The organism is Streptomyces sp. UG1 (genome assembly GCF_049974585.1).
Classification (GTDB): Bacteria; Actinomycetota; Actinomycetes; order Streptomycetales; family Streptomycetaceae; genus Streptomyces.
This window is the reverse complement of record NZ_JBNGGG010000031.1, coordinates 57,672-113,256: the sequence shown is the minus strand read 5'-3', so window position 1 is coordinate 113,256 and position 55,585 is coordinate 57,672. Positions and strand designations below refer to the sequence as shown.

General features: G+C 72.4%; 53 protein-coding genes and 5 pseudogenes (2 of these 58 only partly in view). 33 read left to right on the top strand and 25 right to left on the bottom strand.

Features of this window, described 5'->3' with window-relative positions; genetic code table 11:
- A protein-coding gene (locus ACP4J3_RS31505; protein ID WP_426539490.1) for a hypothetical protein crosses the window boundary here: on the bottom strand, positions 1-223 show its 5' portion. Its footprint begins 161 nt before the window's first position; only the first 223 of its 384 coding nucleotides appear in the window; its start codon is at positions 221-223; the stop codon falls past the left edge of the window.
- Positions 224-412: 189 nt separating this feature from the next.
- Here ACP4J3_RS31505 and ACP4J3_RS31500 point away from each other — a divergent pair, with 189 nt between their 5' ends.
- The 3 genes and pseudogenes from ACP4J3_RS31500 to ACP4J3_RS31490 all read left to right on the top strand — a co-directional run bounded on the left by ACP4J3_RS31500 (position 413) and on the right by ACP4J3_RS31490 (position 3,857).
- Positions 413-1,426: a 2-hydroxyacid dehydrogenase gene (locus ACP4J3_RS31500; RefSeq protein ID WP_426539489.1), complete on the top strand. Its 1,014-nt coding sequence runs from the start codon at positions 413-415 to the stop codon at positions 1,424-1,426.
- Positions 1,427-1,486: 60 nt separating this feature from the next.
- Positions 1,487-2,472, top strand: a pseudogene (locus ACP4J3_RS31495) (Acg family FMN-binding oxidoreductase).
- 179 nt (positions 2,473-2,651) lie between these two features.
- Positions 2,652-3,857, top strand: a complete 1,206-nt coding sequence (locus ACP4J3_RS31490) for a globin domain-containing protein (RefSeq protein ID WP_426539488.1) — start codon at positions 2,652-2,654, stop codon at positions 3,855-3,857.
- A 59-nt stretch (positions 3,858-3,916) separates the two neighbouring features.
- Here ACP4J3_RS31490 and narI read toward each other — a convergent pair whose 3' ends face one another.
- The 3 genes and pseudogenes from narI to narH all read right to left on the bottom strand — a co-directional run.
- Entirely contained in the window at positions 3,917-4,648 is a 732-nt protein-coding gene (gene narI, locus ACP4J3_RS31485; RefSeq protein ID WP_426539487.1) for a respiratory nitrate reductase subunit gamma, read from the bottom strand.
- Positions 4,648-5,358 (bottom strand): nitrate reductase molybdenum cofactor assembly chaperone, encoded by a 711-nt coding sequence (narJ, locus tag ACP4J3_RS31480; RefSeq protein ID WP_426539486.1) that lies wholly within the window; start codon positions 5,356-5,358, stop codon positions 4,648-4,650. Before narJ ends, narI begins: the two co-directional genes overlap by 1 nt.
- Positions 5,355-6,562 (bottom strand): annotated as a pseudogene (gene narH, locus ACP4J3_RS31475) (nitrate reductase subunit beta); the annotation flags it as partial. The pseudogene narH and the gene narJ, both read right to left, overlap by 4 nt.
- Positions 6,563-6,651: 89 nt before the next feature.
- Between narH and ACP4J3_RS31470 the strand changes: the two are divergent.
- Positions 6,652-7,002, top strand: coding sequence for a zinc ribbon domain-containing protein YjdM (locus ACP4J3_RS31470; protein WP_426539485.1), 351 nt, complete (start codon positions 6,652-6,654; stop codon positions 7,000-7,002).
- 10 nt (positions 7,003-7,012) lie between these two features.
- Here the strand turns inward: ACP4J3_RS31470 and ACP4J3_RS31465 are convergent, their stop codons facing one another.
- The 5 genes and pseudogenes from ACP4J3_RS31465 to ACP4J3_RS31445 all read right to left on the bottom strand — a co-directional run.
- On the bottom strand, positions 7,013-7,423 hold the full coding sequence (locus ACP4J3_RS31465; protein WP_426539483.1) for a pyridoxamine 5'-phosphate oxidase family protein: 411 nt from the start codon (positions 7,421-7,423) through the stop codon (positions 7,013-7,015).
- Positions 7,420-7,917: a hypothetical protein gene (locus ACP4J3_RS31460; RefSeq protein ID WP_426539482.1), complete on the bottom strand. Its 498-nt coding sequence runs from the start codon at positions 7,915-7,917 to the stop codon at positions 7,420-7,422. Before ACP4J3_RS31460 ends, ACP4J3_RS31465 begins: the two co-directional genes overlap by 4 nt.
- Positions 7,918-8,099: 182 nt before the next feature.
- Positions 8,100-8,576, bottom strand: coding sequence for an ATP-binding protein (locus ACP4J3_RS31455; RefSeq protein WP_426539480.1), 477 nt, complete (start codon positions 8,574-8,576; stop codon positions 8,100-8,102).
- The gene (locus ACP4J3_RS31450) at positions 8,573-8,911 is read right to left on the bottom strand and encodes an ArsR/SmtB family transcription factor (RefSeq protein ID WP_426539479.1); all 339 of its coding nucleotides are present in this window, start codon (positions 8,909-8,911) and stop codon (positions 8,573-8,575) included. The genes ACP4J3_RS31455 and ACP4J3_RS31450 overlap by 4 nt, the downstream gene beginning before the upstream one ends.
- Before the next feature lie 126 nt (positions 8,912-9,037).
- A pseudogene (locus ACP4J3_RS31445) lies at positions 9,038-9,250 on the bottom strand (DUF4389 domain-containing protein); the annotation flags it as partial.
- 916 nt (positions 9,251-10,166) lie between these two features.
- Between ACP4J3_RS31445 and ACP4J3_RS31440 the strand changes: the two are divergent.
- From ACP4J3_RS31440 to ACP4J3_RS31385, 12 genes and pseudogenes are all read left to right on the top strand, one after another.
- The gene (locus tag ACP4J3_RS31440) at positions 10,167-10,943 is read left to right on the top strand and encodes a pyridoxamine 5'-phosphate oxidase family protein (RefSeq protein WP_426539545.1); all 777 of its coding nucleotides are present in this window, start codon (positions 10,167-10,169) and stop codon (positions 10,941-10,943) included.
- Positions 10,944-10,986: 43 nt separating this feature from the next.
- On the top strand, positions 10,987-11,679 hold the full coding sequence (locus tag ACP4J3_RS31435) for a hypothetical protein (RefSeq protein WP_426539477.1): 693 nt from the start codon (positions 10,987-10,989) through the stop codon (positions 11,677-11,679).
- Positions 11,680-11,827: 148 nt separating this feature from the next.
- Positions 11,828-12,268: a pyridoxamine 5'-phosphate oxidase family protein gene (locus tag ACP4J3_RS31430; RefSeq protein WP_426539476.1), complete on the top strand. Its 441-nt coding sequence runs from the start codon at positions 11,828-11,830 to the stop codon at positions 12,266-12,268.
- Between the two features lie 174 nt (positions 12,269-12,442).
- Positions 12,443-13,018, top strand: a complete 576-nt coding sequence (locus ACP4J3_RS31425) for a hypothetical protein (protein ID WP_426539544.1) — start codon at positions 12,443-12,445, stop codon at positions 13,016-13,018.
- Between the two features lie 38 nt (positions 13,019-13,056).
- Entirely contained in the window at positions 13,057-13,749 is a 693-nt protein-coding gene (locus ACP4J3_RS31420; RefSeq protein ID WP_426539474.1) for a response regulator, read from the top strand.
- A gap of 131 nt (positions 13,750-13,880) precedes the next feature.
- Complete coding sequence (locus ACP4J3_RS31415) at positions 13,881-15,644, top strand: GAF domain-containing protein (protein ID WP_426539473.1); 1,764 nt, start codon at positions 13,881-13,883, stop codon at positions 15,642-15,644.
- 720 nt (positions 15,645-16,364) lie between these two features.
- Positions 16,365-16,776 (top strand): annotated as a pseudogene (locus ACP4J3_RS31410) (hypothetical protein).
- Positions 16,764-17,486: a hypothetical protein gene (locus ACP4J3_RS31405; RefSeq protein WP_426539471.1), complete on the top strand. Its 723-nt coding sequence runs from the start codon at positions 16,764-16,766 to the stop codon at positions 17,484-17,486. Before ACP4J3_RS31410 ends, ACP4J3_RS31405 begins: the two are co-directional and overlap by 13 nt.
- Positions 17,483-17,980 (top strand): NAD(P) transhydrogenase subunit alpha, encoded by a 498-nt coding sequence (locus tag ACP4J3_RS31400; protein ID WP_426539470.1) that lies wholly within the window; start codon positions 17,483-17,485, stop codon positions 17,978-17,980. Before ACP4J3_RS31405 ends, ACP4J3_RS31400 begins: the two co-directional genes overlap by 4 nt.
- Entirely contained in the window at positions 17,868-19,226 is a 1,359-nt protein-coding gene (locus ACP4J3_RS31395; protein ID WP_426539543.1) for an NAD(P)(+) transhydrogenase (Re/Si-specific) subunit beta, read from the top strand. Before ACP4J3_RS31400 ends, ACP4J3_RS31395 begins: the two co-directional genes overlap by 113 nt.
- A 313-nt stretch (positions 19,227-19,539) precedes the next feature.
- A complete protein-coding gene (locus tag ACP4J3_RS31390) occupies positions 19,540-21,444 on the top strand; it encodes a serine/threonine-protein kinase (protein WP_426539469.1) in 1,905 nt (634 codons plus the stop codon).
- A 141-nt stretch (positions 21,445-21,585) separates the two neighbouring features.
- The gene (locus tag ACP4J3_RS31385) at positions 21,586-22,365 is read left to right on the top strand and encodes an FHA domain-containing protein (RefSeq protein WP_426539468.1); all 780 of its coding nucleotides are present in this window, start codon (positions 21,586-21,588) and stop codon (positions 22,363-22,365) included.
- A gap of 9 nt (positions 22,366-22,374) precedes the next feature.
- Here the strand turns inward: ACP4J3_RS31385 and ACP4J3_RS31380 are convergent, their stop codons facing one another.
- Positions 22,375-24,303: a serine/threonine-protein kinase gene (locus tag ACP4J3_RS31380; protein ID WP_426539467.1), complete on the bottom strand. Its 1,929-nt coding sequence runs from the start codon at positions 24,301-24,303 to the stop codon at positions 22,375-22,377.
- 233 nt (positions 24,304-24,536) lie between these two features.
- On the opposite strand from ACP4J3_RS31380, the gene ACP4J3_RS31375 reads away from it, so the two are divergent.
- The 6 genes from ACP4J3_RS31375 (at position 24,537) to ACP4J3_RS31350 (ending at position 31,993) form a co-directional block, all read left to right on the top strand.
- Positions 24,537-25,325: a polysaccharide lyase family 7 protein gene (locus ACP4J3_RS31375; RefSeq protein WP_426539466.1), complete on the top strand. Its 789-nt coding sequence runs from the start codon at positions 24,537-24,539 to the stop codon at positions 25,323-25,325.
- A complete protein-coding gene (locus ACP4J3_RS31370) occupies positions 25,322-26,488 on the top strand; it encodes a protein kinase domain-containing protein (RefSeq protein ID WP_426539464.1) in 1,167 nt (388 codons plus the stop codon). The genes ACP4J3_RS31375 and ACP4J3_RS31370 overlap by 4 nt, the downstream gene beginning before the upstream one ends.
- Positions 26,489-26,556: 68 nt before the next feature.
- Entirely contained in the window at positions 26,557-27,888 is a 1,332-nt protein-coding gene (locus ACP4J3_RS31365) for a hypothetical protein (RefSeq protein ID WP_426539462.1), read from the top strand.
- 29 nt (positions 27,889-27,917) lie between these two features.
- Positions 27,918-28,421 (top strand): hypothetical protein, encoded by a 504-nt coding sequence (locus tag ACP4J3_RS31360; RefSeq protein ID WP_426539461.1) that lies wholly within the window; start codon positions 27,918-27,920, stop codon positions 28,419-28,421.
- A gap of 15 nt (positions 28,422-28,436) precedes the next feature.
- Positions 28,437-30,938 carry an Hsp70 family protein gene (locus ACP4J3_RS31355; RefSeq protein WP_426539459.1) on the top strand — a complete coding sequence of 834 codons (2,502 nt, stop codon included), beginning with the start codon at positions 28,437-28,439 and terminating at the stop codon, positions 30,936-30,938.
- A 23-nt stretch (positions 30,939-30,961) separates the two neighbouring features.
- Positions 30,962-31,993: a tetratricopeptide repeat protein gene (locus ACP4J3_RS31350; protein WP_426539458.1), complete on the top strand. Its 1,032-nt coding sequence runs from the start codon at positions 30,962-30,964 to the stop codon at positions 31,991-31,993.
- A 77-nt stretch (positions 31,994-32,070) separates the two neighbouring features.
- Here the strand turns inward: ACP4J3_RS31350 and rox are convergent, their stop codons facing one another.
- The 7 genes and pseudogenes from rox to ACP4J3_RS31315 form a co-directional block, all read right to left on the bottom strand.
- The gene (rox, locus tag ACP4J3_RS31345) at positions 32,071-33,498 is read right to left on the bottom strand and encodes a rifampin monooxygenase (RefSeq protein ID WP_426539457.1); all 1,428 of its coding nucleotides are present in this window, start codon (positions 33,496-33,498) and stop codon (positions 32,071-32,073) included.
- A gap of 144 nt (positions 33,499-33,642) precedes the next feature.
- Entirely contained in the window at positions 33,643-34,170 is a 528-nt protein-coding gene (locus tag ACP4J3_RS31340) for an NUDIX hydrolase family protein (protein ID WP_194049900.1), read from the bottom strand.
- A 111-nt stretch (positions 34,171-34,281) separates the two neighbouring features.
- Positions 34,282-34,648 (bottom strand): annotated as a pseudogene (locus ACP4J3_RS31335) (glutamine synthetase); the annotation flags it as partial.
- 57 nt (positions 34,649-34,705) lie between these two features.
- The gene (locus ACP4J3_RS31330) at positions 34,706-35,515 is read right to left on the bottom strand and encodes an SAM-dependent methyltransferase (protein ID WP_426539456.1); all 810 of its coding nucleotides are present in this window, start codon (positions 35,513-35,515) and stop codon (positions 34,706-34,708) included.
- Positions 35,516-35,648: 133 nt separating this feature from the next.
- Positions 35,649-36,461 carry a hypothetical protein gene (locus ACP4J3_RS31325; protein WP_426539455.1) on the bottom strand — a complete coding sequence of 271 codons (813 nt, stop codon included), beginning with the start codon at positions 36,459-36,461 and terminating at the stop codon, positions 35,649-35,651.
- Between the two features lie 110 nt (positions 36,462-36,571).
- The gene (locus ACP4J3_RS31320; protein WP_426539454.1) at positions 36,572-37,273 is read right to left on the bottom strand and encodes a response regulator; all 702 of its coding nucleotides are present in this window, start codon (positions 37,271-37,273) and stop codon (positions 36,572-36,574) included.
- A gap of 7 nt (positions 37,274-37,280) precedes the next feature.
- A complete protein-coding gene (locus ACP4J3_RS31315) occupies positions 37,281-37,499 on the bottom strand; it encodes a hypothetical protein (protein WP_426539453.1) in 219 nt (72 codons plus the stop codon).
- 290 nt (positions 37,500-37,789) lie between these two features.
- Between ACP4J3_RS31315 and ACP4J3_RS31310 the strand changes: the two genes are divergently transcribed.
- From ACP4J3_RS31310 to ACP4J3_RS31275, 8 genes are all read left to right on the top strand, one after another.
- Positions 37,790-38,974 carry a sensor histidine kinase gene (locus tag ACP4J3_RS31310; protein ID WP_426539452.1) on the top strand — a complete coding sequence of 395 codons (1,185 nt, stop codon included), beginning with the start codon at positions 37,790-37,792 and terminating at the stop codon, positions 38,972-38,974.
- 97 nt (positions 38,975-39,071) lie between these two features.
- Positions 39,072-39,764 carry a helix-turn-helix domain-containing protein gene (locus tag ACP4J3_RS31305; protein WP_426539451.1) on the top strand — a complete coding sequence of 231 codons (693 nt, stop codon included), beginning with the start codon at positions 39,072-39,074 and terminating at the stop codon, positions 39,762-39,764.
- Between the two features lie 52 nt (positions 39,765-39,816).
- Complete coding sequence (locus ACP4J3_RS31300) at positions 39,817-41,142, top strand: M24 family metallopeptidase (RefSeq protein WP_426539450.1); 1,326 nt, start codon at positions 39,817-39,819, stop codon at positions 41,140-41,142.
- Entirely contained in the window at positions 41,142-42,119 is a 978-nt protein-coding gene (locus tag ACP4J3_RS31295) for a thiamine pyrophosphate-dependent dehydrogenase E1 component subunit alpha (RefSeq protein ID WP_426539449.1), read from the top strand. The genes ACP4J3_RS31300 and ACP4J3_RS31295 overlap by 1 nt, the downstream gene beginning before the upstream one ends.
- Complete coding sequence (locus ACP4J3_RS31290) at positions 42,107-43,087, top strand: alpha-ketoacid dehydrogenase subunit beta (protein WP_426539448.1); 981 nt, start codon at positions 42,107-42,109, stop codon at positions 43,085-43,087. Before ACP4J3_RS31295 ends, ACP4J3_RS31290 begins: the two co-directional genes overlap by 13 nt.
- Before the next feature lie 20 nt (positions 43,088-43,107).
- Positions 43,108-44,460 (top strand): amidohydrolase family protein, encoded by a 1,353-nt coding sequence (locus ACP4J3_RS31285; protein WP_426539447.1) that lies wholly within the window; start codon positions 43,108-43,110, stop codon positions 44,458-44,460.
- Positions 44,457-45,332, top strand: a complete 876-nt coding sequence (locus tag ACP4J3_RS31280; RefSeq protein ID WP_426539446.1) for a cupin domain-containing protein — start codon at positions 44,457-44,459, stop codon at positions 45,330-45,332. The genes ACP4J3_RS31285 and ACP4J3_RS31280 overlap by 4 nt, the downstream gene beginning before the upstream one ends.
- The gene (locus ACP4J3_RS31275) at positions 45,329-46,021 is read left to right on the top strand and encodes an SDR family oxidoreductase (RefSeq protein WP_426539444.1); all 693 of its coding nucleotides are present in this window, start codon (positions 45,329-45,331) and stop codon (positions 46,019-46,021) included. Before ACP4J3_RS31280 ends, ACP4J3_RS31275 begins: the two co-directional genes overlap by 4 nt.
- 12 nt (positions 46,022-46,033) lie before the next feature.
- Here ACP4J3_RS31275 and ACP4J3_RS31270 read toward each other — a convergent pair whose 3' ends face one another.
- The 5 genes from ACP4J3_RS31270 to ACP4J3_RS31250 all read right to left on the bottom strand — a co-directional run bounded on the left by ACP4J3_RS31270 (position 46,034) and on the right by ACP4J3_RS31250 (position 49,326).
- Positions 46,034-46,834: an SAM-dependent methyltransferase gene (locus ACP4J3_RS31270; RefSeq protein ID WP_426539443.1), complete on the bottom strand. Its 801-nt coding sequence runs from the start codon at positions 46,832-46,834 to the stop codon at positions 46,034-46,036.
- Between the two features lie 49 nt (positions 46,835-46,883).
- Positions 46,884-47,531: an endonuclease gene (locus tag ACP4J3_RS31265; RefSeq protein WP_426539441.1), complete on the bottom strand. Its 648-nt coding sequence runs from the start codon at positions 47,529-47,531 to the stop codon at positions 46,884-46,886.
- The gene (locus tag ACP4J3_RS31260) at positions 47,528-47,860 is read right to left on the bottom strand and encodes a DUF3140 domain-containing protein (RefSeq protein ID WP_426539440.1); all 333 of its coding nucleotides are present in this window, start codon (positions 47,858-47,860) and stop codon (positions 47,528-47,530) included. The genes ACP4J3_RS31265 and ACP4J3_RS31260 overlap by 4 nt, the downstream gene beginning before the upstream one ends.
- Before the next feature lie 64 nt (positions 47,861-47,924).
- Entirely contained in the window at positions 47,925-48,407 is a 483-nt protein-coding gene (locus tag ACP4J3_RS31255) for a Dps family protein (RefSeq protein ID WP_426539439.1), read from the bottom strand.
- 109 nt (positions 48,408-48,516) lie between these two features.
- Entirely contained in the window at positions 48,517-49,326 is an 810-nt protein-coding gene (locus ACP4J3_RS31250; protein WP_426539438.1) for an alpha/beta hydrolase, read from the bottom strand.
- 150 nt (positions 49,327-49,476) lie between these two features.
- Here ACP4J3_RS31250 and ACP4J3_RS31245 point away from each other — a divergent pair, with 150 nt between their 5' ends.
- Together ACP4J3_RS31245 and ACP4J3_RS31240 are read left to right on the top strand one after the other, a co-directional pair.
- Positions 49,477-50,664, top strand: coding sequence for a thiolase family protein (locus ACP4J3_RS31245; RefSeq protein WP_426539437.1), 1,188 nt, complete (start codon positions 49,477-49,479; stop codon positions 50,662-50,664).
- A 66-nt stretch (positions 50,665-50,730) separates the two neighbouring features.
- On the top strand, positions 50,731-51,504 hold the full coding sequence (locus ACP4J3_RS31240; protein ID WP_426539436.1) for a sulfite exporter TauE/SafE family protein: 774 nt from the start codon (positions 50,731-50,733) through the stop codon (positions 51,502-51,504).
- Here the strand turns inward: ACP4J3_RS31240 and ACP4J3_RS31235 are convergent.
- Entirely contained in the window at positions 51,490-52,299 is an 810-nt protein-coding gene (locus tag ACP4J3_RS31235) for an HAD-IIA family hydrolase (protein WP_426539435.1), read from the bottom strand. The two genes, ACP4J3_RS31240 and ACP4J3_RS31235, sit on opposite strands and share 15 nt — an antisense overlap.
- Before the next feature lie 69 nt (positions 52,300-52,368).
- A complete protein-coding gene (locus ACP4J3_RS31230) occupies positions 52,369-53,811 on the bottom strand; it encodes a hypothetical protein (protein ID WP_426539542.1) in 1,443 nt (480 codons plus the stop codon).
- Positions 53,812-54,087: 276 nt separating this feature from the next.
- Here ACP4J3_RS31230 and ACP4J3_RS31225 point away from each other — a divergent pair, with 276 nt between their 5' ends.
- Entirely contained in the window at positions 54,088-54,831 is a 744-nt protein-coding gene (locus tag ACP4J3_RS31225; protein ID WP_426539434.1) for a cobalt-precorrin-6A reductase, read from the top strand.
- A 40-nt stretch (positions 54,832-54,871) separates the two neighbouring features.
- Here ACP4J3_RS31225 and cobF read toward each other — a convergent pair whose 3' ends face one another.
- On the bottom strand, positions 54,872-55,585 hold the 3' portion of the coding sequence (cobF, locus tag ACP4J3_RS31220; RefSeq protein WP_426539433.1) for a precorrin-6A synthase (deacetylating). It continues 60 nt past the right edge of the window; only the last 714 of its 774 coding nucleotides appear in the window; its start codon lies off the right edge, out of view; it ends in the stop codon at positions 54,872-54,874.

The window sequence follows — 55,585 nt, the reverse complement described above, 5'->3', positions numbered from 1 at the left end:
TGTTGCCCAGGCGGATCTCGGCCTCGGCCGTCCACGGCAGTTCGGCGTGGTGTGCCGCCGCCCGGGCGATCCGCACCTCTCCGTCGACGGGCGCAAGCCCCGGTCGGCCCAGGGCCGCGTCGACCTTGGCCCGGACGTACGCGCGAGCTTCCCGGTCCACGTCGCCCGCTGCCCGTACCTCGACGGCGGGGGCCCCGTGCGTACCGGTGTCGGTGACCGTCATCTGCTTCACTCCTTGTGATCGTTCCCGGGTTCCAGCGTGCTGCGCGCACCCGCCCCGGTCACAGGGCCGTCCGACCTCGGCATCGGGACCTTGGGTCCCCCTCGTCACACGTGGGCCCATCGGCCCTCTCCTCCTCGGCTTCAGCCGCCTACGGTGGAGAGGTGATCACCGCCCGAGGGAGGACCGCACATGGAGATCGTCGCCTACGGTGTTCTCGCCGACGAGGAGCCGCTGCTGAGGGAGGCGTTCGAGCGCGCCTTCGGCGGCCGGCATGAGCTGCGCTCTCTGAGCCTGTTCCTGGACCGGGACACCGCGCCCACCGCCGCCGGCCGCGAGGTCGTGCTCAGCAGCGTCAACGACTCCCTGGACGCCGAGGTGCTGCGGCAGCTCTCCGAGGGCGGCACGAGGATGATCGCCCAGCGGGCCACCGGCTACAACAACATCGACCTCGCCGCCGCCGAGAAGCTCGGGCTGACCGTGGCCCGGGTGTCGTACTACTCGCCGTACTCGGTCGCCGAGTTCGCCTGGGCCCTGGCCCTGGCAGTCGACCGCCGTATCGTGCGGGCGGCCCATCGCACCCGGGAGTTCGACTTCCGGCTCGACGGACTGATGGGCCGCGACCTGCACGGCCGGACCGCCGGCGTGGTGGGCACCGGCAAGATCGGGGCGGCGTTCGCCCGGATCGCCCACGGTTTCGGAATGCGGCTGCTGGGCTGGGACATCGCCGAGAACCCCGACTGCCTGGCGCTCGGCATGGAGTACGTCGAGCGGGAGCGGCTGTTCGCCGAGGCGGACCTGGTCAGCCTGCATGTGCCGCTGCTTCCCGACACCCATCACCTCGTCGACGCCGGGGCCCTGGGCCTGATGAAGGACGACGCGATCCTGGTCAACTCCAGCCGGGGCGGCCTGATCGACACCGACGCCCTGCTGGAGACCCTGCGCGCCGGGCGGCTCGCCGGGGTGGGCCTGGACGTGTACGAGGAGGAGGCCGGGGTGTTCTTCCTGGACAAGTCGCTGGAGGTCATGACCGACGAGCGGCTGGCGCGGCTGATGACCTTCGGCAACGTCCTGGTCACCTCCCACCAGGCGTACTTCACCCGGGACGCGGTGGGCCAGATCGCCGAGACCACCGTGGCGAACGTCGCGGACCACTTCGCGGGCCGCGCCGGAGAGAACACCCTCGTGCGAGCCTCGACGGTATGAAACAGCCGATACTGGAGCCCGGGTCGTAGCGGTACTCGCCCGGGCGGCGAGGAGGCTGTGATGGTCGCGCAGCAGCTCGACGCCGAGACGGTGACCGCACTGGTCGCCGACGCCACGACCGCCCCGTCCCTGCACAACGCCCAGCCGTGGCGCTTCCGCTTCGTCGCCGCGGAGCGGCTGCTCGTGCTGCGCGCCGACCTCGAGCGGGCGATGCCGCGGTCCGACCTCGGCAACCGGGCGCTGCACATCGGCTGCGGCGCGGCCCTGCTGAACCTGCGCGTCGCCGCCGCCCACGCGGGCCTGACCACGGACGTCCGGCAGCCGCCCGAGCCCGGGGACCCGCCGCGGTCCGGCTGGCCCGCCCCGAGGAGACGGCGCGGGCCGACGACGCCCTGGCGTGGCTGTACCCCGCGATCCGGCAGCGGCACACCAGCCGCCACCCCTTCGACGAGAAGGACATCCCGGACGATGTGCGGGCCACGCTGGTGGAGGCCTCGGCGGCGGAGGAGGCCGTCCTGCTCTTTCCCGGCGACTGGCACGCCGAGACCCTGCTCGACCTCGTCCACGACGCCGAGAGCCGCGACGCCACGGAGCCCGGGAGCAGAGTGGACCTGGTCCGCTGGACCCGGCTCGGCGCGGAGGCGGACACCGCCGTCGACGGCGTCCCGGAGTACGCCTTCGGACCCCGCAGACGGGACGGCAAGGCCCCCTGGCGGGACTTCGCCGGGCGCCGGCCCGTGGCCGACCGCGGGTCCACCGCCTTCGAACGGCGCCCCCACCTGGCCCTGCTCAGCACCCCCGGCGACCGGCCGGCCGACTGGCTGCGCGCCGGACAGGCGCTCGAGCGGACCCTGCTCGAGGCGACCCTGGCCGGCCTGGCCACCTCCTTGACCTCCCACCCGCTGGAGAGCGACGACCTGCGCCGGCTCGCCCGAGACCCGATGTCGGGCCGGGGACATGTGCAGATGGTGCTGCGCCTCGGCTACGGCCCCCAGGGCCCGGCCACGCCCCGCCGCCCGGTCCGGGACGTCCTCGACATGGCCTGACCGAGCTTCCTCCCCGGCGGCCCGGGACCGCGTGATCGGACCGGATGGGCCCTTCCTTCGGGTTGTTCGGCCCTATGACAGCCGGCGGCGGCGCCGCGACGATCGGTGGGCCGACCGGATCCGCCGGACGGCGCCCGGCTGTGCACACCCCGGCACACCGCACCTGCAAAGGGAGATTCATGCTTTCGCCCGAGTCGGCCGCCGTCGTGCGAGCCACCCTGCCCGCCGTCGGCGGCGCCCTCGACGAGATCACGGCACGTTTCTACGGCGTCATGTTCACCGAGCAGCCCGAGCTCCTTGACGGGCTGTTCAACCGCGGCAACCAGGCCAGCGGCGAGCAGCGCCGGGCCCTGGCCGGATCCATCGCGGGCTTCGCGCAGGCGCTGCTGGCCGACCCCGACGCCCGCCCGGACGCGCTGCTGGCGAGGATCGCCCACAAGCACGCCGCGCTCGGCGTCACCGAGGACCAGTACACGATCGTCCACAAGTATCTGTTCCGTGCCATCGGCGACGTACTGGGCGAGGCGGTCACCCCCGAGGTGGCCGCGGCCTGGGACGAGGTGTACTGGCTGATGGCGGGTGCCCTCGTCGCCCGCGAGGCCCGCCTCTACCAGGAGGCGCAGGTCGATCCCCGCAAGCCGTGGCGGCAGTGGACCGTGGTCGAGCGGCGGGAGGAGACCCCGGACGTGGCCTCCTTCCTGCTGCGCCCGGCCGACGACGCCCCCCTGCCCGCGGCCCGCGCCGGCCAGTACGTCAGCGTCCGCGTGCCCATGCCCGACGGCATCCACCAGACCCGCCAGTACAGCCTGTCCAACGCTCCCGGCGACGGTCTGCGGCGCATCACCGTCAAGCGGGTCGCGAGCGTCGCCGACGCCCCCGAGGGCGAGGTGTCCAGCCAACTGCACCGCACCGTCCGGGCCGGTGACGAACTCACCCTGTCGGCGCCGTTCGGCGACGTGGTGCTCGACGACGCCGACACCCCGCTGCTGCTGGTGTCGGCGGGCATCGGCTGCACCCCGATGGTCGGCATGCTCGAGCACCTCGCGGCCACCGGAGCCGAGCGCACCGTGTGGGTCCTGCACGCCGACCGCTCCCCGGCCGACCACGCGCTGCGCGCCGACACCGACCGCGCCCTGGAGGAACTGCCGGGCGCCCGCGCCCAGTTCTGGTACGAGCAGAACGCGGCCGACGAACCGGGCGCCCACGCCGGCCTGATGGACCTCGACGACATCGACCTGCCCGCCGACGCCGACGTCTACCTGTGCGGCTCGCTGCCCTTCATGCGCGCCGTGCGCACCCAACTGCTGCGGGTCGGCACCCCCGCCCGCCACATCCGCTACGAGGTCTTCGGCCCCGACCTGTGGCTGGCCCACGCGGAGGACTGAGCCCGAGTCCCGACCCGCACACCCCGGCCCCCGCGATCGCGGGGGCCGGGGTGTCTTTCTCACCCTTCTGCCCGCACCCTGTCGCGCCGCGCCGGTGCCGGGGTGGTCGCCCGGCGCCGGTAGACGAGGTAGGGGCGGGCGAGGTAGCCGACGGGGGCGCTCCACACGTGGACGAGGCGGGTGAACGGCCAGGCCGCGAACAGCAGGAACGCGGTCAGGGCGTGCAGTCGGAACAGCAGCGGCGCGCCGCTGATCGCCTCCGGCCGCGGCTGGAGGGTGAACAGGCCGCGGAACCAGACCGAGACGGTGGAGCGGTAGTCGTAGCCGTCGCCGACGACGTTGTGGGCGAAGGTGGCGGTGATGCCGAGCAGCACGGTGGCGGACAGCAGCGGGAAGAGGAGCTTGTCGCTGCGGTCGGTGCCGAGCCGGATCTGCCGGGTCAGCAGGCGGCGCGCGCACAGCATGCCCAGACCTGCGACCATGGCGACGCCCGCCACCGAGCCCGCCCACACGGCGGTGGTGTGGTAGGCGTGCTCGCTGATGCCGACGGCCTCGGTCCACGAGTCGGGGATGGCGAGCCCCACGACGTGCCCGGCGATCACCATGAAGGCACCGAGGTGGAACAGCGGGCTGCCGAAGCGCAGCCAGCGGTGCTCCAGGAGCTGGCTGGTGCGGGAGGTCCAGCCGAACTGGTCCTGGCGGTAGCGCCAGACGTGCCCGACGGCGAACACGGCCAGGCAGATGTAGGGGACGGCGACCCAGAGGAGGAGGTCGGCTGCGGAGGCGTTCATCAGCGGTCCTCCTGACGGTGCGGGTCGGCCGGTCGGGCGAGGGTGGGCGGGGCCTGCTCGGGCGGGACGAAGGCTCCCGGCGGTGCGAACTCGCCCGCCCCGTACGGGTCGAGGCCGACGTCCTCGTTCGGCGGGCCCTGGGCGGCCAGCTCGGCCACGGCGAGCAGATCCGCCTCGGTCGGCGGCGGCAGCAGGGTGATCAGCGCGGCGAGGACGTGCCGGTAGGGGGAGTCGGCGTCGATGAGGGCGCGGTGGAACTCCAGGACGACCGGGAGATGGTCGGGCAGTTCGCCGCCGTCGGTGTCCCAGACGGCGGCACGGTAGCGCTGGGCGAGAGTGAGCAGGGCCATGCCGCGGCGGCGGGTGTCGCCGTGCAGGTAGTAGGTCAGGTACAGGCTGCTCTTGCGCCGCAGGTCGAACATCTCGACGTAGTGCCGCTCCAGCGCCTCCGGCTCCTGGTCGGCGAGCCAGGAGGTGAAGGCGGCCAGATGCCCGGCGGCGGGCGAGGGCGGCAGTGCATCGACAGTGGCGACCAACACCGGTCGCGCGGTGCTGAGTTCGGCGTCCGGGTACTGCAGCAGCAGCGAGCACAGCCGCAGCAGCAGGGCGCGCGCCTCGGCCTCCTCGGGCGTGAGGCGGGCGGGGCGGCGTACGGCCGCGCGGACGCGGGTGCGGACGATGGCCGGCACAGTGGTGGGCAGCGGGCTCACGGACGGCCTCCGGTTGTGTTGCGGCGCAGGGTGGGGATGCCGAGCATGACCTTGCGGGGCTCGTCGGGGACGGCGGACTCGACCGGGCAGCGGTTCTCCATAGCGGTGAGCGCGGCGGCGTCCTCCTTGTGGGCGGCGGGGACGACGTACCGGTCGGCGTACTTGGCGACGGCGAGGAGCCGGTGCAGGTCCTCGGCCTCGCGGCCGGTGAGGCCGACCGCCTTGAGGGCCGAGTCGTCGCCCTCGTGCCCGAGGGTGCGTTCGCGCATGTACGAGCGCAGCGCGGTGAGCTTCATCAGCACTCCGGCGACGACACCGGTGTCCCCGGCGGTGAACAGCTCCGCCAGATACTCCAGCGGGATGCGCAGCCGGGTGACGGCGGCGAAGACGTGGTCGGGATCGTCCTGGCCGCCGCCGGCCGCGTCGACGGCGTCGAGAACGGGGGAGAGCGGCGGAACGTACCAGACCATCGGCATCGTCCGGTACTCCGGGTGCGGCGGCAGCGCCACCTTGTAGCGCATGACCAGGTCGTACACCGGGGAGCGGCGGGCGGCGTCCAGCCAGTCCTGCGGGATCCCGGACTCCCTCGCCGCCGCGACGACCTCGGAGTCGTGCGGGTCGAGGAAGACACCGCGCTGGGCGTCCAGCAGGTCATGCTCGTCGGGGGTGGCGGCGGCCTCGCCGACGCGGTCGGCGTCGTACAGCAACAGCCCCAGGTAGCGCAGCCGGCCCACACAGGTCTCCGAGCAGACCGTCGGCTGCCCGGCCTCGATGCGCGGGAAGCAGAAGGTGCACTTCTCGGCCTTGCCGGTGGCGTGGTTGACGTACACCTTCTTGTACGGGCACGCCGTCACGCACATCCGCCAGCCGCGGCACCGGTCCTGGTCGACGAGGACGATGCCGTCCTCCACGCGCTTGTACATCGCACCCGACGGACAGGCGGAGACACAGGCCGGGTTGAGGCAGTGCTCGCACAGACGGGGCAGGTGGAACAGGAAGGTCTGCTCGAACTCGAACTTCACCTTCCGCGCCCACTCGCCGGTCAGGTTGGGGTCGGCGCCGGCGTGCTCCGGAGCGCCGCCGAGGCCGTCCTCCCACTTGCCGCCCCAGGTGATGGCGGTGGGCCGGCCGGTGAGGACCGAGCGCGGGCGGGCGACGGGATGTCGTTCTGGGCGGGGGCGTTGACGAGGTTGTCGTAGTCGTGGACTCCGAGGCGGGGCCGCAGGCGTGGCGCACCGACGGCTGGCCCACCTGACGTCCCTATCGGCTCACCGACTGAAAGACACCTGTGCCATGAGCGAGACCCTTCCCCCCTGCCCCGAATGTTCCGGCGCCTACACCTACGAGATGGGCGCGCTGCTGGTCTGCCCCGAATGCGGGCACGAGTGGTCGCCGTCCGAGGAGTCCGCGGCCGGTACCGCGGCCGAGGTGATCAAGGACTCGGTCGGCAACGTGCTCGCCGACGGCGACACCGTGACGGTCGTCAAGACCCTGAAGGTCAAGGGCAGCCCGACCGGAATCAAGGCCGGCACCAAGGTGCGCAACATCCGCCTCGCCGACGGCGTGGACGGCCACGACATCGACTGCAAGGTCGACGGGTTCGGCGCCATGCAGCTCAAGTCCAGCGTGGTCAAGAAGGTCTGACGGCGACGCCTCAGCGCAGGAGACGGTAACCGGTCACCAGCTCGGCCCGGATGCGTACGACATGCTCCATCTCCGTGTTGATCCACGGCGAGAGCTCGGCGTTGAAGCGGGACAGCTCCTGAGGTTCCGTCACCCGGTTCGCGGTGCCGGTGACCATCACACTCCAGCCGGTCCGGGTGGCCGCGTCGATCTCGTCGGCCTCGTACACCACCACCTCCGACGCCGACGCCGACGCCAGCAGCGCGGCCCCGGCGTGGGTGCGGATGACGATGTCGCCGCCGTCGCTCACGAGGTGGTTGACCGGCCGGATCACCGGCAGTGCCTGGTGGGTGAAGCCCACGCGCCCCATGGGCACGCCGGCCAGCAGCTCGAGCGACTCCTCCCGGTCCAGCTCGACCATGCGGGAGCCGGCGCTGGTCATGACGGCTCCCCGCGGGCGGTGCGGTGCGCGGCCCCGTGCGGCCAGAGCACGTCGACGGCGACCCCGTGACTGCGGGCGTAGGCCACGAGGTGGGCCGTGGCGTCCCGGCCGTTCGACGGCGAGCCGTCCCAGACGGCCAGTACGCGGGCGCAGGCGCGCAGCAGCTTCTCGTCCGCGCTCACACAGGCACCGCGGTCGGCCGGGTCGAACTCCAGCAGCCGCACCTGCTCCGACAGCAGCAACAGCTCCCCGGCCGCCTTGCGGTCGGGCTCGGTGAGCTGCGCGGGCACGCTGTTGTGGGACGGCAGGACCGTGACCAGGGCCAGCCCCGCCTCGCGGGCGGCCCGCCCGAAGGCAACCGGAAGTCCGCGCCCGGCCCGTACCACCCCGGCCCTGCCGGCCCGGGCGAAGTCAGCCAGCCGCGAGCGCAGCTCCTCCTCCAGCAGCGCGAGCGTCGGAGCGGTGAGATCGGGGTGCCCCACAACAGCGATCACTCTTGGGTTTCCTCTCTTCCCACCTCACAGCAGCCTTGGCCGGCCCACCAACGGCTTCACTTGATCATCTCCGGACGGGGTCCGAGTCGCGAGAGTCGGCCGGGTCCCGGATCAGGGCCGGTCGGCCCTTGCGGACCCTGGACCTGTCCCACTCGGGCATGGCGCGCCGCCGACACGCACGCTCACACGGGGATCTCGAACCGCACGAGAACGACCTTCCCGTCATGATCGACGGCCGGCTCGGCACTCACGTCCCCGTCGTAGTCGGCGGCCAGCTCGGCCACCGTCCGCAGCCCGCTACCCATGCCCTCGAGCGTCAGATCGGGCAGCCGCGGCTCGGCGTCCGCGACGCTGACGACGAGTTGCTCGCCCGCGACCGTGAGGCCTACGTCCATCAACGGCGAGTGCGCGGCGTGCCGCAGCACGTTGGCGACCAGCTCGCTGACCACGAGCAGCACCGCGTCCGCGAAGGCGGAGCCGGGAGCGACACCGGCCTCGGCGAAGTGTTCGGCCACCGCCTCGCGGGCTTCCCGTACGGCGTCGGATCCCACCCGCACCGAGGCGATGTGCCGGCGCACCGGCGGGTGGACGTGCTCGATGCCGGCCGCCGGCCGGCCGCGGTGCCACGGCATCCGGAACCTGCGGGCGCCGTCCGTCACCGCGCCGCCTGCGTGCGGCGCAGCTCGTCGAGCAGGCCCTGGCGCCCGGCCAGCAGCACGGACAGGATCCGCCGGGCCGCGGCCAGCAGGTCCGCCACATCGCCGCCCGCCAGCTCGTACACCACCGTCGAGCCGGTACGGGTGGCGGTGACGATCCCGGAGCGGCGCAACACCGCGAGCTGCTGCGACAGATTGGACGGCTCGACCTCGATCGCCGCGAGCAGATCACGGACCGGCTTGGGGCCGTCCTGCAGCAGCTCCAGCACCCGGATGCGCACGGGATGCCCGAGCATGCGGAAGAACTCCGCCTTCGTCTCATACAACGGAACCGGCATCTCGACCACCCCTCCCCCCCCGAAGACCTGCCTGACCAGGCACCTGTCGAATTGAAGAACTCTTCAAGATGATAGGGGACGCGGGCGTCCCCGACGGAATCCTCAAGTCGTGGTCCCCTTCGGCGCCGCCGGCTCCGTGCCGCCCATGTCGAGGCGGAACGGCGGGTAGCGGTCCGTGCCCAGGGCGCCGTACGAGTAGTACGCGACCCGCCAGCTCCAGCGCAGCATGCCCAGGTTGAAGTCGAACAGGGCACGTGGGTAGCGCTCGGTGAACAGGATGGCGAAGAACGCCACCACGCGCACCGCGACGAACGCGATCCAGAGGAAGAACAGCACCAGTCGGCCTCCGCCTGGGACCATCGGCCCCTGCCCCCCCGTACCGACGGCCTCCCACCCTCGAAGGCACCGGCACTGCATCCGTCCGACGCCCGTGCGGGAGGAGGGCACCATGCACACCGCACCCCTCGACACGGCGACCCTCGAAGCCTGCGTCTCGGCCGCTGTGGCCGCACCCTCGATCTTCAACACCCAGCCCTGGCGCTACCGGCTGGACACCGGCACCGGCACCCTCGAGGTGCACGCGGCCCCGGAACGGACCCTGCGCCACGCGGATCCCATCTGCCGCGCCCTGCACATGTCAGTGGCGGCCTCGCTCCTCAACCTCCGGGTCGCGGTGGCCCACTTCGGCCGGTCACCCGTCGTACGCCTGCCGCCCAGCCCCGACGACCCCGGGCTGCCGGCCACCGTCCGGCCGACGGCGCCGCTGAACCGGCACACCGTCGGCCACCGCCCCGACCTCCGCCCGGTGATCCGGCTCCGGCGCACCAGCCGCGTCCCCTTCTCCGGCCGCCCGCTCCCGTCACCCGTGGGCGCCGAACTCGCCGAAGCCGCCCACACCGAAGGCGCCTCGCCGGCCTTCCCGGTGGCCGCCGAGACGGCCCGACTGCTCCGCGTGGCCGCCGAGGCCGAGCAGCGCGACCGCGCCGACCCCGACCGCGGGCCGGAGAGCCGCCGCTGGGCGCACCCGAACCCGGACGACCCCGCCGACTTCGGGCTCCCGCGGGCGGCGCTCGGCCCGCAGACGCGCGCGGATGCTGATCCGCCTCGGCTACGGCCCGGAGGGCCCCGCCACCCCGCGACGCGACCAGCGAGCCGTGCTCGACGCGGGCGGGTGGACAGGCGGCCGGGCGTCTTGGCGCGTACAGCAGGGCCGGTCGGCCCAAGCGGATGTCGATCGCGGTGGACACACTTGGACATGCGGGCCTTTCCGGCGTCGCGTCCCGCAGGCACCCGGCCGTTCCGGCGGGCTGATGAGGAGGAGGTGGGCACCGTGCCCGGACAGGCAGCAGCAGGCACGGCGAAGGTGCCGCCCGAAACCGCACGGGCCGATCTCGGGCGCCGTCTCCTGCGCAGGCGGGCGGAACTGGGCCTGACGCGGCGTGAGGTGGCCGTCCTGGCGGGCATGGCCCCCGGCTATCTCCGCTATCTGGAGGAGTCCCCGGCCCCCGCACCGAGCATCAGCGCCCTCATCCGTCTCGCGGGCGCCCTGCGGACGAGCGTGACGGGGCTCACCGGCGGCGACGTCGATCTGCCGTCCGGCCGGGGTACGGCCGCCCGGAACGCGGAGTTCGCGGAGCTGGGCGTCGAGGAGTGCTGGCGGCGGCTGTCGACACATGGTGTGGGCAGGCTGGCGGTGACCCGGGCCGAGGGGCCGGTGGTGCTCCCCGTCAACTACAGCGTCGTGGACGGCTCGATCGTCTTCAGGACCGCGCCCGGCTCCGTTCCCGCGCAGGTGCTCGGCACCCGGGTCGGTTTCGAGGTCGACCATATCGACGAGGCGTTCAGCGGGGGCTGGAGCGTGCTGGTGTGCGGCCGTGCCTGCGGCGTGACGGATCCCGAGGCCAGGCGCCGACTGGAGGAGCGGGCGTACAGCAAGCCCTGGGCGGGCGGCGGGCGCGACATGTGGGTGTGCGTCGACCCGGTCGAGATCACCGGCCGCGTGATCAGGGACCGCTCGCCCGCGCACAGGTGAGATCCCGCGCCCCGGCCGGCCGCGCTGTGGTGGACTGGACGCCATGGAAGCGCGGGTGGTCGGGGTGGACGTCGGTTCGGTGGCCCTGGGGCGGTTCGCCTGGGCCGCACTCGACACACCGGCGCCGTCGCTCGTCGGCCAGGGGACCGACCCCGGGACGGCGGTCCGGTCGCTGGCCGCGGCTCTGACCTCCGGCGGCCGGGCCGCACTCGTGCTGGAGGCACCCATGTCCGTGCCGGTTCCGGCCACCGACCGGGCCGACGGGTGGCAGGCGCTGGGCCGGGCGCGCACCGGTGAGGGGAACCGCCCGTGGTCGGCGGGCGCGGGCGCCGGCGTCCTGGCCACCGGAGTCGCACAGGCCGCCTGGATGCTGGGGCGCGTCGTCGACGCCGTACCCGGCGTGGCGGCGACCACCCGGCCGGACCGGTGGACGGCCGCGCACGGCCCGCGACTGCTCCTCGCCGAGGCCCTGGTGTCCGGCGCGGGAAAGCCCGTGCCCACTCAGGCCGGACCGCACGCTGCCGACGCGGAGGCGGCGGCCCGGGTCCTGGCCGAGCGCCTGCCACGACTGCCCGACCTCGCGTCCGACGTGCGCTGCGCCCCGCACCGCCCCTTCAATCTGCTCGCCGCCGCGGCGCTGTGGGCGGGCCTGGACATCCCTCGCGACGAACTCCACCAGGACGTGCTCGTGCTGGTGGCCCGTCCCGCCGTCCAGGGGGACGCAGGGCGGGAGTAGCCCCCGCCCGGGTGCCGGTGCGGGACGGTCGTCCCTGCCGCGGGGCCGCTCGCCGTCAGGGCCGGGACCCAAGGGCCCTCACCGCCTGCCGTGGCCGGGCGACACGATGGAGTGCACAAGGCGGCTGCAGGCGAAAGACGGACTGGCCATGTACCCCAACGACGGTTTCCGTGAGCTCGATCGGCGGGAGTGCCTGCGCATGCCGGCGAAGGCACCGGTCGGCCGAATCGTCTACACCTGCTTCGCCCTGCCCGCCGTTCTGCCGGTCAACTTCTGTCTGGACCCCGGCGGTGCGGTCCTGCTGCGGACGTCCGCGGCCTCGGAGCTGGCCCGCGCGGTCGACGGCGCGGTGGTCGCCTTCGAGGCGGACGCGGTCGACGCCGCCGCGCGGTCCGGCTGGAGCGTGGTTGTCACCGGCCGGGCCGGCGTGGTGCGGGAACCGGCCGAGCACGCACGCCTGTGCCGGGAGGGGCCCCGCTCCTGGGTGCCCTCGCCCGAGGAGGTGTTCGTGCGGATCGAACCCGATCTGGTCACCGGACGCGAACTCGTCGGCGGACGCACGATGTACGGCGTGCACCTGGCCCCCTGAGGCGCAGCTTCACCCACCGGCCGGGGGATGGCCGGCCGGATCCTGCGAGCAGGGACGTTCGGCCCCCTCCCGCGGGTCGCGCGGCCCCTGAGATCCCGGTCGTCGAAGCGGGACATTGAGGTCGCGACGAGAGTCATCGACATCTCGAGCGGCCCTCTGGAGGGGATGAGCACCATGGCAGTCCACGACCACCCCCACCGGCACCTGGGGTTCCGGTTCCCGTCGCCGCACAGGACCGGGACGGCACCGGCGGCGGCCGCCACGACGACGGCGACCGCGACGAGCGCGTACGTCTTCGCGTCCCTGCGCCTGCTGACCGGGTTCATCTTCCTGTGGGCGTTCCTCGACAAGACCTTCGGCTTCGGCTACGCGACCCCGTCCGGCAAGGGCTGGATCGACGGCGGCTCGCCCACCAAGGGCTTCCTCAGCGGTGTCGCGGCCGGGCCGATGGAGTCCACGTTCCACGACTGGGCCGGGGCCGGCTGGGCGGACTGGCTGTTCATGCTCGGTCTGCTCGGCATCGGTCTGGCGCTGGTCCTGGGCATCGGGCTGCGGCTCGCCGCGGTGGCGGGCACGTTGATGATGGCGCTGATGTGGATCGCCCAGTGGCCGCCGGCCAAGCACCTGTCCGACGGCTCGCCGAGCATGTCGGCCAACCCGTTCGCCGAGTACCACGTCGTGTACGCCGTCGTCCTGATCGCCCTCGCGGCGGTGGGAGCCGGTACCGTCGACGACGGGGCATCGGCGTGAAAGCCCAGGACCGTGGACCACAGACAAGGAGCATCCCGATGGCTGACATCGAGCAGGCCGGCCCCGGAAACCCGATCCGGGTCTTCCTGCTGGACGACCACGAGGTGGTACGGCGGGGGGTGCACGACCTGCTGAACGACGAACCGGACATCAGCGTGGTCGGCGAGGCCGCCACCGCCGAGCAGGCCCTCGTACGCGTCCCCGCCCTGCGCCCGCAGGTCGCGGTCCTCGATGTCCGGCTGCCGGACGGCGACGGTGTGACCGTGTGCCGCGAGCTGCGCTCGCGCCTGCCCGACCTGACGTGCCTGATGCTGACCTCGTTCGACGACGAGGAGGCGCTGCTGGACTCGATCATGGCCGGGGCGTCCGGATACGTGCTGAAGCAGATCCAGGGATCCGACCTGGTGGCGGCCGTGCGCACGGTGGCCCGCGGCCAGTCGCTGCTCGACCCGAGCGCCACCACCAAGCTGATGGCCCGGCTGCGCGAGGGGGAGCAGAAGGAGGAGGAGCCGGACGCCCTGCCCGGACTGACCGACCGGGAGCGGGAGATCCTGGCGCTGATCGGGGAGGGACTGACCAATCGCCAGATCGGGCAGCGCCTCTTCCTCGCGGAGAAGACGGTCAAGAACCACATCTCCCGGCTGCTGGCCAAGCTCGGCGTGGAGCGGCGCATCCAGGCCGCGGTGATCGCCACCCAGGCCCGCGACAGGCTCAAGCAGGAGGGCCACTGAGCCCTGCCGGGTATGCATGCCCGGCTCCCGGTCGCCGCACCTGATCCCGTATCGTCCCTGCGCAGCACCACTACGAGACACACCACGGCAGGCTCGGCCGCAGGTGTGTCCAGGGGATCGGAGGACGGCCGGTGGGAAGCTCCGAGGAGCCCGGGGAGGCCCGCGTACGGCTGCCGCAGCTCAGGCTGGACGAGCTGCTGGACGAGTTGCAGGCCCGCCTCGACGCGGCCCGCGGCACCCGCGACCGGGTGCACAGCCTGCTGGAGGCGGTGCTCTCGGTCGGCCGGGAGCTGGACCTCGAACAGGCGTTGCACAGCATCGTGGAGGCCGCGGTGGCGCTGGTCGACGCCCAGTACGCCGCGCTCGGCGTGATCGGCCCCGACGGCAAGCGGATCTCGGACTTCCACACGGTCGGCGTCACCGAGGAACAGTCCGCGAAGATCGGCCACTATCCCGAGGGCCACGGCATCCTGGGCGAGCTGATCCGCCACCCCGAGCCGCTGCGGCTGACCAAGCTCTCCGAGCACCCGGCCTCGTACGGCTTCCCGGCGCACCACCCGCCGATGAACACCTTCCTCGGCGTCCCGATCCGGGTCCGGGATCAGGTCTTCGGCAACCTCTACCTGACCGAGAAGCGGGGTGGGGTGCAGTTCGACGAGGAGGACGAGTCGGTCCTGTCCACTCTGGCCGTCGCGGCCGGTGTCGCCATCGACAACGCCCGGCTGTACGAGGAGTCCCGGCTGCGCGAGCGCTGGCTACGGGCCAGCGCCGAGATCACCCACAGCCTGATGTCCGGCAGCGACCGCGGCCAGGTCCTCGCACTGATCGCCGAACGGGCCCGGGAGATCACCGGGACGGCCCTCGCCGTGGTCGCGGTGCCCATGGAGGGCACCGACTCGCTGACCGTGGAACTGGCCATCGGGCACGAGGCACAGGCGCACCGGGGGCTGGTCCTGCCCGTGCACGGCAGCCTGGTCGGCAAGGCCTTCGCGGACGCCACGCTGGTCTCCAGCCCCGACATCTCCGAGGACGAGCACAGCGAGGCGTACGGCCGCCCGGCCGAAGGCCGGGAGAAGACGTCGTCGGATCCACGGCGCCGCACCGGCCTGGGGCCGGCCGTGGCGGTCCCCATCGGCACCGGCGAGGGACTGAGGGGTGTGGTGCTGCTCGTGCGCGCGGCGGGCCAGCCGGTGTTCTCCGAGCGGGAGACCGAGCCGCTGCGGGGCTTCGCCGCCCAGGCCGCGGTCGCGATGGAACTGGCCGAGCGCCGCGCGGACGCGGAGCGGATCGCGGTGCTCCAGGACCGCGACCGCATCGCCCGCGACCTGCACGACCTGGCGATCCAGCGGCTGTTCGCCACCGGGATGACGCTGCAGAGCGCCGGGCGGTTCATCGAGCACCGGCAGGCCTCGGACCGCGTCGCACGGGCGGTGGAGGACCTGGACGAGACCATCAAGATCATCAGGTCGACCATCTTCGGGCTGCGGGAACGCGAGAGCGCGGGCGGCCCCGGCCTGCGGGCCCGTGTGGTGCGCGTGGTCGACGAGGCCGCGCCGGTGCTGGGCTTCGCACCCGGCGTGCGGATGGAGGGCCTGCTGGACACCCACGTGCCCAACGAGGTCGCCGACCATGTGGTGGCCGTCCTCTCCGAAGCCCTGACCAACATCGCCCGCCACGCCCACGCGGACCGTACCGAGGTCGTCCTCGAGACCGACGGCAGGGAACTGCGCCTCGCCGTCTCCGACACCGGCGTGGGCATCCCGCCCGACAGCCGTCGCAGCGGCCTGCGCAACATGGCGGAGCGGGCCGAGCAGTTGGGCGGTGCGCTGCGGGTGGACTGCCCCGCCGACGGCGGCACGACGCTGGTGTGGCGGGTGCCGGTCGGGGAGCGTTAGGGCCCGCATGGGCCGATCAGGACCCCGGTAGGGCCGTTCGGTCCCTGTCGTGCCGTTCCGCGGGGTTCGAGGGTGGTGCCGAGTCCGACGAGGCGGATCGGCTGATGGGGGGACCGCCTCGGACGGCCTCCCGGAAAGGGCAGGGCCGCGTTCCCCTGCCCTGCGTGCCGGGCCTGCGCGGATCAGGGGGGGGCGGGCGGTTTCGGTCCGGATACGGGCGTTCCCGTTCGTCCGGTCGGTCGGGCCCGGCACGCACCCCCGCCTCGCGGGCCTCTCGTACGGCTGCCCGGCCCGTGCCCCCGACCTGCCGACCGCCCAAGAGGCCCTGCCGCAGGGGACGTTCGGCACCTGGGGCCCCTGCCCCGTGCGGGTGAGGCTGGTGCGGACGCACGGCAGGCTCGTACAGGGGAGGTGCCATGGAGGCTTCCACCGTCACCTCGGTGTCCACGCTGCGCGCCGCACACGAACGGCCCCCGACCTCGCCCGGAGCGCCGCCGGCCTACGGGCCGGCCCACCCGCTCGTCGCCGTACTGCCCCTGTTCCGGGAGCTGTTGGGCGCCGCCGCACGCCGCCGGGCGCGCCCAGGTGATCGCCGAACCGCGGCGCCTGGAACAGGTCAACGACTCCTTCGACGAGGTCCTGGCGGAGGGGCCGAAGCCCGGCTCGTCTTCGGAGTTCCGAAGCCCGGCACCACCGGGGCACAGGGAGAGGCAGCAGATCATGGCAACCGTCACCGTAGGCGCCGTACGGGAGCGGGCACCCGGCGAACGCCGGGTCGCCCTCGTCCCCGAGGCAGTCGCCCTCCTGCGCCGGTCCGGACTCGACGTCCTGGTCGAGACCGGCGCGGGCGCCGGCGCCTGGTTCACCGACGCCGACTACACGGCCGTAGGCGCACGTGTTGTGCCCCCCCGGCGAGCTGTACGCCCGCGCGGACGCCGTCCTGTGCGTCGGCCCGCCGGACGAGGAGACCGCGACCGCCCTGCGCTCCGGGCACACCCTGATCGGTCTGCTCGAACCGCCGCGGCACCCGGCCCTCGTCCAGGACCTCACCGAGCGCGGCATCCGCACGGTGAGCCTGGACCTGCTGCCCCGCACCCTCGCCCCAGCCGCGCCCAGTCCATGGACGCGCTGACCTCCCAGGCCAACGTCGCCGGCTACAAGGCGGCCCTGCTCGCGGCCGACTCCTACGACCGCTTCTTCCCGATGCTGACCACCGCGGCGGGCACCATGCGCCCGGCGCAGGTCCTCGTCCTCGGCGCCGGGGTGGCCGGGCTCCAGGCGATCGCCACCGCCCGCCGCCTCGGCGCCGTCGTCACGGCGTACGACGTACGCCCTGAGTCGAGAGGGGAGGTGGAGTCTCTCGGCGCCCGGTTCCTCGACACAACGCGCCTGCCAGGCACGGGATCGGGCGCCGGCCAGGGCGGCTACGCGCGCGAGCTGACCGAGGAGGAACAGCGGGCCCAGCGCGAGGCGCTCGACACGACCATCGCCCGCAGCGACATCGTCATCACCACGGCCCAAGTGCCGGGTCGCAAGCCGCCGTTGCTGGTGACGGCGGCCGTGATCGCGCGGATGGCGCCCGGTTCGGTCGTCGTCGACGTCGCCGCGAGCGACCTCGGCGGCAACGTCGAGGGCAGCGAACCCGACAAGACCGACGTCCTCGAGGGCGGCGTCACCCTCATCGGCGCCGGACGCCTGCCGTCCGCCATGGCGACCGCCGCGTCCACGGCATACGCCCGCAACCTGGTCGCCGTCCTGCGCCGCCTCGTGCGCGACGGCGAGATCGTCCTCGACCCGGCCGACGAGATCACGGCCGCGCTCATGGGAGCAGGACTGTCGTGAGCAACCTCGATCTCCTCACCGCCGTCACCGTGTTCGTGCTGAGCGTCCTCGTCGGCATCGAGGTCGTCAGCAAGGTCCCGGCCACCCTGCACACCCCCCTGATGTCCGGCTCCAACTCGGTGCACGGCATCGTCGTCATCGGCGCCATGCTGATCGCCGCCGAGTCCCACACCTGGCTCGGCCACGTCCTCGCCTTCGTGGCGATGGCGTTCGGCGCGATGAACGTCGTCGGCGGGTACGTCGTCACCGACCGGATGCTGGAGATGTTCAAGGCCAAGCCGGCCACCGAGAAGAAGCCGACAACGGAGAAGCAGTGTGACCGCCATGGACAACGTCTCCAACGCCGTCCACTACATCTTTCTCGCCGCGGCCGCCTGCTTCGTGATCGGCCTGCACCTGATGAACCATCCGCGCACCGCCCGCCGCGGCAACACCCTCTCGGCCGGGGCGATGGCCGTCGCGATCGCCGCCACCTTCTGGCTGGTGGCGGATGAGGGCATGATCAGCCGTACCGGGTGGCTCGTCCTGGTCACCGGCGGCCTGGTCGGCGCGGCACTCGGCCTGTGGGCCGCGCGCGAGGTGCGGATGACCGCCATGCCCCAACTGGTCAGCCTCTTCAACGCCGTCGGCGGCGGCGCGGCGGCCCTCATCGCCGTCAACGACCTGCTCCAGGCCGACGACGCCGCGCTGCTGGGCGCGCGGGTGTCCCTGCCGGGCGGCCTGGACATCGTCATCGGCGCGGTCACCTTCTCCGGCTCGCTGATCGCGGCGGGCAAGCTGCAAGGGGTCGTGTCCGGCGCGCCGGTGGTATTCCCCGGGGCGCGGCCGCTCAACATCCTGCTGCCCGTGTCCTTCGTCGCCGGTACGGTGTGGCTGGTGCTGGCCCCCGACTCCCGTGCGGCGCTGTACGGGCTGGTGGCCGTGGCGCTGCTCTTCGGCGTGACGATGGTGCTGCCGATCGGCGGCGCCGACATGCCGGTGGTCATCGCCCTGCTGAACGCCTTCACGGGGTCGGCGGTCGCGATGGCGGGCTTCGTACTCGACGAGACGGCGCTCATCATCGCGGGCATGCTGGTCAGCGCCGCGGGTGGCATCCTCACCAAGCTGATGGCCGACGCCATGAACCGCTCCTTGGCCAACATCGTGATCGGCGGCTTCGGCACCGGCGACAGCGCATCCGCGGCGACCGGATCCGGGGCGCCCGTCCAGGTGCGGTCGGTCTCCGCGGACGACGTGGCGATCCAACCGGCGTACGCGAGCAAGGTCATCTTCGTCCCCGGCTACGGCCTCGCCGCTGCACAGGCCCAGCACGAACTCGGCGACCTGGCCAAGCTGCTGACCGACCACGGCGTGGACGTCAGCTACGCCGTCCACCCGGTCGCGGGCCGCATGCCGGGGCACATGAACGTGCTGCTGGCCGAGGCGAACGTGCCGTACACACAGCTCAAGGAGATGGACGACGTCAACCCCGAGTTCCCGCAGGCGGACGTGGCGTTGGTGATCGGCGCGAACGACGTGACCGACCCGATCGCCCGCAAGCCCGGCAACGCGATCTCGGGCATGCCGATCCTGGACGTCGACAAGGCCAGGAGCATCGTCGTCATCAAGCGCTCCATGGGCCATGGCTACGCGGGCATCGACAACGAGCTCTACACCCACCCGAAGACCGGGATGCTCTTCTCCGACGCGAAGAAGGGACTCGGTGAACTGAAGGCGGCGGTGGGGGAGTTCGTAGGCTGACCCGGCACGGCACGTGCCGCGCACGGTCCACCGAAGGTGAGCAGTTGCTCGACCCGAAGAGGAAGGCCGGGCAAGCCCATGTGGTCCGCCGTCGTCATGTGCGGGTAGAGCGCGGGGTTCTGGAACGCCATCACATCACGAAGACCATGCCCGCGACAGGGCCGATCGGCCCCGATCCATCGGCCCGTGCCTGTCCAGTGCCGGGTTCCCGGGACCGGTCCCCGGATGTGCACCTGACCATTTCCGCACGAGGCGGCGGCTGTCGGGAGTTCCGGTGGCCGGTCGGGAAGCGCGGCCGAAGAAGGGGGCGTTGGTGGCACGGGAGCAACGGGTCATCGCGGGGCGGTACCGGCTGCGGCAGCGGCTGGGCTCCGGTGGCGGAGGCGACGTCTGGCTGGCCGAGGACGAGGAACTGCGGGTCCGGGTCGCGGTCAAGGAGATCGACGTACCGCACGAGCGGACCGGACCCGGCGGCGACGACCCCGCCGCCCGGGGACGCAAGGAGGCGCTGAAGGCGGCGCAGTTGCGCGAGCACCCGCATGTGATCACGGTGTACGACGTGGTGGAGGACGACGGCCGCCCGTGGATCGTGATGGAGTACCTGCCGGGCACGCGGGATCTGCGCGCCGCGGTCGAGGAGCGCGGGGCGCTGCCGAGCGACGAGGTGGCCGGGATCGGGGCCGCCGCCCTGGACGCCCTGTGCGCCGGGCACCGGCTCGGCATCATCCACCGGGACGTGAAGCCGTCCAACATCCTGCTGGCGCCGGACCGTTCGGGCGCCGCCGACCGGCGGGTCCTGCTCACGGACTACGGCATCTCGCTGTGGCCGCGCGAGACCCGGGTCACCCAGAGCGGCATGGTGGTCGGCACCCCCGGCTTCCTGGCGCCGGAGCGGCTGTCCGGCGGGGAGGCGACGCCCGCGACCGACCTGTTCTCGCTCGGCGTGACCCTCTACTTCGCCGTCGAGGGCGTCTCCCCGTTCGAGCGGGACACCCTCGACGCCTCCCTGATGGCGGCCCTGACCACCGAACCCGCCGTGCCCCAGCGGGCGAGCGAGCCCCTGAACCGGGTGATCATGGGGCTACTGGCCAAGGACCCGGCGCGCCGTACGCAGGCGGAACGGGCGCGTGAACTGCTCGCCGAGGCCAGGGAATCCGGCAGCGCCGCCGGCCCGGCGTCCGCGCTCGCGCTCACCGGATCGGGGCCGTCCTCCGCGGACCCTGGCGCACCCACGGGTTCCGGGCTGCCCGAGCCCAAGCCCGACGGCACCACGACCAGGCCCAACAACCCCCCGCTCTCCTGGAGAGACCGCGCCCGGCGTGCCACGGACTCCGCTCGCCGGACACCCGGCCGGCGCACCCCCGCGCTGCTGGCCCTCGCCGCCGTACTGTTCGGGGGCGGCGGCTTCGCGCTCGGCGCCGTCACCCACCAGGACGGGGCCGAGGCGCGGCAGGGCGGCGTGAAGGTGGCCGCGACCCCTTCCCCGACGGTCACCCGCAGCGCGTACCCGTACGGCCGCCAGGCCGGGCTGCGCCAGGAGCTGACGCCGGGGCAGTGCCTCGACGCCGACTGGAAGGGCGGGGAGTTCAAGGGGCGGCCCAGGCTGAAGGGCCGGGACTGCTACGACGACGATCCCGAGGGCCAGGTCATCGCGACCGTCGGGGCCGGCGACGTCGCCGCGGCATCCGGTGCGCAGGCGGTACGGGACGAGTGCGCCCGGCGCACCGCGGAGCTGCGCAAGACCATGGCCGACCCGGTGCTGTACGTCCTCACCCCCGAGCCGGGGCAGAGCGAGCCGCCCGCCTCGGCCTGTCTGCTGTTCCTGAGGCACGCCACGCTCGGCGGCCCGATCGGCGACTTCCGCAAGTTCGGCGACGAGGTGTACATCACCCAGTTGGGCCCGGGCGACTGCATCGACGTCAAGGAACACGACGACGGCTCGTACACCAAGACCCTGGTGAGCTGCGACGATCCGCATGACGAGCAGTTGGTCGGCTGGACCCGCGCCTCGGGCGACAGCTCGGCGGACAGCGTCGACACCGGTGCCCTCTGCGAGGAGAAGTACGGGGTCAACTGGGCCCGCGGCAAGGGGCACGAGATGTGGGGCTGGTATTCCTCGGACGAGGAGTGGGACGCCGGATTCCGCGAGGTGCTGTGCAGCGTGGGCCGGGAGGATGGCGGGAAGCTTCCCGCGGGAGCGCTGAAATCGGCGTACTGACTCTCGTGCGGATGCCGCCTCGGCCGGGCGAACGACCGGTTTGGGGAGGGGTCCCGTGCGAGGTGCGGACACTGGCGGGGACGCCGTGCGTCCGCCGAACGACTTCGAACCGAACAAGCCCATGAACCGAGGAGACCAGCGATGCCCCTCTCCGCCAGCCTCGCGCGCGGTGTCGCGCCCGCCACGCCCGGGACCCTGCACGCCCGTACGGTCACCGCTGAGCTCAGCGCCCCGCCCCGCCCGGGGCTGACGGTCCGCTTCGGGCGCGGTGAGAAGCCCGATGTGGACCTGGGGGTCGGCGTGGACGACCTCCGGGTGAGCCGGCGCCACGGCGAATTGACGTACCGTCAGGGCATGTGGTGGCTGCGCAACACCGGGCAGCAGCTCGTGCGGCTGCCGCGCGGCCAGATGATGCACCTGGCCACCGAGCCGATCCCGCTCGCCACCGGCTACACCCCGCTGTTCGTGAAGGGCTCCGGCTACCGCGAGCACCTGGTCGAGCTGTATGTGGCCGGCCACGACGACCAGGGGCGGGTGTCGCGCCGGCAGGCCGAGACCATCCGGCCGGAGACCTGGGCGCTCGACGACGACGAACGGCTGCTGCTGGTCGTCCTCGGTCAGCGGTATCTGCTGTACGAGGAGGAACCGCGCCCCCTGACCTACGCCGTGGCCGCCAAGCAGCTCAAGTATCTGCGCCCGGACGACAACTGGACCGCGCGCAGGATCGAGCACCGCATCGAGGTCGTACGACACCGTCTGCACCGCACCGGCTTCCGGTACCCCGTGCTGCACGACAAGTCGGAGGGCCGCCCCGGCGACAACCGCCTGCTGCACAACCTGATCAAGGGGCTCGTCGAGTCGACGACGCTCGTGCCGCCGGACCTGGACCTGATGGAGGACGACGCGCCCTGGCCCGAGTAGTCGAAACGGTCATCGCGCCCTCAGTGCGGCGGCGGCCGAGGCCGCGAGCTTCTGCGCCATCTGGCACAGCTTGTCCGCGGGCCGCTGCCCGCCGACGTCCAGGCGCACCATCTCGGCGGCGGTCTCGGCGTTCTGGCCGCTGTAGCGGCGGTACTCGACGAAGGCCGAGCAACTGTCGCCGTCGTCGTCCGGTTCGAGCACGGTGCGGTAGCCGCTGAGCGTGCGGGCCGTGCCGTCCGCCGCGGACTTGGGCTGGTCGCGGAAGAAGGCCACCTCGGCGTCCAGATCGTCGATGTCGCTGTGCCACTCGCAGCTCCAGTTCGCCACGCCCCGCTCCGGCACGTCCACCTTGAGGCCGGGCACCGCGGCCAGCGCCTTGGCGTCGAGCAGTTCACAGGCGTTCGCCCAGGCCAGCGAAGTGCGGGGGTAGGCCGGCGAACGGCGCGGGAGCGGACCCCGGTCGAGGACCTCGGCCGCGCTGGTGGCGGCCTTGTTGGCGACCGTGCACAGCGCCAGGGTGCCGCCGGTCACGGAGCCCTTGCCCATCTTGACGCGGATCCCGGCCAGCTTCCCGCCCGTGCCGTCGTCGGACGTCAGCAGCAGTTTGCACTCGTCGCTCTCCGACTCCTCCTCCTGGATGCCGATCCGCCCGACGGTGCGGGACGGCTTGGAACCCTCCGGCGGAGAGCCACTGAGGATGCCGATCTTCACATCGATCCGGGTCTTGTCGTCGACGCTCACGAGCATGTCGCAGCGGTCGAAGTTCCCGTAGTCCACGTCCACTTCCCCCTCGCCGAACTGATCGAGTGCGGCGGGGTCGGCCAGGTCGCACACGTCGGCCGTGTGCGGATCGCCGACGAGCGCGTGCGAGGCGCCGACCGAGGTGCCTTCGCCCTGGCGGCTCCGGCTGGGCCCGGAAGCGCCCTTGCCGCCGGCGCCGTTGCCGTCGTCGGGAAGGACGACCAGCCCCAGGGCCAGCAGCGCACTGACGCCCAGGGCCGCCGCGATCACCGGTCGGCGCCACCGCCGGCGCGCGGGGGCGGGGCTGGTGGTGGCCGAGTCCCTGGACGGCTTCGGCTCGGACCCGGCGATGTCCGCCAGAAGCCGTCCGACCTCGGCGGCGTCGGGGCGTTGCCGGGGGTCGCGGCGCAGCATGGAGGTGAGCACGGGGTACAGCGGCCCCACGGCGGCGGCGTCCAGCTCGACGACGCCCTGCTCGGCCTTCCAGTACCGCAGCCGCTCGGCCTCGTCCCCGTCCTTCCCCGTCCCCGCGGGGGTGTCGTCGTCGGACCCGCCACCGCGCGGCGGCGCTCCGGTGACCAGCGCGTACAGGGTGGTGGCGAGGCAGAACACGTCCGAGGCCGGCCGGGGGACGTTGCCCCGGGCCAGTTCCGGGGCGGCGTAGTCCGGGGTGAAGCTGTACGGTCCGTTGACCGTGATCGTCTCGCTGCCGCCGACCCGGTAGGCGGCGCCGAAGTCCAGTAACTTCGCGGCCCCGTGCCGGGTGAGGCCGATGTTGGCGGGCTTGACGTCGCAGTGCACCACGCCCGCCTCGTGCAGGGCGGCCAGCGCGTCGGCGAGCTCGGCGCCGATACGGGCCGCCCGCTCGGGGGAGACCGTCGGCTGCCGGTCCAGGCCGCCGCCGGGGACGTACTCCATGACGAACCAGTACGTCCGGGAGCCGGGCTCGTCCTGCGCTACGGTCAGCACGTCGAACAGCGTCACGACATGGGGGTGTTCGCGGAACTTGGCCATGGTGCGCGGTTCGCCCAGCAGCCGCCGCAGCGCGGTGTCGCTCTCGCCGTCCGTCCGCTCCGGTTTGAGCGCGACGTCCTGGCCCACCACCGTGTCGTGCGCGAGCCACACCTCACCGCCCCGCCCGGCGCCGATGACCTCCCTGAGGACATAGCGGTCGGCGAACTCCTCCCCGGAACGCACGGAATCTTCCCCCTCGGTCGAGTCCGGATCACCCACAGCCACGGCCCATGGCCGTGCGTACGGGTCGAACCTACTGCGTATGCCGGGCCGTACGCAGTGTCTACCCAGAGCCTTCATCAGTCGCACGCATGCGTAGACACGAGGCGGGACCGAGGACCACGGGAGGGGTCCCGAGAAGGGCGCCTACGGTACGCGTCGGCCCCTTACCCACACCCCCTACGGGAGGACCCTCCATGCCCCGCACCCGGACCGTCGTGCTCGCCGGCCTCACCGCGGCCGTCTCCTCCGCCACCCTCGCCTTGTCGTCCGCGCAGGCGGGCACCCCGGCGCCGTACGAGCGGGCGGCGGGCGCCCGGTGCGCGTACCCCGCCGACGTACTCGACCTGACGGACTGGAAGCTGACCCTGCCCACCGGCGACGACGAGGACCCCACCGAGATCACCCAGCCGAAGCTGGCGACCTTCTCCGCCAAGCCTTGGTTCCGTGCCGAGTCCGGCTGCGAGGCGGTCAGATTCCGGGCCGCCGTCAACGGCGTGACGACGTCCGGGTCCCGCTACCCGCGCGCCGAGCTGCGGGAGATGACCGACGGCGGCGAGGACGAGGCCGAATGGTCCACCTCGAAGGGCAAGCACACGCTCGTGGTCAGGGAGGCGTTCATGGCGCTGCCCGATAAGCGGCCCTACCTGGTCGGCGCCCAGGTCCACGGCGGGGACGACGACGTCACCGTCTTCCGCCTCGAAGGCACCAAGCTCTACATCACCGAGGGCGACGACCGGCACCACCACCTCGTCACCGACGACTACGAGCTGGGCACCGAGTTCGAGGCGAAGTTCGTCGCTGAGGACGGCGAGATCGACGTGTACTACAACGGCCGCCGCCAGACCACGATCGAGCACGACGGCGACACCAACTACTTCAAGGCGGGCGCCTACACGCAGGCCAACTGCGACAACTCCGAGCCGTGCGACGACGACAACTACGGCGAGGTCCGCATCTCCCGCATCGAGGTCACCCACACGTGACCCGTACGCGCTCCCGGGAGGGGTCCCGGGAGCCGCGTGTCACGGTGACGGTGACCGAGGCCAGGGAAGGGGCGCGGCGGATGGCGGGGGACACGACCGGCGTGGAGGGGACCCTGCTGATCCGTGCGCAGCGGATCAACTCGGCGCTGGTCGTGGACCGCAGGCTGGGCGAGGGCGCCTTCGCCGAGGTGTACCGGGTACGGCACCACATCCTCGGCTGGCAGGCGCTGAAGCTGTTCAAGCACGTCGCTTCGCTGGAGGCGACCTCCAGGCTGTTCGACGAGGCCCGCATCCTCTCCACCCTCGGCCACCCCAACATCATCCGGGTGTTCGACGCGGGCACCGTGCAGACCTCCGAGGGGATGCGCGGCTACATCACCATGGAGTACGTGGCCGGCGGCAGCCTGGAGCGGCTGGTCGCCTCGCACTCCGGCGCGGTCCCGGTCGAGGAGGCCACGGCCGTACTGCGGCAGGCCGCCGAGGGCCTCGCCGTCGCCCATGAGCGCCAGCACCCGATCGTGCACCGCGACCTGTCGCTGGCGAACGTACTCATCACCTACGACGAGTCCGGACTGCGGGTGAAGGTCAGCGACTTCGGGCTCGCCAAGGAGACCGACCCCGGCACCATGGCCGCCAGTGCCCAGGGCACGGTCGCCTACATGCCGCCGGAGGTGCTGCGCCGGGGCACCGGCTACTCGTGCGCCGGGGACGTGTGGGCGCTGGGCACCATCGCCTACTACCTGCTCACCGACCACTTTCCCTACAACGGCGGCGACCCGGTGCAGTCCTTCTCCCTGGAGCGTTTCAACCGGCCGCTGCTGCCGCCGAGCGCCTTCAACGACGGCGTGGGGCCCGAACTGGACCGGCTGGTCGTCGACATGCTCCGCGTGGACCCGGCCGACCGGCCCGCCTCGGCCCGCGAGGTCGTCGAACGCGCCGAGGCACTGCGGCTGCCGGAGGGTGTGCGACCGCCACCGGACGCCGCGGCCGGGGTCGAGCGGTCGGTCGAGGAGCAGGTACGGGCGGCCCTTGAGCTCTCCCGGATGCCCGGCCGACTGGCCGATGCCGCCAACCAGCTCGAAGAGGCCGTCAGCCGTCATCCCCGGCTCCGGGAACGGCACATGGCGCGGCTGATGACGTGGCGTCGGGGGGTGGTCATGTGAAGGGCCCGACGCGCCAGAACCGGACGTACGGGCAGCGGACGTACGGGATGCGGACGTTTGGAGAGCGGATGGACAAGACGACTGCGGGCGACCACAGAGGCGAGCCGTCCGCCGCCCGGATCGGCCCCGGAAACCTGGCCCGCTTCACGGACCTGGCCGGGACGCGGCTCTACCGCGACAACGCCTTCGCCGTCACCGGGCTCCCGACGACCGCGCAGGGACGCGCCGTACGGCAGCACCGGCAGAAACTGGAGGCCCGCCTCGCGGTCGAGAGCGTCCGGCCCGCGGACCCGGACTCGCCCGTCGCCGGCGGCTATCGCAAGGACGAAGTCCGGGCCGCGTTCGAGGAGTTCCAGGATCCGCGGCGACGGCTGGTCGACGAACTCCTGTGGCGCTGGGGCGCGCCCCAGGGATGCGGCTGCCCCGAGTCCGTGCACGAGGAGCACGACGAGGCGGTGCGCTTCCACGCGATGGCGCTCGAGGCGGAGACCGGACGCGGCCACGCCACCACGGACGGCCGGGACATCCTCTGGCGGGGCGCGGCGAGCGGGTGGGGACTGCTGCTGGAGCGCCCCGAGTTCCGCCGGCACATCGCCCACCGGATCGAGGAGCTGGACGACCCACGGCTGCGCGAGCACTCGGCGGACGACTTCCTCGCCGCGCTGCCCGGCCTCCTCGTCTCCCCGTTCCGGGAGCTGGCCGCCGATCCGGACTTCAGACCGCGCCTCGCGGGGGTCTGCGCCGACTGGACGGAACACACGGCGTTCTCCGGGCTCTTCACCGAGCTGTTCGAGGACGCCGTGGAGGAGACGGTCCAGCAGATCACCGACGGCCTGCGGGCCGTGAACGACAAGAAGGAAGCCCATCACTTCAGGGACGCCGTCCGGGTCGTACGCAAGGAGGTACTGCCCGCCTTCGACCGGTTCGGTGACTTCCGGGCCCACGTCGCCGAGTGGCGCCGCGACGACGTGGCGCACACCGTCGCGGTGGGCGTCGGCAACCTCGCCGTGGCGATGCTGGGGTACTACCAGTTCCACCGGCCGACCGCCGCCGAGAAGAAGACGGTGGTCGAACTCGCGGAGCGGGCGTACGAGATCGCCCCGGAGCGCCATGTGAAGGCGTTCAAGGACAACTGGGACGTCATCTACGAGTGGTCTGTGGGGGCCGTCACGACGCGCACCGCTCCGGGCCAGCCGCAGAGCATGTCGGGCGGAGATCGGGTGAGTTGCGTGCTGTTCGTCGTGGGGCTCGTCGGCGTGATGGTGCTGTGGGTGGCCCAGGGCTGGGAAGCGGCGCTGGCCGGCTTCTTCGGCGTGTTCATGCTCATCGGCATCGTCGTGAAGCTCAGAGAGTGGTACGAGCGGATCCGGATCCACAGGGTCAGAGGGAGGCACTGGTGACACTCCGAGCCCACCGCAAGGTACGTGAAATGCGCGCGGGATTCGGCCAGTTGAGGCATCCCCCCGAGTTCCGCGTCCCCCGCCCGCTGCTCGGACCGGCCCAAGCCGACCTGGCCGCGGCCGTGCTCGCCGAGGTCGAGTCCGCCGAGGCCCTCGCGCGGCAGGCCCGCACCCCGCAGGGCGCCGGGACCGGCGCGCTGCTCGGGGCCGCCGTCGGCATCTGGCGCGCGCTGCGCAAGCTCGACCAGGGCACCGGCGCCCTCTCCGCGGCCGACCTGCGGCAGGTGCGCCGCCAGGTGCACGCCAGCCGGCAGGCGCTCGCCGACGACGGGCTGGAGATCCAGGAGCACGACGGCCTGCCGTTCGACTCCGGCCAGTCCCTGGAGGTCCTGGTGTTCGAGGACAAGCCGGAACTGGACCGCGAGGTCGTGCTGGAGACCGTACGGCCGTCGGTCTACTTCCGCGGCGAACGGATCCAGATGGGCCAGGTCATCGTCGGCAGGCCCGCACCCGACCAGCACCCCGGCATGTGACCAAGGAGAGCGACCATGCGCGAGACCATCGACTTCGGCATCGACCTCGGCACCACCAACAGCGCCATCGCGGTGGCCGAGGACGACGGCGTACGGATCATCAAGAACAACGACGGCTGGGACTTCACGCCCTCCGCCGTGTGGATCCCCAAGGAGGGGGTGATCCACGTCGGCAGGCGGGCCAGGGAACGCACGGAGAGCGACCCGGACAACGCCTACGCCGAGTTCAAGCTGGAGATGGGCGCGGCGGGCGCGGACCGCCTCTTCCGGCGCACGGGCCTGTCGCTCACCCCCGAGGAGCTGTCCGCCGAGGTGCTCAAGTCCCTGCGGCAGGACGCCGCGCACGAGTACGGGTACCAGCCGGAGGCGGCCGTGATCACCGTGCCGGCCTCCTTCGCCCTGAACCAGAACAGCGCCACCGGCTCGGCCGCGGCCCTCGCCGGGCTCGGCGAGCACTGCCCGCTGGTGCAGGAACCGACCGCCGCCGCCATCGCCTACGGGGTGCAGGACGCCTCCGAGTCCGCCCACTGGATGGTGTTCGACCTGGGCGGCGGCACCTTCGACGCGGCCGTGATGAGCAAGCGCGACGGCGAGCTCCAGCTCATCCAGCACGCCGGCGACCCCTACCTCGGCGGCAAGCTCATCGACTGGGCCCTCGTCGACGACCTGCTGGCCCCCGCGGTCCGCCGGGACCTCGGCCTGGCGGACTTCAGCCGTGACAACCGCGACCGCTGGCTCAAGAACTTCGCCAAGCTCAAGCTGGAGGCGGAGAACGCCAAGATCGCGCTGTCCCGGGCCGCTTCGGTCGAGATCTCCGTCGACCTCGACGACGGCAGCGGCGGCACCGAACCCTTCGAGTACACCCTGACCCGGGGCGCCCTCGACGACCTCGCCCTGCCGCACTACACCCGCGCCATCCGGCTCTGCCGCAAGGCGCTGGCCGACAGCTCCCTGCGCCCCGACGACATCGACCGGCTGCTCCTGGTCGGCGGCGCCACCCTCAGCCCCGGGCTGCGCGAACTGCTCGCCGACCCGATCCAGGGCCCCGGCATCCCCCTCGACCACAGCCAGGACCCCACCACCGTGGTCGCCCGCGGAGCCGCCGTGTTCGCCCGCACGATCCGGGTGCCGAAGCAGCCGCAGAAGGCGGCACCGGGCGAGTTCGCCATCGAGCTGCACTATCCGGCGCAGTCCGTCGACACCACCGGCATCCCGGTCTCCGGCAAGGTGAGCAGCGGCAGCCCGGTGGACTGGACCCGCTACACCGTCACCCTCAGCAACCCCGACGGCCGCCCGCCCTTCCGCGGCCCGCGCACCGAACTCGGCCCGGACGGCACCTTCTACACCGAAGTGGCCATCGACGCCGACACCCGCTCCCGCTTCACCGTCGAACTCAGCGACAACGCCGGCACCCGGCGCACCCTCGCGGGCGACACCTTCTCCATCAGCCACGCCACCGTCCTGCCCGGCGACGCGGTGCTCACCGGCACCCTCGGCATCGGCAAGGCCGACGGCACCTTCGACCCGCTGCTGCGCAAGGGCGCCACGCTGCCGGCCCAGGTGACCAAGCCGTACCGGACGACGATCCCGCTGCGCCGCGCCGAGCCGGAGGCCGTCATCCGCATCCCGCTGCTGGAGGGCGAGCGCAGGCGCGCCGACCGCAACACCCGGGTCGGGCTGATCGAGATCCGCCCGCGCGACATCCGGATCGACCTGCCCGCCCAGAGCGAGGTCGAGGTGACCTTCGAGATCCAGGCGAGCAACCGCGAGGTCCTCGTCACCGCCGACATCCCCCTGCTGGAGCAGCAGTTCGAGGCGACGATCAACCGCTCCGAGCTGCTGGCCCCCGAGCACCCCGAGCTCGTGGACCGCCTGCACGACCTCGAACAGCGGGTGCGCCTCCTCCAGGACCAGGCCGAGGACGTCCACTCCGAGCCGGCCCGGAACCGGCTGGAGGACCTCTCGGACCAGCAGGCCATCCCGCAACTGCGCAAGGAGGTGGACGCGGCGGCCGTCGACACCGGCGCCGCCGTCACCAGCGACCGCCGCATCCGCGATGTGGAGGCCCAGCTCGACGACATCGAGGAGGCCATCGAGATCCCCGGGCTGCAACGCGAGCTGTGGGATCTGCTCAGCGCCTGCGAGGACGTCATCGAGCAGGTCGGCGGCGGCCCGTCGGACCGGCGCGAGCTGCAGAGCATGCGGGACCGGGCCAGTTCGCTCGGCGACGACGCCTCTCCGGCGGATCTGCGCCGGCTCATCAAGCGGGCCGGGGAGTTCCACGTCGAGCTGCTGCGCCGCACCGACCAGTGGGAGTACGTCGTCTTCCACGCGCTGGTCGAGATGCGCGACGACATGTTCTCCCGCGCGCAGGCTGACGCCGCCATCCTGGAGGGCCGCCGTGCCGTCGCCGCGGGGGACCGCCGCGCTCTCGCCGGGGTCAACGAGCGACTGCGCCGACTGCTGCCGCCCGGGGTCGCGGATGAGGCCGAGCGGCTGTCCGGCGGCATCAACTAGTCGGCGCACAGGAGGAGTTGACGGTGGTCACATCCCGAGTCCCGGCGGGAGTCCCGTCCGGCGCGTTCCTGTCTGCCGACGGCAACGGCGGCAGTGGCGGCAACGGCAGCGCAGCCTCTGACGGCACAGGGCAGGACGCCACCGCCCCGGCCGCCGACTCGCTCCGCATCGCCCTGCTCGTCTCACGCGCCCGGACGGCGGCCCGCTCCGGCGACCTGGACGGTGCCCTGCGGCTGCTGCACGAGGCCGAGGGTCCCGTCGCCGCGGCCCACCCGGACGTACTGGACCTGCTCGCCCGTGTGCACGCCCAGCGCGGCGAGTTGGCCCGGGCGGCCGAGTACTGGCACCGGGTCCAGGAGCGGCAGCCGCAGGATCCGTCCGCCTCGGCCGGGCTGGCGAGGATCGACCGGCTCGGCCGACGCGGCCCACGGGCGGCTCTCGCCCGCCACCGCGCCCGCACGGCCCTCGTCGCCGCGGTCTGTGCCGTGGCCGCGATCACGGCCTGCACGGTCGCCCTCACCGACGGCGCCGGCGAACGCCCGGCCCAGCCGGGCCTGTCGCCGGCCGACCGCGCGGCGCAGCTCGCCGAACGCCTCGACGCCGAACGCCGGGCGGAGCAGGCGCGCGAGCGGGACCGAGCGACGGCCCGGCGGACCCAGGCGGCCACGGCCCTGGCCGACGCGCTGCGGGCACCGGGCATCGACCCGGTCGTCCAGGAGGCCTCCGTGGAGGTCGCCTTCTCCGACGGGCTCTTCTCCGAGGGCGCCGAACTGACCCCGGTCGGCGCCGAACGGCTCGCCGCTCTGGGCGAGCGCCTGGCGGGAAGGGAAGCGGACGTCGAGATTTACGGCCAGACCGCGACCGTCCCCGGCGCCCCGACCAGCGGCGGCTCCGTCCTCTCCCTCTGGCGCGCCCTCATCGCCGCCCGCGAGTTGAGCACGGCCAGCGGCAAGCCCCTCACCGCGTTCACCACGGCCAGCGCGGACCAGCGCGACGCGCCGCACGCGAGCGCCGCGAAGAACCGGACGGTGACGGTGGTGATCACACCTCGGTAGCGCGACGGCCCCTCGCGAATGCGCCGGAGTGGGGCGGTCGTCTTCTCGTCGACGTCGCAGAAGCAGTAGTTGCCGTCTCAGTCGGCGGCGGCGCCGAACCACCTGCGCAGCGGACCCAGCAGCTCCCGCTGCTCCGCACCTGCCCACGCCACATGGCCGTCCGGCCGCAGCAGCACCGCGGGCGCGTCCAGTTCCTCGCCGACGTCGACGACGTGGTCGACCCGGTCCGCCCAGCCGGCTACCGACAGTCGGCCGGTGCGGTCGAGCAGCAGCCCGCGGCCGTCGTGCAGCAACTCGTAGAGCCGGCCGCGTTTCAGGGGCACGTCCCGCATCCGCCGGCCGAGCAGTTCGTGGCCCTCGCCGAAGTCGTAGCGGACCCCGACCGCGGTGATCATCCCGGTCACGTACCGGTTCACCTCCTCGAAGTCCATCAGCTTCGAAAACAGCTCCCGCAGCGCGGTCGCGCCCGGATCCGTGCCCAGCAGGGTGATCTGCGCACGCGTGTTGGCCAGCACGGCGGCGCCCACCGGGTGCCGTTCGGCGTGGTAGGTGTCCAGCAGCCCCTCCGGCGCCCAGCCCTTGACCGCCGCGGCCAGCTTCCAGCCGAGGTTGAACGCGTCCTGGATGCCGAGGTTGAGCCCCTGGCCGCCGGTCGGCGGATGGACGTGCGCGGCGTCTCCGGCCAGCAGCACCCGGCCCACCCGGTAGCGCTCGGCCTGCCGGGTGGCATCGCCGAACCGGGACAGCCAGCGCGGCGAGTGCGCGCCGAAGTCGGTGCCCGCGACCGCCCGGAGCTGCCGCCGGAACTCCTCGAGGGTCGGCTCGCTCGCACGGTCCTCGGCCACGCCGTCGGCCGGAACGACCACGCGGTACACCCCGTCACCGTCGGCGGTGGCGCCGAACCGGAGCTGGGTCCTGCGGACTTCGGCGACGACGGCGGCGATCCGCTCCGGATCCTCGGTCAGCTCCATCTCGCCCAGCAGGGTCTCGACCTTGGCCGCCGCACCGGGGAGGCCGACACCGAGCGCCTTGCGCGCCAGGCTGCGGCCGCCGTCGCAGCCGGCGAGGTAGCGCGAGCGCAGCCGCGTGCCGTCCGCCAGCTCGACGCTCACCCCGTCCGCGTCCTGGCTCAGCCCCACCACTTCGCAGCCGCGCCGGATGTCGGTGCCGAGTTCGAGGGCACGCTCGTTCAGCAGCCGCTCGGTGACCGGCTGCGGTGTGGCGAGGCCGTATGGGTGAGCCGTGTCCAGTTGCTCCGGCCACGGCTTGGCGATGCCGCCGAAGAGCCCGCCGGCCCGGAACGTCTCGCTGACCGCGAGGAACCGCTCCAGGATGCCGCGCTGGTCCAGCATCTCCACGCTGCGCGCGTGCAGTCCCTGCCCCCGGGACTGCGCGGTCGGCTCGGTCAGCTTCTCCAGCACGACCACGTGCACGCCGTGCAGCCGCAGTTCGCAGGCCAGCATCAGGCCGGTCGGTCCGCCGCCGGCAATGATGACGTCGATCATCACAATCCCCGTTTCCGCAGGTCCTGGCTTCGGTCGGGTGATTGTGCGGCACCAGGGCGGCCTTGTCGCAAGCCCCCCGGTGCGCTATACGTTGAGAGTGGCGAGGAGACAGTGGGCTCCTTGCCCTCGCTGTTTCACGGGCGGTCAGATCACACAGCCCACATGCGCCAGCGCCTGCTTCAGCAGCACCCCGTGGCCGCCGGGCATCTCGCTCTGCACCGCCGGTGACAGGGCCTCCTGCGGGCTGAACCAGACCAGGTCGAGGGCGTCCTGGCGGGGGCGGCAGTCGCCGGTGACCGGGACTACGTAGGCCAGGGAGACCGCGTGCTGACGCGGGTCGTGATACGGCGTGATGCCCTGCGTCGGGAAGTACTCCGCGACCGTGAACGGCTGCAGCGAGGTCGGCACCCGGGGGAGCGCCACCGGGCCGAGGTCCTTCTCCAGGTGGCGCAGTAGGGCGTCGCGGACCCGCTCGTGGTGCAGCACGCGGCCGGAGACCAGGGTCCGGCTGACCGTTCCGTCCGGTCCGATGCGCAGCAGGAGGCCGATGCTGGTGACCTCGCCGCTGTCGTCGACGCGCACGGGCACGGCCTCGACGTACAGGATCGGCATGCGGGCGCGCGCCTGCTCCAGTTCGTCGCTGGTCAGCCAGCCGGGCGTGGTTTCCGTCATGTCAGACATTGCTTGATCATACTTTCCGGGAATTGCGAACGCTCAGTCGCGGTGCGGACGGGTGTCGGGGGCGGGGAGGGGTTCGGGGGCGGGCAGTCCGCAAGTGACGCCGTGCCGCTCGCCCTCCTGCGTGATCCGGTCGACCGGCGCCCACGCCCAGCTCGGCTGCCCGGCCAGTTCCACCAGGTGGTCCAGGTCGGAATACAGGCGCGGATCGCCGTCCGGGGAGCCGAGCACGTCGGTCGTGTGGATCGAGTCGTTCGCGAGGAAGGTGTCGAACACCGGCGACATCCCGACCCCCCCAGGCCGCCGAGGCCGCCGTCGGGATCGTCTTCTTCACCCGGCCGATGCCCGCCGTGTCCGCATAGGCCGGCACGATCCCGTGCACGCCCCGCCCGGCCGGCTCGCCGCCCAGCGCACCGGCCCGCTCGACGTCACCGGGACGCCCGCCCGGGAGGGGGTCGGCAAGGGTGGTCATACGGTCTCCTCGACGAGCTCGGCCGGTTGGTACCGATCCGTGTGTTCCCGCTGTGCGTCAGGGTTTCACGGCCACCGCGCCGTACTGCGGCACCGGCGCGGGAGAGTCCGGGGCGCGCCAGCGCGAGCAGGACACCATCCCCGGCTCCAGCAGCTCCAGACCGTCGAAGAAGGCGGCGATGTCCGCGCCACTGCGAGCGGTGATCGGCGGGGTGGCGTTCTCGTTCCAGAACTTCATCGCCGGGATCTGGCCCTCACCGCCCAGCTCGGAGTCGAACGTCGGGTGCGTCAGGACCAGGAGGCTGCCGGACGGGACGGCGGCCAGGACACGCCGCACGATGTCGAGGGCCTTGTCGTGGTCCAGCACGAAGTTGAGGATGCCCAGCATCATCACCGCGACCGGCTTGCTGAAGTCCAGGGTCTGCGCGGCGCGTTCGACGATGGCGTCCGGGTCGTGCACATCGGCGTCGATGTAGGCGGTGGCGCCCTCGTGGGTGCCGGTCAGCAGGGTGCGGGCGTGCACCAGCACGATCGGGTCGTTGTCGACGTACACGATCCGCGAGTCGGGCGCGACGCGCTGGGCGATCTCATGGGTGTTGTCCGCCGTCGGCAGCCCGGTGCCGATGTCCAGGAACTGCCGTATGCCCCGCTCCTCGGCCACGAAGCGCACGGCGCGGCCCAGGAACTCGCGGTCCGCGCGGGCGATGTCCCGGATGATCGGGAACATCCCGGCGACATGCTCGCCGACCTGCTGGTCGACCTCGTAGTTGTCCTTGCCGCCGATCCAGTAGTTCCACACCCGCGCGTTGTGCGCCACACCGGTGTTCAGCTTCGCCGACCCGCCCGACGGGGTGTGGCCATCACTCACGACTCGTCCTCTCCTCGCACGCACGACCGAAACCGGTCATCGCCGCCATTGTGCCGGTCCGTTGATCACGCTGTCCCGGGAATCGGCAGAGCCGGCGCGGCCGTTGGCGGACGCGGGGGAGTGGCGGGCCCGGCTACTCGATCTCACTGGGCGTCGCGGCGGGCGACTTCCCGGCCAGCACGTCCTTCAGCCGCTGGGTGCCGAGCTTCACCGCCTGCTCGACGGAGTCGTCCTCGGCCCCGTCGAACCCGCCCGCCGTGACGGTGATCGCGTCATTGCCGACGCGTACGGCGGCCACGTCCTCGGTGAGGGTGGCCGGATCGCCGTCCGCCGTGCCCTTCACCGTGACGCGCAGGCCGACGCGGTCGTCACCCACCTTGGGCAGGGACGTCTCGATGACCTGGACCGTGCGCTCCTCGCCCTGGTCGGTCACCGTGAACTGGTCGCACTCCTGCGGCAGGGTCTTCAGCCAGGCCAGGGACTCCTGAGGGTCGCTGCGCTCATAGGCGGCCACCTGGTACAGCAGACGCGAGTCGCCCTGCTGGAAGCCGCGCAGCGCGGACGCCCCGGACGGCTTGCCCAGCAACTGGTCGGTGTAGAGGCCGTCGATCAGCCGCTGGCAGTCCGCGGCATCCGTCTTGCCGGTGAGGAAGTCGTCGGCGTCGACGGTGCCGATGAGCATGGTGTCGTGCCAGGTGGCGACCTCCGAGTCCGTCACCTGGGTCCAGTCGTCCTCGATGTCCGCCTCGGTGATCAGCGCGGTCTTCGCGCCGGCCTCGGTGAGGGCGGTGGTGGGCGAGGGGGTCGGCGTCTGCCGGGCCACCGCCGCGGCCTGGGTGACGTCCTCGCCGTCGCCGTCCGAGCAGGCCGCGGTGGTCAGCAACGCACCGGTGGCCAGGGCCGAGCAGAGAACACGGACGGGTCGGGACGACGGGCGAGGGGTCATCTGGGCTGCCTCCTGTGGACGTGACACGTGCCCCCAGCGCACCACCGGACCTGACGGCCCACCAGCCGCACCGGACCGTTCGGGTGAGCGCCGTCCGCAGGACAGGGCCGTCAGCCGCCGGGCTGCCCGTATCCGTTCTGCCAGGCCCAGGCGGCGATCTCGACGCGATTGCGGGCGGACAGCTTCAACTGGACGCTGGACAGGTGTGTTTTGACCGTGGACAGCGAGACGTACAACTCGGCGGCGATCTCGGCGTTCGTGCGGCCGAGGGCGACCAGGCGGACCACGTCGAGCTCACGGTCGGTGAGGGGCTCCGTGGGCTGGGCCGCGGGCTTGACCGGGGCGGCGGTGGCGGTCTGCGGGGCGGTGACGTGCTTGAGCAGCCGGACCGTGATCGACGGCGAGACCAGCGAGTCGCCGGCCGCGGCGGCGCGGACCGCCTCGGCGAGCAGCGTGGGCCCGGAGTCCTTCAGCAGGAACCCGCACGCACCGCCGCGCAGCGCCCCGTACACGTACTCGTCGAGGTCGAAGGTGGTCACCACGACCACCCGCATGGGGTCGGCCACATCGGGCCCCGCGAGCAGCCGGGTCGCCTCCAGCCCGTCCAGCTTCGGCATCCGGATGTCCAGCAGGCACACGTCCGGCCGCTCCCGCCGCGCCAGCTCCACCGCCTCCTCGCCGTCGGCGGCCTCGGCGACCACGGTCATGTCGGGCTGGGCGTTGAGGAAGAAGCGGAAGCCGGTGCGGACCATCTCCTGGTCGTCGGCGATGAGGACGCGGATGGGCGCCCCGGACGGGGGTGGGGTGGTCATGGCTCGATCATGCCTCAGGGGGTGCGGGCCGGAGTGCTCCGGGCTCTGGTCGGTCCGCTGTCCGCGCCGGGTCGGCCGTGACCTTCCGCGGCGGTCGGCTCCCGGACATCGCGGCGAACAGGGCGAGGGCGTCGACGATGACACACGCGAAGGGTTCGATCATCCCGGAGGTGTTGATCGTGGCGCCGGCCACCTTGCTGAGCTGGTGGGAGCCGTGCGCCCCCATGGCGGTGGCGCCGCCGGTCGGGACGACCAGCGGGAGCGGGATGACGGTCTCCCGTAGGTGCCGAGGCTGCCGAGTGCGACCACGGCTGCCACGCCGCCGATGACGCCGACGGCGAACTCGCTGCGCTGCATCGCGTGCTCCTGAGGTCCTGGTGTCCGTGGGTGGGGATGCGACACCACCCTCGCCCGCGGGGCCGCACGCGCACCTCGGCCATAAGGCCGGCGTTCTCGCCGGGCCCCTCGGCCGAACGGCCGATCCCGCCGCTCGCCGCCACGTCTACCGTGATCGGCATGAGGTCCTTCTCCCCCCGCGGCTGTGTCGGGGGCTTCGCCGTCGGCCTGCTGCTCGCCGCCTGTGTCGTCGACGTTCTCTACGCGGGCGCCGACGGGACGAGCGTGCTGCCGATGGGGAGGCCGTCCGTCTGGCCGACGCTTACCGTGCTGCTGGTGGGCCTGGCCGCTGTACTGTGGCCGGCCGGTCGGCGGCCCGAGTGGCTCACACCGCAGGTGCGCACCGCCGCGTTCGCTCTCGTCTCGATCCTCTACACGGCGGGCGCCGTGGCGGCCGGCGTGGACAACCTGTACGGTCCCGGCGAGGTCCTGATCCTGCTGTGCCTGCTGTTCGTCGCCGTACGGCACTGCCCGCCTCGCTGGGCCTGGGGGTGCGGCGCCGTGGCCGTGACTGCGCTGTTGCTGCTGCCGGTTCGGTATGTCGGGCCGCTGGACTCCGGCGTGCTGGGCTTCATGGTGGTCGGCCTGGTCCTGGTCGGCCTCTTCGCCGGGCTCGCCGTGTATCTGCGCACGATGGACTACCGGCGGGCGCTCGCGGTGAGCGAGACCCGGCGCGGCGAGCGCGTCGCCATCGCCGCCGACCTGCACGACTTCGTCGCCCACCATGTCACCGGCATCCTCGTACAGACGCAGATGGCCCGGATGATGGCGCAGACCCAGCCACAGGACCTCGACCCGGTCCTGGCCGGCATCGAACGCGCCGCCACCGAGGCCCTTGCCTCGATGCGCCGCACCGTCGGCGTCCTGCGCGACACCGGTTCCGAAGCAGCCGACCACCGCCCCGTCGGCGACCTCGCCGGCATCACCGAACTCACCAACGCCTTCGCGAGCCCGGTCCAGCAGGTCACCCTGCGCCGCGACCCCACCGTCAGCGACGACATCCCCCACGAAGTACAGGCCGCCGCCTTCCGCGTCGTCCAGGAGGCCCTGACCAACATCCGCCGCCACGCCGCCGACGCCGCGCACATCGAGGTCAACCTGCGCGACGACGCCGGCCGCCTCGCGGTATCGGTCGCCGACGACGGCCATGGCGGCACCCAACTCCCGGCCGCCGCACACGGCGGAGGCTTCGGACTCGTCGGCCTCAAAGAACGAGTCACCGCACTGGGCGGCGAACTGCACGCCGGACCACGCGGCGCGGTGGGCTGGGAGGTGCGGGCGGTGTTCCCGGCGTGGAAGGCCTGACGCCGTCCGTTTCCGATATCGATACCGTTCGGGCGCTTCGCACTGTTCAATGGGAGCGAACGCTGCCCGTTCCCACCGCCCGGAGAGGAGCCGCCCCATGCCTCCCGCCGCCGTCCCACCCGTCGGTGAGCGCATCCGGCAGGCACGCCTGCGGCATGGGACGAGCCTGCGCGGGCTCGCCCGCGAGATCGGCGTGTCGGCGAGCCTCATCTCCCAGATCGAGAACGGCAAGAGCCAGCCCTCGGTCAGCACCCTGTACGCGATCACGACGGCCCTCGGCATCTCCATCGAGGCGCTCTTCGACGCGGTCGAGACCACGGCCGCCGCATCCCCGGTGGCGACACCCGGCGCAGCGACCGGCACAGCTCCCGGCAGCGCCCCCGGCACCGTCCTGCATGCCCTGGCCGCCTTCGCCGCCGACCCCGGCCGCCGCATCGGCCCGCTGGTCACGCCGGACGGGCGCGAGGTGCTGGAGCTGGACTCGGGTGTGGTGTGGGAGCGTCTCGGCCATGTTCCGGGCACCCCCGTCGACTTTCTGCAGGTGACCTACCGGCCCGGCGGCTCCTCCTCCAGCTCCGGCGGCCTCATGCGCCATGCCGGCACCGAGTACGGCTGTCTGACCTCGGGCGAGCTGATCCTCACCCTCGGTTTCGACGAGTACACGCTGCGCCCGGGCGACGCGGTCTGCTTCGAGTCGACGACCCCGCACTGCTACCGCAACGATGGAGACGTACCGGCCATCGGTACCTGGTTCGTGTTCACCGAGATGTTCAGTGAAGATGTTCAGTGACACTTGACACCCGCCCCGGACAGTCGTTGACTCCGCAGTGGGGGTGGTCGCCATGGCGATCCGCACATTCGGACCCAATGCCGTCGACTGGGAAGAGCGCGTCGACCTGGACCGGCTGCGCAGGCAGCGGCTGGCCCGCCTCAACGAGACCCTGAACCGCTCCGAGCTGGGCGCCGTGCTCAGCTTCGACTTCGCCAACATCCGCTACATGACCGCCACGCACATCGGCACCTGGGCGATGGACAAGCTGATCCGCTTCGCCCTGCTGGTGCGCGGCGGCGAACCCATCGTCTGGGACTTCGGCTCCGCCGCCCGTCACCACCAGCTCTACAACCCGTGGCTCGACTACAGCGACGGCAAGGAGGGCCCGCCCACTGGCGCCCGCGCCGGCATCTCCACACTCCGCGGCGCCTTCCACCCGGACGCCGGCATCGCCCAGGACGTCGCCGCCAAGATCGCCACCGAGCTGCGCGAGCACGGCCTGGCCGGCGAGCCGCTCGGCATCGACGTCGCCGAGATGCCGATCCTGACCGCCCTGCGCGCCGAGGGCATCGACGTGGTCGACGGCCAGCAGGTCTTCCTGGAGGCCCGCCGCATCAAGACCTCGGACGAGATCTCCCTGCTCACCCAGGCCTGCGCGATGGTGGACGCCGCCTACGAGGAGCTGTACGGCTATCTGCGCCCCGGCGTGCGCGAGAACGAGTGCGTCGGAGTGGTCAGCAAGGTGCTGTACGACCTCGGCAGCGAGTACGTCGAGGGCGTCAACGCGATCTCCGGCGAGCGCTGTTCACCCCACCCGCACGTCTACAGCGACCGTCTGATCCGCCCCGGCGACCCGGCCTTCTTCGACATCCTGCACAGCCACCTCGGCTACCGCACCTGCTACTACCGCACCTTCGCCGTCGGCAGCGCCTCCAGCGCCCAGCGCGACGCCTACGTCCGCTGCCGCGAGTACATGGACCGGGCCATCGCCCTGGTCCGGCCCGGCGCCACCACGGCCGACATCGTCCAGGTCTGGCCGCGCGCCGAGGAGTTCGGCTTCGCCGACGAGACGGCCGCGTTCGCGCTGCAGTACGGCCATGGGGTGGGCCTGTCCATCTGGGAGAAGCCGATCTTCAGCCGACTGGTCTCCCTCGACCACCCCGAGGTCCTCGAAGAGGGCATGGTGTTCGCCCTGGAGACGTACTGGCCGGCCGCCGACGGCTGGTCCGCCGCCCGTATCGAGGAGGAGGTCGTCGTCACCGCCGACGGGTGCGAGGTCATCACCAAGTTCCCCGCCGAGGAACTGCTGGTCGCCGGCCGCAAGTACTGGACCGTCGGCGGCGAGCTCAACACCCGGCGCGAGGCGCAGTCCCACCTGAACACCGGGACGCCGTGATGGACCCGGCCGCCCTCCTCGCCGCCTACGAGCAGATGACCGTCATCCGCCGTACCGAGAAGGCCGCCCACGACCTGTTCCTCCAGGGCCTGGTCAAGGGCACCACCCACCTCGCCGCCGGACACGAGGCCATCGCCGTCGGCGCGAGCGCCGCCCTGCGCCCCGACGACTACGTCTTCGCCACGTACCGCGGCCACCATCACGCGATGGCGCGGGGCGCCACCCCCGAGGAGTGCCTGGCCGAACTCATGAGCCGGGCCACCGGGCTGTGCAAGGCCAAGGGCGGTTCCATGCACCTGACGAAGGCCTCCACCGGCATGCTCGGCTCCTACGCCATCGTCGGCGCCCACCTCCCGATGGCGGCCGGCGCCGCCTGGTCGGCCAAGCTGCGCGGCACCGGCCAGATCGCGGTGGCCTTCTTCGGCGACGGCGCCACCAACATCGGCGCCTTCCACGAGGCGCTGAACCTGGCGGCCGTATGGAAGCTGCCGGTGCTGTTCGTCTGCGAGAACAACCTGTACATGGAGTACACGCCGATCGCCGACGTCACGGCCGTGCCCAGGCCCGCCGCCGACCGGGCGCCCGCCTACGGCGTCCCGGGCGAGGTGGTGGACGGCAACGACGTCATCGCCGTCCAGGAGACGGTGGCCCGGCTCGCGGCGCGCGCCCGGGCAGGGGACGGGCCGGCACTGCTGGAGGCGCAGACCTACCGGCACTTCGGGCACAGCCGCGCCGACCCGGCGACCTACCGACCGGCCGAGGAGGTCGAACGCTGGCTGAAACACGACCCGTTGGACGTGGCGCGGGGGCAACTGGTCGAGATGGGTGTGGCCGAGGCCGTGGTCGGTGAGGCGGACGAGCGCGCGACGGCCGTGGTGCGCAAGGCCGTCGAGGCCGCCAAGGCCGCTCCGCCCGCCGATCCGGACGAGGCACTGACCGACGTATGGGCCGACGGAGGTGCGGCGTGGCGGACGTGATCAGCTACCGGGAAGCGGTCGCCGAGGGCATCGCGCGCGAGATGCGGCGCGACCCGTCCGTCGTCTGCCTGGGCGAGGACATCGGAGAGGCGGGCGGGGTGTTCAAGACGACCGTCGGGCTGTTCAAGGAGTTCGGGCCGCAGCGGGTCTGGGACACGCCGATCTCCGAGCAGGCCATCGTGGGGGCCGCCATGGGCGCCGCGATGACCGGGATGCGGCCCGTGGCCGAGATCATGTTCTCCGACTTCCTGGCCTGCTGCTGGGACTACCTCGCCAACGAGATCCCCAAGGTGCGGTACATGACGGGCGGCCAGGTCACCGTCCCGCTCGTGGTGCGCACCGCCAACGGCGGCGGGCTCGGCTTCGGCGCCCAGCACTCCCAGGCCACCGAGAACTGGGCGTTGACCGTGCCCGGCCTGAAGATCGCCGCACCCGCGACGCCCGCCGACGTGATCGGCATGATGGCGGCCGCGATCCGCAGCGACGACCCGGTGGTCTTCTTCGAGCACAAGGGGCTCCTCGCATCCAAGGGCACGCCCCCGCCCCCGGACCACGTCGTCGAACTGGGCCGGGCCGCCGTCGTCCGCGAGGGCGCCGACGTCACCCTCGTCGCGCTGGCCTCGATGGTGCCCCTCGCGCTGAAGGCGGCCGAGCTGCTGTCCGGCGAGGGCATCGAGGCCGAGGTCGTCGACCTGCGCTGTCTGGTGCCGCTGGACGTCACCACCGTGCTCACCTCGCTCGGGCGGACCTCGCGTCTCGTCACCGTCGAGGAGAACCCGTACCAGGGCGGCTGGGGCGCGACACTCGTCTCGGTCGTCGCCGACGAGGGGTTCGACCTGCTGGACGCGCCGGTCCGACGGGTGGCCGGGGACTGTGTCCCGCTGCCGTTCGCCGACGCGCTGGAGGAGCGCGTGATCCCCACTGTCGAGAAGGTCGTGGCGACCGTGCGCGGACTCGCCGCCTACTGAACACCATGGGAGGAAGAGCGATGCCCCATCGGATACTCCTGCGAGGCGGTCACGTACTGTCGATGGATCCCGACATCGGGGACCTGCCCCAGGGGGACGTCCTCATCGAGGACGGGAGGATCGCCGCGGTGCGGCCCGAGATCGGCGCCGACGCGGACGTGCTCGACATGACCGGCCGGATCGTGATCCCCGGCTTCGTCGACACCCACCGGCACACCTGGGAGGCGCCCATCCGAAACGTCGCCCCGGACGCCACGCTGGACGACTACTTCGTCGACATCCTCGACACCTTCGCACCGCTGTACACCCCCGAGGACGTGTACGCCGCCAACCTCGCCGGATCCCTGGAGTGCCTGAACGCCGGCATCACGACCCTCGTCGACTGGTCGCACATCAACAACACGCCCGCCCACCCGGACGCCGCGATCCAGGGCCTCAAGGAGAGCGGCATCCGCGCCCAGTACGCCTACGGCAGCGCCAACACCTCGCTCGCCGACTACTGGTTCGAGAGCAAGATCGCGATGCCGGGCGACGACGTACGACGGATCCGCGACAGCTACTTCGCCTCGGACGACGGTCTGCTGACCATGGCCCTGGCCACCCGCGGCCCCGGCTTCTGCGTCAACGACGTCGTCACGGCCGAGTGGGCCCTCGCCCGCGAACTGGACCTCCCGATCACCGTGCATGTAGCGATGGGCCGGCTGGCGGGCCGCTTCGGAATGGTCAAGCAGCTGGGCGACATGGGACTCCTCGGCCCCGACACCACCTACATCCACTGCTGCTACCTCCACGAGGACGAGTGGCAGATGGTCGCCGACAGCGGCGGTACGGTCTCGATCGCGCCGCAGGTCGAGCTGCAGATGGGGCACGGCTGGCCGCCCGTGATGCAGGCCGTCGAGCACGGGCTGCGGCCGTCCCTGAGCATCGACGTCGTCACCACCGTGCCGGGCGACATGTTCACCCAGATCCGCGCGGCCTTCGGCGCCGAGCGCGCCCGCGTCAACGCCGACTGCTGGAAGGCCAACATGCCCGTGCCCGACACCATGCTGACGGCCCGGCAGTTGCTGGAGATGGCCACGCTCAACGGCGCCCACGTCGCGGGCCTCGAGGGCCGCACCGGCTCCCTGACCCCCGGCAAGCGCGCCGACGTCGTCGCCGTCGACGCCACCGCGCTCAACGTCGCCCCCGTGCACGACGCGGCCGCCGCGGTGACCCTCTCGGCCGACGTCTCCAACGTCGAGACGGTGATCGTCGACGGCGTGATCCACAAGCGCGACGGCAGGCTGGTCGCGGACGTCGACCGGGCCCGGCGACTGGTCCAGGAGTCCCGCGACCGGCTCCTGTCCGCGAAGGAGGCGAAGCGCGCGGCATGACCCGACACCTGGTGCGCCTCGCCGCCGACGTCCCGGAGCCGCCGTACGACGAACTCGGTCACCGGCGGCGGGAGTTGGTCGGCGAGGGCGACGGCAGTGTGCACACCGGCTTCGGGCTGTGCGAGATACGGCCCGAGGGCCGGGTCGGCGCGCATGTGCACTCGTACGAGGAGAGCTTCCATGTGCTCGACGGGGCCGTGATCCTCGATGTGCCCGAGGGGTCGTACCGCCTCGAAGAGGGCGACTACGGCCTCCTGCCGACCGGCGTCCCGCACTCCTGGCGGGGCGCCGGGGACACGGGCGGGCGCTGGGCCGACATGCTCGCCCCGGTACCGCGGGCACGCTACGGGTACGACACCCAGGCGGTGCCCGAGCTGCCCCGCGGGGAGCCCGTGCGCATCGACGTCCGCGATCCGCGCACCCGGTCCTTCGGCCACTTCGAGCCCGCGCAGATGGACCCCGGCAAGCAGTCGCAGGACCTGCTCGCGGTGTCGGCGAGCATGCGGACCGCGCTGCTCGTGTACAGCGGGATCACCGTGAAGATGATGGTGGACAGCGACCTCGGCGCGGTCGCCTCGACCATGTTCATGGTGCAGTACGACCCCGACGGCATCGCGGGCAGCCACGACCACCCCTTCGAGGAGACGTATCTGATCCTCGAAGGGCTGGTCGACGCCACCTTCGACGGTGAGCGGTACCGGCTCGGGCCCGGCGACGTCGCCTGGGCCGGCGCGGGGTGCGTCCATGGCTTCTCCAACGCGGGGGAGGGGCCCGTGCGCTGGCTGGAGACACAGGCGCCGCAGCCGCCGCCGCGGCACTCGTACCGGTTCACGCGGGACTGGGACTATCTGAGGGAGGCCCTGGACTCATGAGCAGTGTCCTTGTGGTGGGCGGCACGTCAGGGATCGGCCGCGAGTTCGCGCGCTTGCGTGCTCAGCGGGGCGACGAGGTGGTCCTCACCGGCCGGGACGCCCATCGCGCCGACACGGTCGCCAAGGAGATCGGCGCCCGCCAGGGCCTCGCCCTCGACCTCGCCCGGCCGCGGGAGATCGCCGCCGCGCTGGCCGGCGTCGGGCGCGTGGACCATCTGGTGATCGCGGGCGTCTCACGGGACGAGAACCGCGTCGCCGAGTACGACATCGACGCCGCCCTGCGCCTGGTCACGCTCAAGCTCGTCGGCTACACCGAGGTCGTGCACGCGCTGGGCCAGCGGCTGCACGAGGACAGCGCGATCGTGCTGTTCGGCGGCCAGGCCAAGGAGCGCCCCTACCCGGGGGCGACGACGGTGGCGACGGTCAACGCGGGGGTGCGCGGTCTGGTGAACACCCTCGCCGTCGAGCTGGCGCCCGTGCGGGTCAACGCCGTGCATCCCGGGGTCGTGGGGGACAGCCCGTACTGGGCGGGGAAGCCGGAGGAGGTGCTGGCCGGACTGCGCGCCAGGACGCCCAGCGGGCGGCTCGCCACGATGGCCGATGTCGTGGACGCGGTGGACTTCCTGCTGCGCAACCGGTCCGTCAACGCCGTCGAACTCACCGTGGACGGCGGGTGGATGCTGGGCTGAGCGGGGCGTTGATCAGCGCTTGATGCCGACCGCGCCGTACAGCGACACAAGTCCTTCCTGCTCCCCGTCCGCCGCGGGCCGCCAGTCCGACAGGGAGACCAGGCCGGGGTCCAGCAGGTCGAGTCCCTTGAAGAAGCGGCCCATCTCGGTGTGGGAGCGCGCCACGAGCGTCACCCCGCTCGCCGTGTAGGCGGCGATGCCCCGACGGACGTTGTCCGGGTCGAAGTCCGCCGTCATCGCCGACAGCACCAGGCAGCTGCCCGGCGCCAGCGCGCCGACCAGCGTGTCCACCAGCTCATGGGCGCCGTCGTCGTCCGCGATGAAGTGCAGGAGCGCGATCAGCGACAGGGCGACGGGCCGGTCGAAGTCGAGGACGGACGCGGCCTGTTCGAGGATCCGCCGCGGTTCACGCGCATCGGCCTGCACATACTCCGTCACCCCCTGCGGAGCCCCGCGGAGCAGGGCCGCCGCGTGAGCGAGCACGATCGGGTCGTTGTCGACGTACACCACCCGCGCGTCCGGCACGACGGACTGGGCGATCTGGTGCAGGTTCGGCTCGGTCGGAATGCCGGAACCGACGTCGAGGAACTGGCGGATTCCCGTCTCCCGCACGACCGCCCGCGTGGCCCGTTCCATGAACCGGCGGTTGGCCCGCGCATGCCGTGGCGCGTCGCCCTGCATCGCGGTGATCTGCCGCCCGAGTTCCTCGTCGACGGGGTAGTTGTCCTTGCCGCCGAGGAACCAGTCGTACACCCTGGCCGGATGCGGCCGGCTCGTGTCGATACGCGGTACGGCCGACTCGGTCCCGGTCACGCAGGCCTCCTGTGCTCGACGACGCGCTCGCCCGAGCAGTCTGTCACGATCATGAGGCCCGGCGGAGACTGTCTTCGGCCACCTCCTTGTCGAGCGAGGCCCGCACCAACGCGGCGGCGAGCACGGCCGGTTCGGTGTCCCCGGCCAGGTCCGTCAGCCGGTCCGGGTCCTTGGGCAGGCCCAGCCGCTGGGCCCCGGAGAGCGCCTTGTCGTCGAGGCGGGGCGCCACTTCGGGCCAGACCCGCTGGGCCTCGCGCAGGAAGATGTCGGCGCCGCCCGGTCCCATGCCGGGGAACTCCTGCAGCAGCCGGCGCAGTTCATCGACGTCGCCGTCCGCCTCCTTGCGCAGCCGCCGCAGGTCGCCGCCCCACCGGTCGGTCAGCAACTCGGCGGCGTCGCCGAGCTGGGTGGCGGTGCGCTCGTCGTAGCGCCGGTAGCCGCCCCGGCCCAGCGCGTCCACCCGCTCCTGCCAGTCGGCGTCGGCCATCCGGCGCGGATCGCGCAGGCCCGCCTCGTACAGGGCGCGGGCGGTGGCGATGGCGACCGAGCCGCGGATGCGGGCGCTGAGCAGGTGCGCCAGGACCAGCAGCCGGTACAGCGGCTGCGGGGTGTCCTTCAGCGGGATGCCGGCCTCCTCGGCGAACGTCCGGCCGTGTGCCCGCACGAGTTCGCGTACGACGCGCCTGTCGTCGGTCATGGCTTGAGCGGGTCGTGGCCGATCGTCATCAACTGATGGCGACGGCGCGTCTGTTCGGCCTCGGGCTCGTTGTCGAGGTCCGCCTCGGCGGTGACGGTGTCCACCACGTCGTACATCACCTGGATGTCGTCGTCCGTGAGGTCCGTGCGCCGCTTCTGCAGGATCGCGAGGACGTGCTGCCCGGTCTGTGTGCCGGCCTGGTCGGGCAGCGGCTCGGTCTCCTCCTCCGCGTCGCTGACCCGCAGCCAGGCGGCCAGCTCCTGCGAGGTCATGTTCACCACGCGGTGGAAGTCCTCCCACAGCGCGTCGAGTTCGAGGGCGTCGGTCACGGTGTGCCCCTTCCCTGCGGGTGCGGCTCCGCTTCTGGCGTACGGCTCTTGGTGTACGGCCGTGTCACTCGCCGCGCGGCCAGTTCTCGGCGTCGAACATCCAGCGCTGCTTCTCCAGCTCGCGCGTGATGCCGATCAGCAGGTCCTGGGTCATCGGGTCCGGCTCGGCGGTGGCGTCGACCCGTTCGCGCAGCCGCCCGATGGCCGTCTCCAGCGTGTCCGCGATGAGCCGGACGACCTCGTCGTCGCGCATCCAGCCCTCCTTGGGGCCGGGCAGGGTGTAGGCCGCGGCGATGGTCTCCGGCCGGCCGTCGGGCGGCATGCCGAGGGCGGCGGAGCGTTCGGCGACCGTGTCGGCGTACGAGCGGGCCACCGAGACGACCTCGTCGAGCTGGAGGTGGATCGACCGGAACCGCGGGCCCACGATGTTCCAGTGCGCCTGCTTCCCGATCAGCGAGATGCCGAGAAGATCGACGAGGGTGCTCTGCAGGGCGTCTCCGGCGACCCGGCGAGCCGGTTCCGGGAGCGTGCTCTTGACCACGGTCATGGCGCTCCTCCTTCTGGCTTGGTCATGGCCGGTGGGGAGCGGTGCGGCACGGCACCCGTCCCCTGCGGGCGCGGGTGCCCAGGGCGAATCGGTGCAAACGCCGCATGTCTCAGTGGGTGAGTACGTCGTCCAGGAAGTGGATCAGGTCCGCGAAGACATCGGCCTTGTTCGTCTCGTGGAACACCTCGTGCCGCGCTCCGGGGTAGACGCACTCGGTCGAGTCGGCCCCGCGCAGTTCCTCGATGCCGACCCGGCTGCCGGCGAGCGGGACGAGCCGGTCGTCGTCGCCGTGCAGCCACAGCAGTGGCAGTCGCCCGATGTCGCCACCCTTGGACACGGTGTCCAGCATCCGGGCGAACGCCTCCACGGTCGGCCGCTTCATGGGCCCGTGCCAGACCAGCGGATCCTCGGCGTACGCCGCGCACACCTCGGGGTCGCGGGAGAGGGCGGCCGGGCTGATGGGCGTGTCGGGGATCTCGTCGAGGGCGAGCAGCCGCCGGGGCAGCTCCCAGTCGCCGATCACGGGCCCGGACAGCACCAGGGCGGCGAGCTCGTCGCCGTGCAGCTGTGCGTACCGTGCCGCGACGAGCCCGCCCATCGAGTGCCCGAGCAGCACGAGGGGCACGTCCGGATGCGCGGCCCGGGCCAGCCCGGCTGCGGCGTGCAGATCGGCGACCACGTCCTGAAAATCCTCGATCAGCACCCGCTCGCCCGCCGATCTCCCATGCCCGAGGTGATCCGGCCCGAACACGGCCGCGCCCTGCCCGACCAGCACATCCGCCACCTCGGCATAGCGGCCGACGTGCTCGCCGTAGCCGTGCACGACGAGTACGACACAGCGGGGCCGGGGATGGGGCCATTCGCGCACGGCGATCGACCCCCGGCTTCCGTCGAGGACGTGCTCACGCGACTCGGTCATGGCTCCTCCGGCTCGGGTCGGCTGCGGCGGTGCGGGTTCCCGCGGATCTTCCCAGGGTGCGCCAGGTCGGTCTATAGTCCAAAACTAGCGGTGCTAATTAAGAGAGTGTCGATTCAGGTCGAACCAAACGGCCCGGTCAGGAGTCCTGTCGTGCGTCCCGTCCACTTCGCGGCCGCCCGCCGCACCCCCCTCGGCAAGCTGCGCGGAGCCCTGTCGTCCGTACGGCCGGACGACCTCGCCGCGACCGTGATCAGGGACCTCGTCGCCGACGTCCCCGCACTGGACCCGGCGCGCGTCGACGACGTCTACTGGGGCGCCGCCAACCAGGCCGGCGAGGACAACCGCAACGTCGCCCGCATGGCCGCGCTGCTCGCCGGCCTCCCCGAGTCGGTTCCGGGCGCCACCGTCAACCGGCTGTGCGCGTCCGGCCTGGAGGCGGTGACGGCCGCCGCCCGCACCATCGCGGCCGGCGAGGCCGACATCGTGCTGGCCGGCGGCTCCGAGTCCATGAGCCGCGCCCCCTTCGTCCTGCCCCGCCCCGACGAGGCGCTGCCCCACCGCATGGAGACCTTCGACACCCGGCTCGGCTGGCGCCTGGTCAACCCGGCGATGAAGGAACTGCACGGCCTGCTGTCCATGGGCGAGACGGCCGAGGAGGTCGCCACCCGGTACGGCGTCGCACGCGAGCGGCAGGACGAGTTCGCGCTGCGCAGCCACCAACGGGCCGCCGAGGCCCGCAAGAACGGCCACTTCGACGACGAACTGCTGCCCGTCGAGCGCCCTGACGGCGTGCTGGTCGACAGCGACGAGTGCATCCGCGAGGACACCTCGTACGACAAGCTCTCCCGGCTCAAGCCGGTCTTCCGCGACGGCGGCACCGTCACCGCGGGCAACGCCTCGCCGATGAACGACGGCGCCGCCGGACTGCTCCTGGTCAGTGAGCAGGCCCTGAACGAACTGGGTCTGGAATCCCTCGGCCGCTACGTCGCCGGCGCCTCCGCAGGCGTCCACCCCGACGTGATGGGCATCGGCCCGGTCCCCGCCACCCGCAAGGTCCTGGCCCGCGCCGACTGGACGATCGGCGACCTCCAGGAGGCCGAGTTCAACGAGGCGTTCGCCGCCCAGGCACTCGCCTGCGTGGACGAACTCGGCATCGACCCCGAACTGGTCAACCCGAGCGGCGGCGCGATCGCGCTGGGCCACCCCCTGGGCTGCTCGGGCGCACGGATCCTCACGACGCTGCTGCACCGCATGCGCAGGACGGGGGCCGAGCGAGGACTGGCGACGATGTGCGTCGGGGTCGGGCAGGGCAGTGCCGTGCTGGTGGCACGGCACTAGCGATCTCCCGACTGGCGAGACGCGCCTTACCAAGACCTGTTGTCTGCACATAGCATCGGTCTCCGCATGGACACGATGACGCTTTGGCACATAACAGGCTGGGAGTTCGCCGCGCTCGCCTTCGCGGCCCTGGTCGTCGGCTTCTCGAAAACGGCCGTGAGCGGGGCCAACACGGTGAGCCTGGCGATCTTCGCCGCGGTACTGCCCGCCCGCGCCTCCACCGGCGTACTGCTGCCGGTCCTGATCGCCGGCGATGTACTCGCCGTCCTCATCTACCGACGGCACGCCCACTGGCCCACCCTGTGGCGGCTGTTCCCCGCGGTCGCGGCCGGCGTCGTGTTCGGCACGCTGTTCCTGGTGTGGGCCGACGACGAGATCGTCCGTACATCCATCGGCGCGATCCTGCTGATGATGGCGGCCGTGACGGTCTGGCGCCGCCGTATGGCCGACAAGGAGGACGAGCCGGACGCGGTCACCACCCGGGCCGGCCGCGTCAAGGCCCGCTCCTACGGCGTCCTCGGCGGCTTCACCACGATGGTCGCCAACGCGGGCGGCCCCGTGATGTCGATGTACCTGCTGTCGGCCGGCTTCCGAAAGCTCGGCTTCCTGGGCACGTCCGCCTTCTTCTTCCTGATCGTCAACGTCTCCAAGGTGCCCTTCAGCGCCGGGCTCGGCCTGATCGACGGCCGCTCGCTCCTCCTCGACGCGGCACTCGTGCTCTTCGTCGTGCCCGGTGCCCTGCTCGGCACATGGGCCGTGGGCCGCATCAACCAGCGGCTGTTCGAGCAGCTCGTGATCGCGGCGACGGTCGTGGGCGGACTGCAGCTACTGCTGCGCTGACTCCCGCATTTCCGCCAGCAGGGCGGGCAGCTCGGCGAAGGAGTCGATCACATGGTCGGGGGTGCCGCTCGCGTCCCGGTGGGTCTCCGGCAGATACTTCCCGGTCCTGACCAGCACGCCCGTCACACCGGCGCGCTGAGCCGCCAGCACGTCGGACTCGATGTCGTCCCCGACCATCACCGCCTCCCCCGCCCCGGCCCCCACATGCGCCAGCGCCGCCTCGAAGAACGCGGCCGACGGCTTCCCGGTGATCTCCGCCGCGACCCGCGCGGCCTGCTCGAGGCCGGCCAGGAAGGCGCCGGTGTCGAGCTGCAACCCCTCATTCGTACGCCAGTACAGATTCCGGTGCATGGCCACCAGCCGGGCGCCGCGCTGGAGGTGTCCGAAGGCCCGGTTGAGCGCCGCGTAACCGAACTCGGGCCCGGCACCTCCCACGATCACGACGTCCGGCGCGGAGTCCCTGTCGTCCTCACCGACCAGGGGGATCCCTGCCAGGTCCTCCTCGATGTCCCCGCTGTTCAGCAGCGCACACCGCGCGCCCGGACAGTGCTCGGCGAGATACGCGGCCGTGACGGCGGGCGCGGTCAGGATGTCCTCGGCGGACACCGCAAACCCCGCGTCCGCCAGCGTGCGGGCGATCGACGCCCGCGTCCGGGAGGTGGTGTTGGTGACCAGCGCGACACCGAGCCCCGCCGCGCGGATCTCCCGCAACGCCTCCACCGTGCCGGGCAGCGGCTGCCACGACACGGTGAGAACTCCGTCGATGTCGATGAGGACGGCCCGTACGGATCCCATACCAGGACGATAACCACCGACCGGGCCGTCCCGCCCACGGGAGCAGTCCTCCGCCCACGGGAACGGTCCTCAGGGAGCGATCCCGACCCCCTCGATCCTGCTCCACTCCCGCTCCTGACCCGCCGTCATGGCCGGCCACCGCAGTCCGCCCGGCCGCGGCTCGACGCGGGAGGCGTACGGGCCCGGACGGAACCCGGGGTCGTAGAAGCAGCCCGTGCCGTACGTCGCGTCGAACGCCCCGCACGACGCCGCGACCGATCCGGGCGTCGGCTTCCTGCCCGTGCGCACCCACGCGTCCAGGGCCGCGATCGACGTGGCGTACTCGGCGTCGCTCAGCTCGCTGTGCTCGTGCTCCCGCGTGAACGTCTGCACCAGGTGCCCGTCCCGCCGGGCCCCCTGCAGCGTGGCCCGGTAGGCCGCCTCGTGCTCGACGAACGCCGTCGGGTCGTCGATGGCGTGCAGCGTCAGCACCGGGATCGAGACCTTGCCGGTGAGATCGCTGTCGTAGGACAGATCCCGTACGGCCGTGGGGTCGGGGGCGAACCGCTCGACGCCGGCGTTCAGGGCCTCGTCGTCATGCGACCCGGAGTAGCGGACGCCCTCGTTGCCGAAGGGATTACGGCCCCCTAGGCGCTCGTGCACGATGTCCCGGAACGTGAAGGTCGCGAACCGCAGATGCGACTCCAGGGCGCGCTCCGGGATCCGCGTGACCGCGAGGATGTCGTCGAGGTTGCGCTGCTGCGGCGCGGTCCGCTCCTGCGGCGGGGAGGCGTAGCCGGTGCACTCCTGGAGACGGGCGCGCAGCCCGGCGGACGTCATGGTCGAGCCGGCGCGCAGGCCCTGCCACAGCGGGTACTGCGGCTCGGTCGGACGGGGGTGGTTGCCGCAGTAGTACTGGTAGACGACGCGCAGATCGACCCGGTAGTCGTAGCCGCGCGAGCCACCGCCCAGGACGCCGTTGGTGAGCAGCGCCCCGTCGTACGCCCCGCGCTGCTCGCCGTAGGTCTCCACGACCTTCGCGGCGACGTTCCCGCCCCACGACTGGCCGTGCACATACGTCCGCCGCGGCTTGCCGAACGCGTCGACGAACAGTCGGCGCACGCTCTCCGTGTCGGCGGCGGCCATCCGCGTCCCGTAGCCGCCCCGGCGGTAGGACGAACCCGCCCAGGCGTAGCCCTCCTTCACCATCACCGACCAGCGGCCCAGGTCGCCGACGCTGCGGCCGGGGTCGGACTCCGCGCCGAGGCCGGGACCGCCGTGGGCGTGCACGACGAGGGAGCCGTTCCAGTCGTCGGGCAGGGCGATGGAGTAATAGGCGCCGTTGGCGTCCCGGCCGGTGTAGCAATCGGCCCTGCCGACCAGATCGGCGGGGCACTCGCCGAGGACCGGACCTGCCGTCGCCCCGCGGGCGTTGGAGGCGCCGACGAGGATGCCCACGGCGAGGGCACCGGCCAGCAGGGCGGCCAGGGTGGTACGCCACTGGGCCGGCGATGGGACGGTCCTGCGGATCATCGCGTGCGTTCTCGTCCAGTCCAAGACGCTGCTCCTCGTCCTCGGCGGCGCGTCGTCGAGCCGTGCGCCGCGATGCTAGGGAGCGGCGGGGCGAGGGACCACGATCCGATCGTTGTGTTCATACTGTTCGCCACAGGAGGGTCGAGACGTACAGGAGGGGGCAGAACTCGGGCACCGGCAAGCGTGTTTCGGGCACCACAGCGAGCCGCTCGGGCAAGCCGCCGCCATGCGAACCCGGCGTCCCGCTCCCCATGCCCCACCTCGTACGCTCGCCCCATGTCCCCCGACCACATCCTGATCCTCGGCGGCACCACCGAGGCCCGCGAACTCGCCGCCGCGCTCTCGGCGCACCCCGGCGTCCGCGTCACCACCTCGCTGGCGGGACGAGTGGCACGGCCGGGCGCGGTCGAGGGGGAGTCGCGCATCGGGGGCTTCGGCGGCGCGGAGGGCCTGGCCGACTGGCTGCGCGCGGAGCAAGTGGACTTCCTGATCGACGCCACACACCCCTTCGCCGCGTCGATCACGGCGAACGCGGTACGCGCCGCGAGGTCGACCGGCGTCCCGGCGGTGATCCTGCGCCGCCCCGGCTGGAGCCCGGCCCCGGGCGACCGCTGGCACGAGGCCGCCTCCCTCGCCGAGGCCGCGGCCCTACTGCCCGCCCTCGGCCACCGCGTCCTGCTGACCACCGGCCGCCTGGGCCTCGCGGCCTTCGCCCACCTGACCGACCTCCACTTCGTCGTACGCTCCGTCGACCCGCCCGAGCCACCCATGCCCCCGCACACCGAAGTGCTCCTGTCCCGCGGCCCGTTCACCCTCGCCGACGAGCTGTCCCTGCTCCGCGCGCACCGCATCGACGTCCTGGTCACCAAGAACAGCGGCGCGACCGGGACCTCCGCCAAACTCACAGCCGCCCGCCAACTCGCCCTCCCCGTCGTGCTCGTACGCCGCCCACCACTGCCGGAGGGCGTGGACGCGGTACCGGATGTGGCGGGGGTGCTGGAGCGGCTCGGCCTCGGGTGAGTCCGTGCGGGTGCCGTGCGACCGCCCCGGCGTGGTGTGCCTACCGCTCCCTCGGGTTCCGGCGCAGCAGATACGTGTCCATGATCCAGCCCTTGCGCTCCCGCGCCTCGGCACGCAGCCGCTCGATGCGGGGCCCGGCCTCGGCGAGCGGACCGGAGGCGAGGATCTCGTCCGGGGTGCCGATGTAGGCGCCCCAGTAGATGTCGATGTCCTCGTCGGCGTACCGCCGGAAGCTCTGGTGGGCATCGAGCATCACGACCACGTCGTCCACCCCCTCCGGGAAGCCCTCGGCCAGCCGCCGCCCCGTGGTGATCTGCACCGGCCCGGCGACCCGGTTCAGCCCCGTCCGATGCCGGGCGACGAGCGCGGAGACGCTGCTGATGCCCGGCACGACGTCGTACTCGAAGTCCACCGCGCCCTTGTCCAGCACCTCCTCCAGGATCCCGAGCGTGCTGTCGTACAGCGCGGGGTCACCCCACACCAGAAACGCACCGGTGTCGTCCTCGCCCAGTTCCTCGGCGATCAGCCGCTCGTAGATCCCGGCACGGGCACTGCGCCAGTCCCCGACGGCGGGCGAGTAGGCGGCACCCCCGGCCGACCGGTCCCGCTCCGGATCCCGGGCCTGGACGACCCGATACGTCCCCTCCGGTATGTGCGCGTCCAGCATGTCCCGGCGCAGCCCCGTGAGGTCCGCCTTCACCTCGCCCTTGTCGAGGATGAAGAACACGTCCGTACCACGCAGCGCCCTGACCGC

What these genes read in the sequence shown, in the direction of transcription:
- ACP4J3_RS31500 (WP_426539489.1), top strand. Translation starts at nt 413, where the DNA reads ATGGAGATCGTCGCCTACGGTGTTCTCGCCGACGAGGAGCCGCTGCTG.
- ACP4J3_RS31405 (WP_426539471.1), top strand. Translation starts at nt 16,764, where the DNA reads ATGGACGCGCTGACCTCCCAGGCCAACGTCGCCGGCTACAAGGCGGCC.
- ACP4J3_RS31365 (WP_426539462.1), top strand. Translation starts at nt 26,557, where the DNA reads ATGGACAAGACGACTGCGGGCGACCACAGAGGCGAGCCGTCCGCCGCC.
- ACP4J3_RS31470 (WP_426539485.1), top strand. Translation starts at nt 6,652, where the DNA reads ATGAGCGAGACCCTTCCCCCCTGCCCCGAATGTTCCGGCGCCTACACC.
- ACP4J3_RS31250 (WP_426539438.1), bottom strand. Translation starts at nt 49,326, where the DNA reads ATGACCGAGTCGCGTGAGCACGTCCTCGACGGAAGCCGGGGGTCGATC.
- ACP4J3_RS31240 (WP_426539436.1), top strand. Translation starts at nt 50,731, where the DNA reads ATGGACACGATGACGCTTTGGCACATAACAGGCTGGGAGTTCGCCGCG.
- ACP4J3_RS31440 (WP_426539545.1), top strand. Translation starts at nt 10,167, where the DNA reads ATGCGGGCCTTTCCGGCGTCGCGTCCCGCAGGCACCCGGCCGTTCCGG.
- ACP4J3_RS31385 (WP_426539468.1), top strand. Translation starts at nt 21,586, where the DNA reads ATGCCCCTCTCCGCCAGCCTCGCGCGCGGTGTCGCGCCCGCCACGCCC.
- ACP4J3_RS31320 (WP_426539454.1), bottom strand. Translation starts at nt 37,273, where the DNA reads ATGACCACCCCACCCCCGTCCGGGGCGCCCATCCGCGTCCTCATCGCC.
- ACP4J3_RS31285 (WP_426539447.1), top strand. Translation starts at nt 43,108, where the DNA reads ATGCCCCATCGGATACTCCTGCGAGGCGGTCACGTACTGTCGATGGAT.
- ACP4J3_RS31230 (WP_426539542.1), bottom strand. Translation starts at nt 53,811, where the DNA reads ATGATCCGCAGGACCGTCCCATCGCCGGCCCAGTGGCGTACCACCCTG.
- ACP4J3_RS31275 (WP_426539444.1), top strand. Translation starts at nt 45,329, where the DNA reads ATGAGCAGTGTCCTTGTGGTGGGCGGCACGTCAGGGATCGGCCGCGAG.
- ACP4J3_RS31430 (WP_426539476.1), top strand. Translation starts at nt 11,828, where the DNA reads ATGTACCCCAACGACGGTTTCCGTGAGCTCGATCGGCGGGAGTGCCTG.
- ACP4J3_RS31315 (WP_426539453.1), bottom strand. Translation starts at nt 37,499, where the DNA reads ATGGGGGCGCACGGCTCCCACCAGCTCAGCAAGGTGGCCGGCGCCACG.
- ACP4J3_RS31340 (WP_194049900.1), bottom strand. Translation starts at nt 34,170, where the DNA reads ATGACGGAAACCACGCCCGGCTGGCTGACCAGCGACGAACTGGAGCAG.
- ACP4J3_RS31435 (WP_426539477.1), top strand. Translation starts at nt 10,987, where the DNA reads ATGGAAGCGCGGGTGGTCGGGGTGGACGTCGGTTCGGTGGCCCTGGGG.
- ACP4J3_RS31300 (WP_426539450.1), top strand. Translation starts at nt 39,817, where the DNA reads ATGGCGATCCGCACATTCGGACCCAATGCCGTCGACTGGGAAGAGCGC.
- ACP4J3_RS31375 (WP_426539466.1), top strand. Translation starts at nt 24,537, where the DNA reads ATGCCCCGCACCCGGACCGTCGTGCTCGCCGGCCTCACCGCGGCCGTC.
- narI (WP_426539487.1), bottom strand. Translation starts at nt 4,648, where the DNA reads ATGAACGCCTCCGCAGCCGACCTCCTCCTCTGGGTCGCCGTCCCCTAC.
- ACP4J3_RS31325 (WP_426539455.1), bottom strand. Translation starts at nt 36,461, where the DNA reads ATGACCCCTCGCCCGTCGTCCCGACCCGTCCGTGTTCTCTGCTCGGCC.
- ACP4J3_RS31355 (WP_426539459.1), top strand. Translation starts at nt 28,437, where the DNA reads ATGCGCGAGACCATCGACTTCGGCATCGACCTCGGCACCACCAACAGC.
- ACP4J3_RS31255 (WP_426539439.1), bottom strand. Translation starts at nt 48,407, where the DNA reads ATGACCGTGGTCAAGAGCACGCTCCCGGAACCGGCTCGCCGGGTCGCC.
- ACP4J3_RS31420 (WP_426539474.1), top strand. Translation starts at nt 13,057, where the DNA reads ATGGCTGACATCGAGCAGGCCGGCCCCGGAAACCCGATCCGGGTCTTC.
- ACP4J3_RS31235 (WP_426539435.1), bottom strand. Translation starts at nt 52,299, where the DNA reads ATGGGATCCGTACGGGCCGTCCTCATCGACATCGACGGAGTTCTCACC.
- ACP4J3_RS31425 (WP_426539544.1), top strand. Translation starts at nt 12,443, where the DNA reads ATGGCAGTCCACGACCACCCCCACCGGCACCTGGGGTTCCGGTTCCCG.
- ACP4J3_RS31450 (WP_426539479.1), bottom strand. Translation starts at nt 8,911, where the DNA reads ATGCCGGTTCCGTTGTATGAGACGAAGGCGGAGTTCTTCCGCATGCTC.
- ACP4J3_RS31310 (WP_426539452.1), top strand. Translation starts at nt 37,790, where the DNA reads ATGAGGTCCTTCTCCCCCCGCGGCTGTGTCGGGGGCTTCGCCGTCGGC.
- ACP4J3_RS31265 (WP_426539441.1), bottom strand. Translation starts at nt 47,531, where the DNA reads ATGACCGACGACAGGCGCGTCGTACGCGAACTCGTGCGGGCACACGGC.
- ACP4J3_RS31490 (WP_426539488.1), top strand. Translation starts at nt 2,652, where the DNA reads ATGCTTTCGCCCGAGTCGGCCGCCGTCGTGCGAGCCACCCTGCCCGCC.
- ACP4J3_RS31280 (WP_426539446.1), top strand. Translation starts at nt 44,457, where the DNA reads ATGACCCGACACCTGGTGCGCCTCGCCGCCGACGTCCCGGAGCCGCCG.
- ACP4J3_RS31305 (WP_426539451.1), top strand. Translation starts at nt 39,072, where the DNA reads ATGCCTCCCGCCGCCGTCCCACCCGTCGGTGAGCGCATCCGGCAGGCA.
- ACP4J3_RS31360 (WP_426539461.1), top strand. Translation starts at nt 27,918, where the DNA reads ATGCGCGCGGGATTCGGCCAGTTGAGGCATCCCCCCGAGTTCCGCGTC.
- ACP4J3_RS31225 (WP_426539434.1), top strand. Translation starts at nt 54,088, where the DNA reads ATGTCCCCCGACCACATCCTGATCCTCGGCGGCACCACCGAGGCCCGC.
- ACP4J3_RS31295 (WP_426539449.1), top strand. Translation starts at nt 41,142, where the DNA reads ATGGACCCGGCCGCCCTCCTCGCCGCCTACGAGCAGATGACCGTCATC.
- ACP4J3_RS31465 (WP_426539483.1), bottom strand. Translation starts at nt 7,423, where the DNA reads ATGACCAGCGCCGGCTCCCGCATGGTCGAGCTGGACCGGGAGGAGTCG.
- rox (WP_426539457.1), bottom strand. Translation starts at nt 33,498, where the DNA reads ATGATCGACGTCATCATTGCCGGCGGCGGACCGACCGGCCTGATGCTG.